Origin of the sequence: Streptomyces sp. NPDC048606 (genome assembly GCF_040650855.1) — a bacterium.
In the GTDB taxonomy this organism is placed as follows: Bacteria; Actinomycetota; Actinomycetes; order Streptomycetales; family Streptomycetaceae; genus Streptomyces.
The window spans coordinates 112,045-165,994 of sequence record NZ_JBEZIB010000004.1 but is presented as its reverse complement, the minus strand read 5'-3'; the positions used below and the strand labels follow the sequence as shown (position 1 = coordinate 165,994).

General features: G+C 70.9%; 59 protein-coding genes, 2 pseudogenes and 1 CRISPR repeat array (2 of these 62 running past the window's edge). Of the genes and pseudogenes, 24 read left to right on the top strand and 37 right to left on the bottom strand.

Features of this window, described 5'->3' with window-relative positions:
• The 3 genes in view from cas6e to cas2e are tightly spaced (at most 3 nt apart) and all read left to right on the top strand, a layout consistent with a single transcriptional unit that may run on beyond the window.
• Positions 1-218, top strand: partial view of a type I-E CRISPR-associated protein Cas6/Cse3/CasE gene (gene cas6e, locus AB0D01_RS06515; protein ID WP_363053912.1) — the final stretch only. Its footprint begins 487 nt before the window's first position; 218 of the gene's 705 nt are visible here — the last part of the coding sequence; its start codon lies off the left edge, out of view; its stop codon occupies positions 216-218.
• A gap of 3 nt (positions 219-221) precedes the next feature.
• Entirely contained in the window at positions 222-1,172 is a 951-nt protein-coding gene (gene cas1e / locus AB0D01_RS06510) for a type I-E CRISPR-associated endonuclease Cas1e (protein WP_363053911.1), read from the top strand.
• Entirely contained in the window at positions 1,169-1,516 is a 348-nt protein-coding gene (cas2e, locus tag AB0D01_RS06505) for a type I-E CRISPR-associated endoribonuclease Cas2e (protein WP_363053910.1), read from the top strand. Before cas1e ends, cas2e begins: the two co-directional genes overlap by 4 nt.
• 77 nt (positions 1,517-1,593) lie before the next feature.
• Positions 1,594-2,111: direct repeats of the CRISPR family, unit length 29 nt; unit sequence CTGCTCCCCGCACCCGCGGGGATGGTCCC.
• Positions 2,112-2,771: 660 nt separating this feature from the next.
• On the opposite strand, the gene AB0D01_RS06500 is transcribed toward cas2e, so the two are convergent.
• From AB0D01_RS06500 to AB0D01_RS06480, 5 genes are all read right to left on the bottom strand, one after another.
• Positions 2,772-3,683, bottom strand: coding sequence for a PQQ-binding-like beta-propeller repeat protein (locus tag AB0D01_RS06500; protein ID WP_363053909.1), 912 nt, complete (start codon positions 3,681-3,683; stop codon positions 2,772-2,774).
• A 44-nt stretch (positions 3,684-3,727) separates the two neighbouring features.
• Positions 3,728-4,303 (bottom strand): hypothetical protein, encoded by a 576-nt coding sequence (locus tag AB0D01_RS06495; protein ID WP_363053908.1) that lies wholly within the window; start codon positions 4,301-4,303, stop codon positions 3,728-3,730.
• A 132-nt stretch (positions 4,304-4,435) separates the two neighbouring features.
• On the bottom strand, positions 4,436-4,816 hold the full coding sequence (locus tag AB0D01_RS06490) for a hypothetical protein (protein WP_363053907.1): 381 nt from the start codon (positions 4,814-4,816) through the stop codon (positions 4,436-4,438).
• 411 nt (positions 4,817-5,227) lie between these two features.
• Positions 5,228-6,052: a DUF3710 domain-containing protein gene (locus AB0D01_RS06485; protein WP_363053906.1), complete on the bottom strand. Its 825-nt coding sequence runs from the start codon at positions 6,050-6,052 to the stop codon at positions 5,228-5,230.
• A gap of 388 nt (positions 6,053-6,440) precedes the next feature.
• The gene (locus AB0D01_RS06480; RefSeq protein ID WP_363053905.1) at positions 6,441-7,529 is read right to left on the bottom strand and encodes a hypothetical protein; all 1,089 of its coding nucleotides are present in this window, start codon (positions 7,527-7,529) and stop codon (positions 6,441-6,443) included.
• Between the two features lie 234 nt (positions 7,530-7,763).
• Between AB0D01_RS06480 and AB0D01_RS06475 the strand changes: the two genes are divergently transcribed.
• From AB0D01_RS06475 to AB0D01_RS06465, 3 genes are all read left to right on the top strand, one after another.
• On the top strand, positions 7,764-8,090 hold the full coding sequence (locus AB0D01_RS06475) for a hypothetical protein (RefSeq protein ID WP_363053904.1): 327 nt from the start codon (positions 7,764-7,766) through the stop codon (positions 8,088-8,090).
• Between the two features lie 118 nt (positions 8,091-8,208).
• On the top strand, positions 8,209-8,505 hold the full coding sequence (locus tag AB0D01_RS06470) for a hypothetical protein (RefSeq protein ID WP_363053903.1): 297 nt from the start codon (positions 8,209-8,211) through the stop codon (positions 8,503-8,505).
• Between the two features lie 153 nt (positions 8,506-8,658).
• Positions 8,659-8,877 carry a hypothetical protein gene (locus AB0D01_RS06465; protein ID WP_363053902.1) on the top strand — a complete coding sequence of 73 codons (219 nt, stop codon included), beginning with the start codon at positions 8,659-8,661 and terminating at the stop codon, positions 8,875-8,877.
• A gap of 65 nt (positions 8,878-8,942) precedes the next feature.
• Here the strand turns inward: AB0D01_RS06465 and AB0D01_RS06460 are convergent, their stop codons facing one another.
• The 7 genes from AB0D01_RS06460 to AB0D01_RS06430 all read right to left on the bottom strand — a co-directional run bounded on the left by AB0D01_RS06460 (position 8,943) and on the right by AB0D01_RS06430 (position 17,992).
• Positions 8,943-10,073: an MFS transporter gene (locus AB0D01_RS06460; RefSeq protein ID WP_363054030.1), complete on the bottom strand. Its 1,131-nt coding sequence runs from the start codon at positions 10,071-10,073 to the stop codon at positions 8,943-8,945.
• Positions 10,074-10,452: 379 nt separating this feature from the next.
• On the bottom strand, positions 10,453-11,277 hold the full coding sequence (locus AB0D01_RS06455; protein WP_363053901.1) for a recombinase family protein: 825 nt from the start codon (positions 11,275-11,277) through the stop codon (positions 10,453-10,455).
• 477 nt (positions 11,278-11,754) lie between these two features.
• Positions 11,755-12,300: a hypothetical protein gene (locus tag AB0D01_RS06450; protein WP_363053900.1), complete on the bottom strand. Its 546-nt coding sequence runs from the start codon at positions 12,298-12,300 to the stop codon at positions 11,755-11,757.
• A gap of 94 nt (positions 12,301-12,394) precedes the next feature.
• Positions 12,395-13,252, bottom strand: a complete 858-nt coding sequence (locus AB0D01_RS06445; RefSeq protein WP_363053899.1) for a maleylpyruvate isomerase family mycothiol-dependent enzyme — start codon at positions 13,250-13,252, stop codon at positions 12,395-12,397.
• Positions 13,253-13,405: 153 nt separating this feature from the next.
• Positions 13,406-16,417, bottom strand: a complete 3,012-nt coding sequence (locus tag AB0D01_RS06440; RefSeq protein WP_363053898.1) for a Tn3 family transposase — start codon at positions 16,415-16,417, stop codon at positions 13,406-13,408.
• Between the two features lie 547 nt (positions 16,418-16,964).
• Positions 16,965-17,456: a hypothetical protein gene (locus AB0D01_RS06435; protein ID WP_363053897.1), complete on the bottom strand. Its 492-nt coding sequence runs from the start codon at positions 17,454-17,456 to the stop codon at positions 16,965-16,967.
• Positions 17,457-17,572: 116 nt separating this feature from the next.
• A complete protein-coding gene (locus AB0D01_RS06430) occupies positions 17,573-17,992 on the bottom strand; it encodes an arsenate reductase ArsC (protein ID WP_363053896.1) in 420 nt (139 codons plus the stop codon).
• 99 nt (positions 17,993-18,091) lie between these two features.
• On the opposite strand from AB0D01_RS06430, the gene AB0D01_RS06425 reads away from it, so the two are divergent.
• From AB0D01_RS06425 to AB0D01_RS06415, 3 genes and pseudogenes are all read left to right on the top strand, one after another.
• The gene (locus AB0D01_RS06425) at positions 18,092-18,406 is read left to right on the top strand and encodes a metalloregulator ArsR/SmtB family transcription factor (protein ID WP_363053895.1); all 315 of its coding nucleotides are present in this window, start codon (positions 18,092-18,094) and stop codon (positions 18,404-18,406) included.
• Positions 18,407-18,449: 43 nt separating this feature from the next.
• Positions 18,450-18,896 (top strand): annotated as a pseudogene (locus AB0D01_RS06420) (aquaporin family protein); the annotation flags it as partial.
• A 7-nt stretch (positions 18,897-18,903) separates the two neighbouring features.
• The gene (locus tag AB0D01_RS06415) at positions 18,904-19,290 is read left to right on the top strand and encodes a hypothetical protein (protein ID WP_363053894.1); all 387 of its coding nucleotides are present in this window, start codon (positions 18,904-18,906) and stop codon (positions 19,288-19,290) included.
• A 92-nt stretch (positions 19,291-19,382) separates the two neighbouring features.
• Here AB0D01_RS06415 and AB0D01_RS06410 read toward each other — a convergent pair whose 3' ends face one another.
• Positions 19,383-19,880, bottom strand: coding sequence for an N-acetyltransferase family protein (locus AB0D01_RS06410; RefSeq protein WP_363053893.1), 498 nt, complete (start codon positions 19,878-19,880; stop codon positions 19,383-19,385).
• Positions 19,877-20,257 (bottom strand): metalloregulator ArsR/SmtB family transcription factor, encoded by a 381-nt coding sequence (locus tag AB0D01_RS06405; protein WP_363053892.1) that lies wholly within the window; start codon positions 20,255-20,257, stop codon positions 19,877-19,879. The genes AB0D01_RS06410 and AB0D01_RS06405 overlap by 4 nt, the downstream gene beginning before the upstream one ends.
• 292 nt (positions 20,258-20,549) lie before the next feature.
• On the opposite strand from AB0D01_RS06405, the gene AB0D01_RS06400 reads away from it, so the two are divergent.
• The 3 genes from AB0D01_RS06400 to AB0D01_RS06390 all read left to right on the top strand — a co-directional run bounded on the left by AB0D01_RS06400 (position 20,550) and on the right by AB0D01_RS06390 (position 23,916).
• Entirely contained in the window at positions 20,550-21,938 is a 1,389-nt protein-coding gene (locus tag AB0D01_RS06400) for an FAD-dependent oxidoreductase (protein WP_363053891.1), read from the top strand.
• The gene (locus AB0D01_RS06395; protein ID WP_363054029.1) at positions 21,935-23,176 is read left to right on the top strand and encodes an MFS transporter; all 1,242 of its coding nucleotides are present in this window, start codon (positions 21,935-21,937) and stop codon (positions 23,174-23,176) included. Before AB0D01_RS06400 ends, AB0D01_RS06395 begins: the two co-directional genes overlap by 4 nt.
• Before the next feature lie 101 nt (positions 23,177-23,277).
• A complete protein-coding gene (locus tag AB0D01_RS06390; RefSeq protein WP_363053890.1) occupies positions 23,278-23,916 on the top strand; it encodes a DUF6368 family protein in 639 nt (212 codons plus the stop codon).
• On the opposite strand, the gene AB0D01_RS06385 is transcribed toward AB0D01_RS06390, so the two are convergent.
• The gene (locus AB0D01_RS06385; protein WP_363053889.1) at positions 23,909-24,406 is read right to left on the bottom strand and encodes an SMI1/KNR4 family protein; all 498 of its coding nucleotides are present in this window, start codon (positions 24,404-24,406) and stop codon (positions 23,909-23,911) included. The genes AB0D01_RS06390 and AB0D01_RS06385 overlap by 8 nt on opposite strands.
• A 523-nt stretch (positions 24,407-24,929) precedes the next feature.
• Positions 24,930-25,427 carry a hypothetical protein gene (locus tag AB0D01_RS06380; RefSeq protein WP_363053888.1) on the bottom strand — a complete coding sequence of 166 codons (498 nt, stop codon included), beginning with the start codon at positions 25,425-25,427 and terminating at the stop codon, positions 24,930-24,932.
• 1,060 nt (positions 25,428-26,487) lie between these two features.
• Between AB0D01_RS06380 and AB0D01_RS06375 the strand changes: the two genes are divergently transcribed.
• Complete coding sequence (locus AB0D01_RS06375; RefSeq protein ID WP_363053887.1) at positions 26,488-26,871, top strand: hypothetical protein; 384 nt, start codon at positions 26,488-26,490, stop codon at positions 26,869-26,871.
• 134 nt (positions 26,872-27,005) lie between these two features.
• Here the strand turns inward: AB0D01_RS06375 and AB0D01_RS06370 are convergent, their stop codons facing one another.
• Positions 27,006-27,773, bottom strand: a complete 768-nt coding sequence (locus tag AB0D01_RS06370; protein WP_363053886.1) for a methyltransferase domain-containing protein — start codon at positions 27,771-27,773, stop codon at positions 27,006-27,008.
• A gap of 382 nt (positions 27,774-28,155) precedes the next feature.
• Here AB0D01_RS06370 and AB0D01_RS06365 point away from each other — a divergent pair, with 382 nt between their 5' ends.
• Both AB0D01_RS06365 and AB0D01_RS06360 read left to right on the top strand, forming a co-directional pair.
• Positions 28,156-28,395 (top strand): hypothetical protein, encoded by a 240-nt coding sequence (locus tag AB0D01_RS06365; RefSeq protein ID WP_363053885.1) that lies wholly within the window; start codon positions 28,156-28,158, stop codon positions 28,393-28,395.
• The gene (locus AB0D01_RS06360) at positions 28,396-28,971 is read left to right on the top strand and encodes a DUF6233 domain-containing protein (RefSeq protein WP_363053884.1); all 576 of its coding nucleotides are present in this window, start codon (positions 28,396-28,398) and stop codon (positions 28,969-28,971) included.
• A gap of 24 nt (positions 28,972-28,995) precedes the next feature.
• Here the strand turns inward: AB0D01_RS06360 and AB0D01_RS06355 are convergent, their stop codons facing one another.
• From AB0D01_RS06355 to AB0D01_RS06345, 3 genes are all read right to left on the bottom strand, one after another.
• Positions 28,996-30,105 (bottom strand): response regulator, encoded by a 1,110-nt coding sequence (locus tag AB0D01_RS06355; RefSeq protein WP_363053883.1) that lies wholly within the window; start codon positions 30,103-30,105, stop codon positions 28,996-28,998.
• Complete coding sequence (locus tag AB0D01_RS06350) at positions 30,098-30,334, bottom strand: hypothetical protein (protein WP_363053882.1); 237 nt, start codon at positions 30,332-30,334, stop codon at positions 30,098-30,100. The genes AB0D01_RS06355 and AB0D01_RS06350 overlap by 8 nt, the downstream gene beginning before the upstream one ends.
• 272 nt (positions 30,335-30,606) lie before the next feature.
• The gene (locus AB0D01_RS06345; protein WP_363053881.1) at positions 30,607-30,939 is read right to left on the bottom strand and encodes a putative quinol monooxygenase; all 333 of its coding nucleotides are present in this window, start codon (positions 30,937-30,939) and stop codon (positions 30,607-30,609) included.
• A gap of 59 nt (positions 30,940-30,998) precedes the next feature.
• Between AB0D01_RS06345 and AB0D01_RS06340 the strand changes: the two genes are divergently transcribed.
• Positions 30,999-31,361, top strand: coding sequence for a MerR family transcriptional regulator (locus tag AB0D01_RS06340; RefSeq protein WP_363053880.1), 363 nt, complete (start codon positions 30,999-31,001; stop codon positions 31,359-31,361).
• Between the two features lie 100 nt (positions 31,362-31,461).
• Here the strand turns inward: AB0D01_RS06340 and AB0D01_RS06335 are convergent, their stop codons facing one another.
• Together AB0D01_RS06335 and AB0D01_RS06330 are read right to left on the bottom strand one after the other, a co-directional pair.
• Positions 31,462-31,959, bottom strand: coding sequence for a DUF3883 domain-containing protein (locus AB0D01_RS06335; protein ID WP_363053879.1), 498 nt, complete (start codon positions 31,957-31,959; stop codon positions 31,462-31,464).
• A gap of 135 nt (positions 31,960-32,094) precedes the next feature.
• Entirely contained in the window at positions 32,095-32,280 is a 186-nt protein-coding gene (locus AB0D01_RS06330) for a hypothetical protein (RefSeq protein WP_363053878.1), read from the bottom strand.
• A gap of 174 nt (positions 32,281-32,454) precedes the next feature.
• Between AB0D01_RS06330 and AB0D01_RS06325 the strand changes: the two genes are divergently transcribed.
• The 3 genes from AB0D01_RS06325 (at position 32,455) to AB0D01_RS06315 (ending at position 37,008) form a co-directional block, all read left to right on the top strand.
• Positions 32,455-36,060 carry a HEAT repeat domain-containing protein gene (locus AB0D01_RS06325; protein ID WP_363053877.1) on the top strand — a complete coding sequence of 1,202 codons (3,606 nt, stop codon included), beginning with the start codon at positions 32,455-32,457 and terminating at the stop codon, positions 36,058-36,060.
• Positions 36,061-36,165: 105 nt separating this feature from the next.
• Positions 36,166-36,552 carry a hypothetical protein gene (locus tag AB0D01_RS06320; RefSeq protein ID WP_363053876.1) on the top strand — a complete coding sequence of 129 codons (387 nt, stop codon included), beginning with the start codon at positions 36,166-36,168 and terminating at the stop codon, positions 36,550-36,552.
• Positions 36,553-36,678: 126 nt separating this feature from the next.
• A complete protein-coding gene (locus AB0D01_RS06315; protein ID WP_363053875.1) occupies positions 36,679-37,008 on the top strand; it encodes a hypothetical protein in 330 nt (109 codons plus the stop codon).
• Positions 37,009-37,173: 165 nt separating this feature from the next.
• On the opposite strand, the gene AB0D01_RS06310 is transcribed toward AB0D01_RS06315, so the two are convergent.
• From AB0D01_RS06310 to AB0D01_RS06300, 3 genes are all read right to left on the bottom strand, one after another.
• Positions 37,174-37,539, bottom strand: coding sequence for a hypothetical protein (locus AB0D01_RS06310; RefSeq protein WP_363053874.1), 366 nt, complete (start codon positions 37,537-37,539; stop codon positions 37,174-37,176).
• Positions 37,540-38,048: 509 nt separating this feature from the next.
• Entirely contained in the window at positions 38,049-38,405 is a 357-nt protein-coding gene (locus AB0D01_RS06305; RefSeq protein ID WP_363053873.1) for a hypothetical protein, read from the bottom strand.
• A gap of 167 nt (positions 38,406-38,572) precedes the next feature.
• A complete protein-coding gene (locus AB0D01_RS06300) occupies positions 38,573-39,580 on the bottom strand; it encodes a TetR/AcrR family transcriptional regulator C-terminal domain-containing protein (RefSeq protein ID WP_363053872.1) in 1,008 nt (335 codons plus the stop codon).
• A 167-nt stretch (positions 39,581-39,747) separates the two neighbouring features.
• Between AB0D01_RS06300 and AB0D01_RS06295 the strand changes: the two genes are divergently transcribed.
• Entirely contained in the window at positions 39,748-40,857 is a 1,110-nt protein-coding gene (locus AB0D01_RS06295; RefSeq protein WP_363053871.1) for an FAD-dependent monooxygenase, read from the top strand.
• Positions 40,858-40,901: 44 nt separating this feature from the next.
• Here the strand turns inward: AB0D01_RS06295 and AB0D01_RS06290 are convergent, their stop codons facing one another.
• Both AB0D01_RS06290 and AB0D01_RS06285 read right to left on the bottom strand, forming a co-directional pair.
• On the bottom strand, positions 40,902-41,516 hold the full coding sequence (locus AB0D01_RS06290) for a hypothetical protein (RefSeq protein ID WP_363053870.1): 615 nt from the start codon (positions 41,514-41,516) through the stop codon (positions 40,902-40,904).
• A gap of 201 nt (positions 41,517-41,717) precedes the next feature.
• Positions 41,718-42,017, bottom strand: a complete 300-nt coding sequence (locus tag AB0D01_RS06285; protein ID WP_363053869.1) for a hypothetical protein — start codon at positions 42,015-42,017, stop codon at positions 41,718-41,720.
• A 173-nt stretch (positions 42,018-42,190) separates the two neighbouring features.
• Here AB0D01_RS06285 and AB0D01_RS06280 point away from each other — a divergent pair, with 173 nt between their 5' ends.
• Positions 42,191-42,346: a hypothetical protein gene (locus AB0D01_RS06280; RefSeq protein WP_363053868.1), complete on the top strand. Its 156-nt coding sequence runs from the start codon at positions 42,191-42,193 to the stop codon at positions 42,344-42,346.
• Here AB0D01_RS06280 and AB0D01_RS06275 read toward each other — a convergent pair.
• The 3 genes from AB0D01_RS06275 to AB0D01_RS06265 form a co-directional block, all read right to left on the bottom strand.
• Positions 42,313-42,804 carry a hypothetical protein gene (locus tag AB0D01_RS06275; protein ID WP_363053867.1) on the bottom strand — a complete coding sequence of 164 codons (492 nt, stop codon included), beginning with the start codon at positions 42,802-42,804 and terminating at the stop codon, positions 42,313-42,315. The genes AB0D01_RS06280 and AB0D01_RS06275 overlap by 34 nt on opposite strands.
• Positions 42,805-42,858: 54 nt before the next feature.
• Positions 42,859-44,460, bottom strand: coding sequence for an FAD-dependent monooxygenase (locus AB0D01_RS06270; RefSeq protein ID WP_363053866.1), 1,602 nt, complete (start codon positions 44,458-44,460; stop codon positions 42,859-42,861).
• A 61-nt stretch (positions 44,461-44,521) separates the two neighbouring features.
• Entirely contained in the window at positions 44,522-45,070 is a 549-nt protein-coding gene (locus AB0D01_RS06265) for a PadR family transcriptional regulator (RefSeq protein ID WP_363053865.1), read from the bottom strand.
• A 247-nt stretch (positions 45,071-45,317) separates the two neighbouring features.
• On the opposite strand from AB0D01_RS06265, the gene AB0D01_RS06260 reads away from it, so the two are divergent.
• Positions 45,318-45,629, top strand: a complete 312-nt coding sequence (locus tag AB0D01_RS06260) for a hypothetical protein (protein WP_363053864.1) — start codon at positions 45,318-45,320, stop codon at positions 45,627-45,629.
• Positions 45,630-45,848: 219 nt separating this feature from the next.
• Entirely contained in the window at positions 45,849-46,433 is a 585-nt protein-coding gene (locus tag AB0D01_RS06255; RefSeq protein WP_363053863.1) for a hypothetical protein, read from the top strand.
• 29 nt (positions 46,434-46,462) lie between these two features.
• Here AB0D01_RS06255 and AB0D01_RS06250 read toward each other — a convergent pair whose 3' ends face one another.
• Positions 46,463-46,849, bottom strand: a complete 387-nt coding sequence (locus AB0D01_RS06250) for a MerR family transcriptional regulator (protein ID WP_363053862.1) — start codon at positions 46,847-46,849, stop codon at positions 46,463-46,465.
• An 80-nt stretch (positions 46,850-46,929) separates the two neighbouring features.
• Here AB0D01_RS06250 and AB0D01_RS06245 point away from each other — a divergent pair.
• A pseudogene (locus tag AB0D01_RS06245) lies at positions 46,930-47,883 on the top strand (MFS transporter); the annotation flags it as partial.
• Positions 47,884-48,046: 163 nt separating this feature from the next.
• On the opposite strand, the gene AB0D01_RS06240 reads toward AB0D01_RS06245, so the two are convergent.
• From AB0D01_RS06240 to AB0D01_RS06215, 6 genes are all read right to left on the bottom strand, one after another.
• The gene (locus AB0D01_RS06240) at positions 48,047-48,925 is read right to left on the bottom strand and encodes an ABC transporter ATP-binding protein (RefSeq protein WP_363053861.1); all 879 of its coding nucleotides are present in this window, start codon (positions 48,923-48,925) and stop codon (positions 48,047-48,049) included.
• Entirely contained in the window at positions 48,925-50,091 is a 1,167-nt protein-coding gene (locus tag AB0D01_RS06235; protein WP_363053860.1) for an iron chelate uptake ABC transporter family permease subunit, read from the bottom strand. Before AB0D01_RS06235 ends, AB0D01_RS06240 begins: the two co-directional genes overlap by 1 nt.
• Before the next feature lie 12 nt (positions 50,092-50,103).
• Complete coding sequence (locus AB0D01_RS06230; protein WP_363053859.1) at positions 50,104-51,105, bottom strand: ABC transporter substrate-binding protein; 1,002 nt, start codon at positions 51,103-51,105, stop codon at positions 50,104-50,106.
• Between the two features lie 177 nt (positions 51,106-51,282).
• Positions 51,283-52,266 (bottom strand): cysteine synthase family protein, encoded by a 984-nt coding sequence (locus AB0D01_RS06225; RefSeq protein ID WP_363053858.1) that lies wholly within the window; start codon positions 52,264-52,266, stop codon positions 51,283-51,285.
• A complete protein-coding gene (gene hisC, locus AB0D01_RS06220) occupies positions 52,263-53,405 on the bottom strand; it encodes a histidinol-phosphate transaminase (protein WP_363053857.1) in 1,143 nt (380 codons plus the stop codon). Before hisC ends, AB0D01_RS06225 begins: the two co-directional genes overlap by 4 nt.
• Positions 53,402-53,950, bottom strand: the final stretch of a protein-coding gene (locus tag AB0D01_RS06215; RefSeq protein ID WP_363053856.1) for an MATE family efflux transporter. It continues 912 nt past the right edge of the window; 549 of the gene's 1,461 nt are visible here — the last part of the coding sequence; its start codon lies off the right edge, out of view; it ends in the stop codon at positions 53,402-53,404. Before AB0D01_RS06215 ends, hisC begins: the two co-directional genes overlap by 4 nt.

The window sequence follows — 53,950 nt, the reverse complement described above, 5'->3', positions numbered from 1 at the left end:
ACGAACACCAGCTGACCGTCCGCGACGAACAACGCCACCGGTTCGGCAAGACCGAGATGAGTACGGGCAAGGCCAACAAGGTACCGCTCGTGACGGTCACGTTCGACGGCCGCCTGGAAATCGTGGACCCGGTCGCCCTCCGACGCACCCTCACCCTGGGCCTGGGCAAGGCAAAAGCCTACGGCTGCGGCCTGATGACCCTCGCCCAGGCGGGGTGAACGATGGCCACCGTCGCACAACGCCGAGCCTCCTCCCCGCGGGACCTCACACGTGTCGCCGAACGCACCTCCTTCATCTACCTGGAACGATGCGTCGTCCATCGTGAGGACAACGCCATCACCGCCGAGGACGCCGACGGCACCACCCACATCCCCTCCGCCACCATCGGAACACTGCTCCTCGGACCGGGAACACGTGTTACCCATCAGGCGATGAGCGTCCTCGCGGACAGCGGTGCCGCCGTCGCGTGGGTCGGAGAGCAGGGGGTGCGCTACTACGCGGGCGGGCGTGCCCTGACCCGCTCCTCGGCCTTCGTGGAAGCACAGGCCACCCAGTGGGCCAACCAACGCACGCGACTGGACGTCGCGCGGGCCATGTACCGACTCCGGTTCCCCGACGAGGATCCTTCGCGCCTGACCCGCAAGGGACTGCTCGGCCGCGAAGGAACGCGCGTCAGAGACTGCTACCGCGACCAGGCGCGGCGTACTGGTGTTCCCTGGCACGGAAGACACTACGTACCGGGCGACTTCACGGCCGGCGATGCCCCCAACCAGGCGATCACGGCCGCCGCCCAGTGCATGTACGGGGTCACGCACGCGGTCGTGTCCGCGCTCGGCTGCTCCACCGGCCTCGGGTTCGTCCACTCCGGACACGAGCTGTCCTTCGTGCTGGACGTCGCCGACTTGTACAAGACCGAGATCGGCATTCCCGTCGCATTCGACGTGGCAGCCGAGGGAACCGAGGACATCGGCTCCCGCACCCGGCGCGCGCTACGGGATCGCATCAACAAGACCCGTCTGCTCAAACGATGTGTGAGCGACATCAAGGCACTGCTGCTTCCCAACGGACCGTCACCTGCTGCACGCGAAGCGGGCGATATCGTCACACTCCAGTCGGACCGGGAACTGACGGTACCCGCCGGTCGCAACTACGCCGACGCGGTGACCTGGTGACGGTCATCGTCCTCACCCATTGCCCGTCCGGCTTGCGGGGGTTCCTGACCCGCTGGCTCCTGGAGATCTCCCCGGGAGTCTTCATCGGAGGCCCGTCGGCACGCATCAGGGCACTGTTGTGGGAAGAAGTGAAGCAGTACGCGGGGAACGGACGCGCCCTAATGGCCTACAACGCCGACAACGAGCAGGGCTTCGCGTTCGAGACGCACGACCACAAGTGGCATCCTGTCGACCGTGAGGGAGTCACCCTGATCCACCGCCCCAACGACCGCACCCCACAGGTGTCACCACCAACCCAAGGCTGGAGCAAAGCCTCCAAGCGCCGACGCTTCGGAGCGCGATGAGCGATTTGCCTGGTATGTCGAAATCTAGAGAAGTGGTTCAGGAAGGTCTCCGCGCCGGATAAAACCGCAGCTCAAGACTGCTCCCCGCACCCGCGGGGATGGTCCCTCTGCGACTCGGCTCCCACCGAATCCCCGTCCCTGCTCCCCGCACCCGCGGGGATGGTCCCGTGGGAAGCTCGTCACAAATGAAGAGCCGGGGCTGCTCCCCGCACCCGCGGGGATGGTCCCTCCGCAGTACCCGTACTGTTCTGACGCCCTGACTGCTCCCCGCACCCGCGGGGATGGTCCCAGGCGATGCTCCCGCCCGTCGACCTACCACTGCTGCTCCCCGCACCCGCGGGGATGGTCCCCCGGCCCGTCCCACGTGGACAAGAACTCTCGACTGCTCCCCGCACCCGCGGGGATGGTCCCGGGCGAGAATCGCACGTTCACTCCGGGGCGGGCTGCTCCCCGCACCCGCGGGGATGGTCCCATCTCGGTCGAGATCGACTCGGCCTTCATGAACTGCTCCCCGCACCCGCGGGGATGGTGCCCGCCCGCGGTCCCCTCAATCGTCGTAAGGTCGGCTGCTCCCCGCGCCCAAAGGTGGATGGCCTTCCTCGACGACTCGGACAAGGTGAGGACGCGATGTTGCCGACTCGGGCGGATTCCGCGCTTGGGGAAGAGAGGGCCCTGCCCAAAGGAGCGTCCTCGTGTAGGGGTGCTCGGTCGGAGAATGCCGCCCCGGCGAGGGCGCCGCGGCCGGAAGTGTCGGGGAGTTGGGGGGTGGGGGCCAACTTGATGACCATCCGGGGACTTCTGCCTGCTCGTACGCCGCGAGTTTGTGGTGCCCGTCGAGGAAGTAGCCCGCCCCGCTCTGGGCGGTGTGAAACAGTGCCGCCAGCGCCGGGAGGTCGCGCCCGGCGCGGATGTGGTCGCGGTGGCGGCGTACGGCCCGGTGGTCGCGGGGCGGCCACGTGTCGGTGGTCCCGAGCGCGAGCTCCTCGTCGGCGTACCGGCCGTGAATCTGGAGGGTGCGCGGGTGGACCACGCGACCGCGGCGGTCATCACGTGCCGACCTGGGCGAGCAGCGACAGCAGCGGCTGCAGGCATGCCGGTTCGAGGGGGGCGGCGCGGCCGGTGCGGGGATCGGGCACGCGGCCCGGGGCGCCGAGCGACTCGGTGAGGTACTCGCCGTATGTCGCTGAGCCGCACGTCGGCGACCGTTGGCCGGCTTCTGCCGCCGGCCCCTGGCTTTCGTCTGTCGAGAGAGCCGTCACGTGGTGGTGGAGCAAAGGAGGATCCGGCCGTCGTGGGTGCCGATGAGCAGGCGGCCCGACCGGGTGACGGTGAGTGCCGTCGGTATCAGAGGCAGGTTTCCGAGAGCCAGACGGTGCCGCCAGAGCACGGCGCCGTCGTCGACGCCGAGAGCGACGATCTCGCCGTCTTCGCAGGCGATGAAGGCGGTGGTCGCGTCGGCGTCGAGCGCGGTGGCGGAGGAGTCGGGGCGAAAGAGCCAGTGCGGTGTTCCGTCCGAAGCGTCGCGGCGTACGACGTAGGAGTAGCCGGGCCGGTCCCTGCGCCGCAGGACGCTGCCCGCATGGATCAGGCTTCCGTCGGCCGTCTCGACGCCGGGCCCGCAGATGTGCGGTGCACCGGGAACCCAGGAGTAGGGGAAGAGTCGCCGTACGCTCGTCTCCTCAGGCTCGGCCGGTCGGTCGGACGCCTCTCCGGGCTGCGGCTCGGCGGTGGACACCCACGCGACACCAGGTTGCGAGCGTCGGGTGTCTGCATCCTTCACGAAGGACAGGAAGCGCGTCAGGCGGGCGTGCCGGACCCGCAAGGGGTCGCCAATGGCCACGGGCACACCGTTGATCCAGTGCCCGGCGGGGGTGAGGACCGGATGGCCGTCCGCCACTGTCGACAGCGATACGTAGCCGGCCGGAGTGATCTCGTCCAGCTGTGCGCCGTCCGCCAGGGAGAGCCGGACGACGGACTGGGTGCGTCGGGTGTGTCGTGCGGGGCGCATGAGGGAGACCCAGGCCGTGGTCTCGTCCCGGGTCACGGCGATCTCGCGGCCCCCGTCCTCGTCCGGGACCGCCCATTCCCGTCGCCCTGAGGGAAGCCACCATTCCAATCGCACTCCGGCGAGGGTGGCGAGGATCCGGCCGTCCGAGAGCTCGTGCACCGCTTGCACGGTGAAACGGGGGTCCCAGTCCGGGGCCAGGTCGGTCACCAGCCGGTACGCGGCGGCCCTGCCGTCAGGCCGGGGTGCCGGGATCCGGGGGCCGGCCAGTTCAAAGGGTCGATGGACTCCGGTGGCACGGTGGTCCAGTCGGGCTGGAAGACCACGGCGCTGTGACCTTGCGCGTGCGCTTCGCTGTCCTCCCAATCGTCGGACGGGGCCATCAGAATGCGAAGCCGTTGCGTGTCGAGCCATTCCAGCTTCAGGATCTGGGGACCCTCCCACGGCTTGCAGGCGGAGACGGACGTGCCTGTCTCCAGGTCGAGCAGGAGCAGATCGCCGGAGAAGGAGTAGCCGCCGTCGTAGGAACCGGTCCCCACGGCGAGCAGGGGCAGCGTGGGGTGGAAGGCCATGGCCTGGACGACGTCGCGAGAGCGGATCAGCGCGCGGCAGGACAGGGTGGCCGTGTCGTAGAGACCGACCGTCGGGTGCTCGGGGAAGCCGTGCGTACCCGCCACGGCGACCAGACCCCGCCGTTCGTCGGTCACGGCCAGGGTCGGGTAGCCGATCTCGGCGAAGGAGCGGTCGCCAAGAATCCGGTCGACTGAGAACGAGAAGGTCATGAAAACGATCATCTCGCAGTGGGCACCCCAGCAGACGCTCCTGTGGTGGCCGGCCGACGCCTCGCCTCGCCCAGGTCGCCACCGCCCTGTCCCACCGACGGCACGGCCGTAGTGGGACGCACGGAACGGCCTTCAGTCAACAGCGTTCATCTGCCTGACGAGTTCCGCGTCGTCGATGTCGTGCTCGAGCGGGATGTGAAAGTTGTAGCCCTGGTCGCAGAGGACCAGCTCGACATCCCGGGGGACGAAGCGGCGGAAGAGACAGGCCAGGCGTGCGGCGTCTGTCAGGGAGGTGTCCAGGTACAGGCACGTCCCGTCCTCGTGCAGGTACGCCTCGACGGTGCCTTCCTCCGTCTCGACAGTCCATCGGAAACCGCACGCCTCACTGCGGCGCGACGCGTCGATCTCGACCTTGCCCTCGGCCCAGACGGCCTGGATCGCCGGTGTCAGCGCTGCGGGATCGGCCCTCCATGGGGTTGCCGCACCGTCGAACAGAGCCATGAAGGACGCCATGCCGATCTGTCTATCACTGCCGTGCGGTCCACGCTCTGATGGCATCTGCTGATCGTCTGTACGACGCGCCTCGTGGAGGGCCGCATGGCACTCGGGCCGGATCCTCTCCCGGGTGCCGTTCTTCTCGACGTCGACGCGGACGCACCGGCCACGGCACCCGCCCACGGCTGGGCCAACCCCGGCTCGGCAGCCCGTACGCCCTCGCTCCGCGTCGATGTCGGCCTGTACGGCGTGAACATCACCCTCGACCTCCCCAAGTCCTCTCCACCGCCGACGATCCGGCGGGCGCCGATATCGCCACGCGCATCGAGGCGGCCTGGCTCTCGTCGGTGTCCGAGGCTGTCGATGCAGTGGATCAGTGGCGCTGAGGTCATCCCTGTCGACCGGGGTTCCGCCCGGGTTCGACGATGGTCACTCGGGCATGCGCAGGGTGATCATTCGGCCTGGCTTCGACGGCGCGATCGGAGCGTAGACGGTGGGCGAGAGGGAGACGGCCCGGGGGCGCGCCGTGAAGGAGGGGACGACCACCACGTTCTCGAAGCAGGCGTACGCCCAGTCGTCGCGGCTCCCGGGGAGTGCCACGTCGCCGGACACCACTCCCCTCAGGAGCCATCCCGGGCCGTCGCACCCGATGAACCGTACCGTCCTGGAGTCATGCCCCCGAGCGTTACGGGCGACGGGGATCACCGCCCTGAGCTCGACACCCGTCCGCCCCGACCATCGTTCCGCCTCGCCGCCGCGTGCCCGCACGTCCGCCTCCAGTCGGGCGCAGACCCTTTCCCACTCCGGCTCTCCGGACGTGCGAAAGGCCTGGAGTTGCAAGCCGGCGGTCGTATCCCGCAGGAGGACCGCCTCTGCGTACTCCGTTTCCGTGCCGGATCGACAGGCGTTGAGTTCCACCTTCCGCACGCCCTCGTGCGGGATCCTCAATCCGCCGAGGTCGAGCAGGTCCAACGCCTGCCATCCCCTCTCGCTCACGTCCCAGGGCCCGACGTCGACGCCGCGGTACGGCGGTCGCAACAGGTCGCCGGATCGCAGCGCCTCCTCGTGCATCGCCCGGGCCGACGCGAGCACGAAGGCGACCTCTTCATCCGTCATCGCCTCCTCGGCGATCACGCGGACCAGGAGGGCGAGTACGTGTTCGAGGTTGAGCAGTCCGCCCTCGCGGGCGACGCGGGCGGCCGAGAGGTTGCCGCGCAGGACCTCGACCAGGCGGTCGGTCTCGTCACGGGACAAGCCGGTAGGCGGCTGCCCGGGAAGGATCTCCGAACCCGCATGGCCTGCTTCCCAGCGCAGGACGACCAGGGTCTTGAGGCCGAGAAGCAGGACCCAGGCCGGAGTGACCCGTTCCCAATCCCCCCACCCGGCGCGCTCCGAGGAACTCGGTGACAGGCGACCGTCACGGGTGAACTCCTGCAAGATGGCACGTGCTTCGCTCTCCGCGACTCCCATGCCCACCACCCCCCTCTTCGATCCCCAGGCACGCCGTCCGACGACGCCGGCCTCGGCAGGGCCGCTTCCACGGCGCCGCCGGAAGCGCCACTGGAGTCTGCCAGATCGCCCCTCACCCCACGCGGGCCGGATTCGGCCCCTCACGGTCGGCCGGACCGCAAGCCGCCTCAGGTCATCGGCCGCGGTCCTCCCAGTCCGGCGCGAAGAAGCGGGCTCCGCTCACGACGGCGTCACCGGCCCGGGTGGCCCGTACGTACATGTTGAGCTCTTCCGGGCCCGGACCGCCGTCGCAGTGGACCGTCCACTCCAGGCCTCGTTCCTCGATGCGCCGGATCACCTCCGCGTCGACCTCGGAGACCGAGCGGCCGATCAGCCGGATGCCGTCCCAGTCGACCTGGGGCCCCGTACGCCCGTCCACCGTGACGGCCGCCAAGGTGGGAGGGCCCTCCGGGGACCAGTAGTGGGCGGTGACCCCCGCCGCGTCGAACTGCTCCTCCCTCAGGTACCACGGTCCGGCGCCGCGTCCGGCCCACAGGTTCCACCCCCGGCGGATGGCCGGCGCTTCGCCGCCCAGCGCGGCGGACACCTGGTTCACGGACATGCCGAACCTGAGCGGTCCGACGCCCGCCGGCGGCGTCCAGGCCCAGTGGGTCCGCTCCCGCGGAGGTAGCGGGGACGTACCGGGGTTCGGCCTCGCCTCGCGCACGTCGTACCAACCGATCACCGGGGCTGTCGCGTACGGATCCTCGGCCAACTCGGGGCCGACCAGCAGGGCGTCCGTGATCACCCGGTCCGTACGCGTCCACTCCTCGGGCGGAGTGCCCCGTTCCTGCGCGGCCCCCATGGACAGCCCCCAGGCCGCCACCTCCGGATCGCCGCTCCAGTTCGACCTCACCGAGACCCCGGCACTCCGGGCGAGGTCCAGGATGTCCGCACGGACCTCGGAGGGCACCCGGGCGATCAGCTCGACGTCCCCCAGCCGCACCAGCGGCCCGCACCACGGATCGACCGCCACCGCGACGAGGCGCGGCCCGCGCACGTGCCCGCGCCCGTGCCCGTAGATCGCGGTCACGCCCACGTCGGCGTACCGCTGCCAGGACAGCCTGCCGCCCGACGTCCGCGACGGCGATACGCGCGCCCCGCCCAACGCCGCCCGCACCTGCTCGGGATCCATGCCGAAGCGCAACGGCCCGACCCCCAGCAGCGGTTCGAGCACCCACCGGGCCCGCCCTTCCCGCGGCTTCCTGGTCCACCGACTCATCAGCACATCCCCCGATCTCCCTGAACGGTCCGCGACCCTCCGCTCCTCCGCAGGCCCGGCGTACCGTTCGTGATGAAGTCCTATGATCACGCCATGGACGACGACCCTTGGTTCTGGGACGACGAACTGCGGCAGGACGCCGTCGAACCGGGGGACCTCACCGCCGATGCGCACTGAACGGTCCTGGCCGACTCACGTCCGTGGAGGGCTGACCGACCGTGGTGTCGGTGGCGTGTGGTGGGATGGCCGGATTCTGCTGTCCTGATCCGCTGGGAGACCGCGTTGTTGCCTGTGTACCCGTCTTTGACCCATGCCCTGGCCGAGGCTTTGGTCGATGTCCTCTGGTTCATCGAGGGCAGTGAAGACGAGCAGATGGATCCGGACGAGGCCGTCAAGGTCCTGGAGGGTGTCGCCCACCTGGTCGGCCGGCTGTCGGACGTCCAGCAGGGCGAACTGATCGGCCTGCTGGGAACGATGGCCGAAGCCGAGTCCGACCCCGCGCGGCGGGAGTTCCTGGAAGGGTTTCCCGAGGGGTTCGGCCTCGTTGGTGATGCGGTCTGACCTGTGCTTCAGGAGTGGAGCAGGACGCGCTTGCGGAGCGGACGAAGCCGGCCCGGCCGAACATCCGGCGTTCCGGTGAAGGGCGCCGCCGCCCGTGGTCGGGCGGTATCTTGCCGGGATGGCGGAGCCGTTCATCACCGAGGACAGCGACCACCCGGCGTGCGGGATCTGTCCGTCGCTGCGACTGCCGCGCGAGGCCTTCGTCGTCTACGACCGGCCCTCACGCGAGTGCCCGTTCGACCAACGTGACGGGCACCGCTACACCGCCGACGGGACGCCGGCCTGCGTCCACCCGAACAAGATCGGGGTGGAGCCGGACCGGTTCGCTCCCCCGCCGGCGCGGGTCGTCGTCGAAGAGGAGCCGCCTCGCGGGCGCTGGTGGTCCTCTCTCCGCTCGCGTCTCCACTCGCGGTGATCCGGACGGCGGCGAAGTCGATGTCGTGCTCGCGGCCGGAGCGGTCGATGCCGATGGAGACGTGACGACGAACGCCGCCTCGGCGCCGTGGCCGCTGCCGCGGGCCGAACCGGAGCCGTACGCGAACGCCGGATCGTCCGGGATAGTTGCCTCATGCTCGTGAACTTTGACGGGGTCACTCCGATGCCGCGCATGCTGCTGGTCATTGAGTTCCTGCTCCGACCGGACTTCAAGGTCGAGCTGGACGGGCCGTTGCTCGTCGAGGCGGGTGACCGGGTCGCGTACGAGGGTCGCGCCGTCGTGGTGACCCGTCCGACCGGAGAGCGGCGTAGGCACCCGGTGCGGGACGGCTACTGGGTCTGCCGCCGGTAGGCGGGCGACGGGACGACCGGGCCGAGCCTCCCGTCGGAACAAACGCTCGGGGCCGCTGCCGGCCATCACGCACTGTCCGGCCAGGTCAGACGGCGGGCGAAGTGCGCCCAGGCGGCCACGACCATCAGCAGGGCGGCAAGGCTGCCGAGCGTCATGACCGTGGACGGGGAAGTCCGGTCCACGATGACGCCGCCGGCCACCGCGCCGAGCGAGATCGTCATCTGGAAGGAAGCGGTGAACAGCACCGACGCCGCCTCGGGCGCGTCGGGGGTTGCCTTGGCGAACCACGTCTGGGAGCAGACAGGGACGGCGCCGTAGGCAACACCCCAGACGACCAGCAAGGCAATGGCGCCGATCTGCCGGTGCCCCAGGATCGGCAGCAGCAGGGTGGCGGTTGCGATCAGGCCTGCGGCGAGGGCGAAGGTGGCTCGCGGGTGGCGGGTGACCATCGCTCCGCCCAGGAAGTTGCCGACGATTCCCGCGGCACCGTAGAGCAGCAGGAAGACGGTGATCAGTTGCGGGCCGGCGTGGGTGACCTGCTCCAGGAACGGAGTGACGTAGGTGTAGGTCCCGAAGTGCGCCAGCACGGCCAGGAAGGTCAGCAGCAGCGCGAAGCGCGTGTTGACGCCCTTGAGCATGGCGCGCAGCACCCTCGGACGGGTCGTGCGGTCGGGCGGCAGCGGCGGCACCACCAGGAGCAGCATGGCCAGTACGCCGACGGTGAGGACACCCATGACGACGAAGGCCGTACGCCAGCCCGCCAGGTCTCCGATGAACGTGCCGGCCGGTACGCCGAGCACGGAGCCCAGCGGTACCGCGGCGAAGATCACCGCCGTGGCGCGGCCGACCGACGCCGCGGGCACCAGGCGCTCGGCCAGTCCGGCGCCGATCGACCAGAAGCCCCCGATGACGATGCCGACGATGACGCGGGAGACCAGGACCAGCCCGTAGTCGGGTGCAGCGGCGGCCAGGAAGTTCGCCAGGGCCAGCAGGAGCATGAACACGCACAGCATCAGACGGCGGTCGATGCGTGCGGTCGCCACGGTGACGACGGGGGCGGCGACGGCAGCGAGAAGTCCGGGCATGGTGATCATCAGCCCGGCCATCCCGTCGGAGATGGCGAAGTCGGAGCCGATGGTGGTGAGCAGGCCGATCGGCAGGATCTCGGTCGTGACGATCGAGAAGATTCCCAGCATGACCGAACCGACGGCCAGCCAACCGATCAGGGGAGAGCGGGTCGGTAAGCCGAGTTCGCCGGAGTGACGCGCGGTGGTGTTGGTCGGGGCCATGAGTACCGTCCCGTGGAGGGCCTGTGGTTGCGTGATCAGTGCAACAAGGTCCGCACCGTGGGGGCCGGCCGGTCCGCGACATCATCCTTGCGGCGCGAGGGTCATGTCGCCGATCTGCTGAACCGCTCTGCCGCCATGGCTCCCGGTCGGGGGCCGCTGGTCCAGCGGCGGAAATTGGGAGGATGGCCTGCTGGGGATCAGTCAGAGTCGCCTCATGTCGAGCGATGTCGCCTACCCGGCCCTGTCCTCCCGAAGCTGCCGCGAAGTGACAAGTAGCGCTCTGTGATCAGAGTGGCGCCCGGTCGAAGGGTGCGTGGCGGGGCCCGGGGACGTCGTCCGCCCGGAGGGCGTCGAAGTCGGCGTGGGCTTGGGCGACGGCTTCGGGGTACGCCTCGCGCTTGGCGTGCTCGGCGAGGGCCCGGTAGACGCTGGCCACCGAGGGGTTGTGGCCCTTGCGCTTGCCGGTGGGGATGATCAGGTCGGGCTGGATCTGCTCAACCGACTCGCCGTTCGCCCGGCGCCGGAGCACGGTGTGCAGCATGTCCTCGGTGATGACGGGTGGCCGGCCGCCTTGCTTGCCCTTGCGGGCCGCGGCGTCGAGTCCTTCGAGGGTCGACTCCCGGATGTTCTCCCGCTCGGTCTCCGCCATCGCGGCGAAGAACGCGAACAGCAGACGGCCGGGCCCGCTGGGGTCGTACAGGCCCGGCAGGGGCCCGGCGAGCATCTCCAGGACCAGGCCGTGCGCGGTGAGGTGGTCGGCGAGCGCGGTGAGTTCGGCCGCGTCGCGGCCGAGGCGCTTCATCTCGTAGACGGTGAAGATGACCCGGCAGTGCGGGGCGTGGGCCTTGATCTGCCGGGCGAGCGCGAGCGCGGCCTCGAACTGGGGGCGGACGCGGACGCGGGTGCTGATCTTCTCGGAGAACACCTTGTCGCGCGGGATGCCGTGCTTGGCCAGCGCGTCGAGCTGCGACTGGAGTTCCTGGGTGAGCGTCGAGCAGCGCGCGTACCCGATGCTGATGTCGGCGGTCAGGGTGTCCGGCGCGAGGGCGAGCGGGACCGGAGTCCCGGGGCGCCAGGGCTGGCCGGGCCTGCGGTCGGCTGGGGTGGGCACGCGCAGGAGCTTGGCGAGCCGGGGCACCTTGGTGAAGCGGCCGGTGTGATAAGTGCCGGCGACCGCGCCGGACCGCGAGCGGCACGGCGAGCCAGGGTCGGCCCGGCAGCGCGGGCAGGGGTGGCGCTCAACATCGTCCGCGTCACTCGCAGGGACCTCTTGAGGGACCGTCATGGCACCGGAGACTGTCACAAACAATTCCCAGAAGTACCCCGAACCCTCATTTGAGTGAGAACGGGTTCTGCCAACCGAACCGCCCGTTGGTGATCTCCTTGCAGTTCTTTTTGATCTTTCTCGGGCAAAGGACCGTTTCTGAGAGTTACCGTGCGTGCGGCTCTGGCTCCGGCTTCGCGCCGAGGAAGATCGTTGGTGACTCGACGGGCGGCGGTTCGAGCCTCGTAAGGAAGAACGACCGATCGGCGGCTGCTGCGCACGGCTGTGCCGTCTTCCGTGCCGAGCCGTACGCCGACTGGGTGATCATGAAGGAACGGCATTCTGACCGGAGGCATGGCGGGTCCAGCCGGTGGTGTCGAGTACAGCGGCCGCGACGGCGGCTGGGCTGAGCCGGGTGGTGTCGATGGTGGCGTCCGCGAGAGCGGCTTGCTCTAGGACGAGGTCGAGTTCTTCGGCGCGTGTCAGATGCCAGGGCAGGGATGCCAGGTCGTGGTCGCTCTCGTGGCGGTGCCGCAGTCGGGTGTGAAGGATGTCGAGGTCCGCGGTCAGCCTGCATACCCGCAGGGGCATGCGGAGTGCTTCCTGGATGGCCTGCCGTTCACCGCTGGTCTCCGCGACTCCTGCCAGAACGAGGTGTCGAGCGCCTGCCGCCCTGAGGTTGAGCGTCACGGCCTGGAGGTTGGCCAGGAGCAGGCGGTGCTGGAAGGGATCGTCGTCGGGTGCGGGCCATGCCCGGCACAGTCCGTCGAGGTCGAGGACGGCGTGGGCGACGCCGGCGTCGACGAGGAGGTCGCCGACGAGTTCGGCGGTCGTGGTCTTGCCGACGCCGACCGTGCCGGTGATGAGCATTGCGCTCGGCTCGGGAGTGTGAGGAGGCGGCTGCGGGTGGGTGAGGGAGGGCACGATGGTTGTTCTCCGGGCGCGAGGGTGGGAGGTCAGGTGGTCAGTGGATGATGGAGACGATGCGGCAGGTGGCTTCGGCGAGGACGCGGTCGCCTTCGATACGGGCCGCAGCGAACGCGTCCGCGGGATTGATGCTCCTAGTGCACAGGCGCCAGGCCGTTTCTGAGTCGAGTCGGACCCTGGCATCGGGCGAGGCGTCGGATACCGGGGCGAGCGACCAGCCTGCGTCGGTCGAGGTGACGGTCCAGGTGCCTCCGGCCGGCCCGGTGATGCTCACCTGGACCTGGGTTCCGGGGCTGGCGTCGCTGTCGCGCAGGGTGTGGGGCAGCGCGCGCATGAAGGTGTCCAAGACCACGGAGAGCGTTCGGGGATCGGGGTCGGTGGCCAGGCCGACGGCGTGCCGGATCTGCTGGCGGTGGGTCCAGAACTCGGTGAGGTCGCGTGCGGTGTCGAGCCAGCGTGGCGCCGGATCGGCACCCGCCCAGGACACCCCCAAAGACAGTGCGGCGGGGTCGGTCGCCTCATAGAAGCGAGCCGTCTGGGCGCCGATCAGGTCGAGCATGTCGGTGAGCACAGCCGGGCTCACCCGACGGTGGGCCCGGACCCATTCCTCGTTGATGCGGTGGATGAACCTCTCCAGCGTCTCGCCCGACACGAACTCGGGTCCGCCCCTGTGGCCGTCGCGATCCCGGGCCAGACGCCCCACGCAGTCGCCCAGCAGATGCGCGACCAGGTCCCCTACCGTCCAGCCGGGAACCGCGACCCTGTCCCAGTCTCGGGGGGCCAGATCGCGGAGCATGCCGATCAGCGTGGCGTGCTCTGGGGCGAACAGCGAACGGGTGTCAACGGGAACACCGAGCCAGGCGAAATCCGGCAGGTCATGGGGGTGCGAACTCATGCCCCAACCCTGTCAACCACATCCCACAATCGCCACCAAATATCCCATTGAGTCCAAACGAGTCGCATCTTGCCCATGCGCCTTTCCACGCCCATCCCCACCTCCCGAGGCCGCCCGGGGCGCCCTGGCGCCGACCGGTCCGGCGCAAGGGCCTCAGGCCGGGGCCTGGGTCGGATCGCCGCTGCGCGGGCTGGGCACCGAAGCCGTCATCGCGGCGGAGAGGTCGAGGTGGGAGGTCATGTCCAGCTCGAACCGGCCGTAGGGGTTCACGTGCGTCCAGAACAGCGGGGACAGGCCCCGCCGGTCGGCGTCGGTGAGTTTCTTCTGCCACTTCTCCTCGGCGAGGATCTCCTGGAGGAGCAGGGTGTTGACGTGCACCAGCGCGGACTGGAGCAGGTGCAGGGCGAGCATCGAGACCTCCTGGGACTCCTTGTCGGAGCCGGTCAGGTCGCCGTCCTTGCCGTAGAACAGGTCGTGATTGGCGGAGTTCCAGTTCTCCACGACCTGGAGGCCGTCGTTGATCTCCCGGCGCAGCTCGGCGTCGGCGAGGTAGTCGCAGATGAACGCCGTACGCACGGCCCGCCCGAGTTCCTCGATCGCCCGGTAGGTGGGGTGCTTGGGGCCGCCGCGGGTGAAGCGCCGCAGGACCTGTTCGGCCTCGGCGGTGCCCAGGCGCAGGGCGGTGGTGTACTTCACGATCTGGTCGTACTGCTGGGCGATCAGGTCCCAGTCGATGGTCTTGGTCGACAGCACCGGCGCCAGGCGGGGCCAGGTGTCGTCCTCACCGGCCGCCGGCCGGTACAGCCGCGCGGAGCCGACGTTCTTCAGCCGGGGCAGCAGGTTGAAGCCGAGCATGTGGGCGAAGGCGAACCCGACGATCGAGGCCCCGTGGGTGTCGGTGTACTGGCGGTCGATCTCCACGTCCGTGCAGTGCCGCAGCACGCCCTCGATCATCGCGGCTACCTCGGAGGCGGAGCAGGACTTGAGCTGGGAGTACACGCACAGCGACTTCCGCTCTACGTGCCAGTAGATCATCACGCCGGGGCCGCGGTAGCGCTGGTGCCACTCGGTCATGAAATTGCTGGACCAGGACCCGAACTTCTTCGAATCGCTCGCGCAGGCGGTGCCCTCGCCCCACCACGCCTGGTCGCGGGCGGCGAAGGTGGCGTTGACCAAGCGGACCAGGGCGGCGCGCAGGTTGGTGCGGTTGACGAACAGGTGCCGCACCCGGCGCAGGACGGCCTCGGACTCGCCGTGCTTGCCGGTCACCGCGACCCGCTTGATGCCCATGTTCGTGCCCAGCGCGAACAGCACCAGCAGCAGCCGGCGCCGCAGCACCGCCTTCGGCACCGCCTCCCTCGTGGCGACCGAGGCGAACTCGGACGTGAACCCGGTCGCGAACTCGGCCTCCTTGAGGATGTCGATCAGGTCGATGGTGCCCCACCGGCGCTCGATCTCCGCCTTCAAAGCGACCAGGTTCTCCGGCTCCTCCTGCCTGCCCAGCGGCGAGACCTTGATCCACGGCTCGCCGTGCTTGCGGACGATGTCCACCCCGCCCGTCGAGCCCGCCTCCAGCGCGGTGTCGAAGCGGGTCAGCCCCTCCCGCAGCCGCTTCTTGAGCGCCCCGATGAACGCCCCGGGGTCTTGGGGCTGGCGGATCGCGTCGTAGTGCACGTCGCGGTTGTCCTCGAAGTCGGGGGGCAGGTCGTCCTCCGGGTTCTGCCACCGAGCCGCGCCCGGCACCCAGATCTCCCGGCGCCGCAGCGCGTCCCGCAGCGAGACGAGCACGCACAGCTCGTACGGGATGCGCTCGACCCGGCCGCGCTCGTCCACCACCGCCTTGCGCCACTCCTCGCGCACCACCCCGGCCAGCGGAATCCTCTCCGACTCCTCGAAGAACGCCCCCTCCTTCGCGATGGGCTGGTCCAGGTACCGCTTCAGCAGGTCGATGGCGTCCATCACCGGCCGGTAGGCGGTGTTGTTGCACTTCAGCTCCAGCGCCCCCAGCAGCGGGGACAGCATCCGCCGCCAGTGCCCCGAGTACGACGACCGCAGCACCGTACGCACCCGCGCCCGGTAGCGGGCCTCGTTCGCCGCCGCCTCCGCCGCCAGCGCCTTCAGCGTCGACTCCCCGGCCACCGGGAAGATCACCTTGCGGACCGTGCCGCCCGGCTCCGCGACCGCGGCCTCCGCCAACCTGAGCAGGATGCCCTCCTTGCCGCGCACCCGCTTGAGGTCCTTGGTGAACTCGCCCTCGACCTTCTTCTCCGCCCGCGTGTTGATCCGCTGCACCAGCTGGATGAACAGCTCCACCAGAGAATCGGTGATCTCCGTCTGCCGCACATGGCACAACGCGGCCAGCAGCGTGTACCGCACCGGCCCCGCCGCCGCCCGCAGGTCCGAGGGGTACTCCTTCGACGCCCGCGCCCGCCACGCCGCCACCAGCTTCTCCGACACGTCCCCGAACAGCTCCGGTGCCAGCTCCAACCCGCGCACCCGCTGGAGCTTGTTCACCTCCGCCAGCAGACTGTCCAGCCCCAGTGCACCCGGGTCCGCCTTCAACTCGGAGAAAAACGACACCCCGCCGCCCGCCGACTCCTCACCGCCGGCGTCCTCGGCCACCAGGTCGTCCAGCCGGGACCGGGTCGCCGCCGACAACCGGCCCACCGTGGCCGCACAGAACCGCTCCTCGAAGGTGGTCACCGCCGACCCGACTAGCCGGGCGATGCGCCCCGGCGTCGGCGGCTCCATCCGATCCCCCCGGCAGCGCACGACCACGGCCTCCGCCAGCCGGTCCCGGTTCAGCTCCACCCCGCACAGCTCCGCCGCCAGCCACTCGGCGAGCTGGGCCTGGTCCTCCTCCGTGCACTCCCGGAACCCGAACGCGCCCCGGATCTCCACCCGGTGCCGCTTGATCGCCCGCCCCGACCAGTCGTACGCGGCCCACTCCCCGGCCGGCACCTTCACCTGCTGGGCCACGTACGACACCGCGGGCACCGGGATCTCCCCGGCCTCCTCCGGGAACCGGGCCTCCACCTCGAAGAACTTCAGCAACAACGCGAACCCCAGCCGGTTCGCCCCCGACTTGTTCCGCAGTCGCTCCTGGTCCTCCTCCAGCAGCGTCCAGACCTCAATCAGGTCCTCCGGCTCCCAGTCCTGCCGCACGCCGCGCTCCCTCCGGTCGTCGTGACCGGACCAACCTCGCGGAACTGCTCCCTCAACAACCCCAGAAGATCGAAAACCCGGACAAGCACACCCCCGCCTTGCTACAGAGCGCTACATGTCACTTCGCGGCAGCTTCGGGAGGACAGGGCCTACCCCATCTTCCGCTCGCCCGACCGTGCCCTGGCCCTGCGTGTGGCCTGGAGGATGGTGGCGTTCGGCAGACAGTCCTTTTCCGACGTCTCCGTGGATGCCACGGTACCCACCCTGGCCGAGGCGAGGCGGCTGAGAGAGGCCTTGCCGGATTCCTGGTTCACCTGCCGGCGGGAAGGCCGGGAAGGCGTGGGCTCGGTCCCACCCGCCGACATACCCGATCTCTTCCGTGCGGTCCCCGCGAGAGAACTTCCCGTCAACTCGTCGGCGTGGCGTGGACGGTTCGCTGCCGGGTCGGCATCGTTCGTCAGAGTTCGCGATCGGGCGCCCGACCGGTGGTGGGCCGGTGGTGGGCCGGTGGTGGGCCGGTGGTGGGCCGGTCTGATCGGCTGGTGCGTCAGGTGTCGTACAGGCCATCCCAAGGTGCCGAGAACCCCAGCCCGTCGGGATACAGCTCAGCCCGGTCTTCCTCGCCGTCTCGGTCTTCGGCACGGCATTCGGCGACGAGGCCGAAGACCACATCGTCGTCGGTGACCCGGAACGGCCGGATCGCGATGTCGCCGTACTCGCGGCCCGGGAGGCGGGAGAGGACGGCTTCCAGCCGTGCTTCCGCGCGGGCGGTCACGGAGTCGTCGCCCCACCGACGCCTCGTCTGCTCCGCCCAGGTGCCGGCGCACCAGATGTCGGACTCCTGATGGTGACCGGCGGCGTCGAACGTGTGGAGCACGACGAACAGCCGCTTGCGCTCCTCCCAGCCGTCCCCCATCACGAACCCTTCGGGGAACGCGTAGGTGATCGAAGCCAGGAACTGGCCGCGGTCGAAGCGGCCGATGGTGCTCGTTCGATGGTCCGGCTCATACGCGATGGGGATGATCTCGGGAACGGCCATGGCCGCACTGTAGACACCCGGCGGATTCCCGCCCCCCACCGGGTCGCCGGCCGTCGCAGTGATCATCTCCGCGTCGTGATCGACGCGAGGGGCAACAGTCTCGGCACCGGATGACGTCAGCTCGGCTTCTTCGCGTCGATCTCGGCGATCAGGCCCTCGACGAGGCCCCGGATCTCGTCGCGGATGGGGCGGACGGCCTCGACGCCCTGGCCGGCCGGGTCTTCGAGCTGCCAGTCGAGGTAGGTCTTGCCGGGGAAGTACGGGCAGGCGTCGCCGCAGCCCATGGTGATGATGTAGTCCGAGGCCTGGGCGGCCTCCGGGGTCAGCACCTTCGGGGTCTGGTCGGAGATGTCGATGCCCAGCTCGGCCATGGCGGCCACCGCGGAGGGGTTGACCCGGTCGCCGGGCACGGAGCCGGCGGAGCGGACCTCGACCCGGTCGCCGGCGAGGTGGCGCAGGAACCCGGCCGCCATCTGGGAACGGCCGGCGTTGTGGACGCAGACGAACAGCACGGAGGCGGCGGGAGCGGTGGACATCTGTTCTTCCGGGGTGAGGCGGCTGTGGTGGCGTCGCGGCGGCCCGGACAGGCCGGCTCGGGCTGGTGTCAGTGCCGACTGATGTGAAAGTATCAGTACATGATGACGTCAGTCGACACTGATCTGATGCGGGTTCTGGCCGACCCCCTCAGGCTCCGGATCGTGACCCTCCTCGCCCGCGAAACGCTCTGCACCACCCACCTGGTGGAGGAGACGGGCGCCAGGCAGACGAACCTCTCCAACCACCTGAAGGTGCTGCGGGAGGCCGGGGTCGTGGAGACCGAGCCCTGCGGACGGTTCACCTACTACCGCCTGCGCCCGGACGTCATCGAAACCCTCGCCGGTCAGTTCGCCGACCTCGCCCGGACCGCGCGCCTCACCGCCGAGGCGAACCTCAAGCGGTCCTGCCCCTGAGCCCCCGGCGGGCCCGCTCGCCGATGCCTCATCTGCCCGAGGAGTCCCCGCGCAGATCGTCGGCGCCATCGCGGGTGCGGTCCTCGCCGACGCCATGTTCGGCGAGCCCCTCGTGAAGTGGTCCACCCACGACCGCTCGGCCGGCAACCTCCTCCTCGGCGAGCTCGTCGCCACCGCGGGCCTGATCCTGCTGATCTTCGGCCTCGCCCGTACGGACAGGCTCCGCCTCGCACCCGTCGCGGTGGCCTCGTACATCGGCGCCGCCTACTGGTTCACCTCCTCCACCTCCTTCGCCAACCCCGCCGTCACCCTCGGCCGCGCCTTCACCGACACCTTCGCCGGGATCGCCCCGGCCTCGGTACCCGGCTTCGTCGCCATGCAGCTGATCGGCGCCGTGGTGGGCCTGGCACTGGTCGCGGTCATCTTCACGCGCGGCAGGACCGAGGGCGACGACGGGACGCCCGCGTCACGACGCACCGCAATGCGATGATCGGCGCATGAGCGAGCGTGAGTGGCAGGCATTGACCAAGTCCGAGGAAGCCTTCATGGTCAGCTCGTACGAGATCGACATCCTGGCGGGCGTCTGGGGAGACCTCGACGAGGCCGACCAGTCCCGGCCCGTGGCGGAGTTGGCTCAGATCCTGCTCGGCCTCATCGATCGCGGATGGATCGACGTCTGTCGACTCGTGCCGTGGACGCCCCCGTCGGGTGGGGAAGGCTACCGGCACGGGGAGTCGATACCTCGTGACGAGCTCCCGGCGGTCCTGGAGGACCCGGCCAACTGGGAGTACCCGGAGGGCGACTGGATCGGTGCGGTGACTCTGGTGGAGACGGAGGCGGGCATGAAGATCACCCGTCTCTCTCCCGAGGAGATGGCCGAGTAGACCGCCGGGCGGGGATCATCGCGCCGCGGCCGGATCCCATGACCCCGCGCTCCCGTACGCCGCCCGGGTGCCCGAAGTCCCAGACGGTCGGGTCACGTCACCAGACGGCTGCGGCGCTCCAGGAGGACGACGTCCCGCCACGTGCCGTGGTGGCGGCCGAGCCGTTCGCGGGTGCCGACGGTCCGGAAGCCGGCCCGCTCGTGGAGCCGGAGGCTCGCGGTGTTCTCGGGGAAGATCCCGGACTGGATCGTCCAGATCCCGGCCGCCTCCGTCGAGGCGATCAGCGCGTCCAGGAGCGTACGGGCGACGCCCCGGCCGCGGGCGTCGGGGTGGACGTACACGGAGTGCTCGACCACGCCCGCGTACGCGCACCGGTCGGAGACGGCGCTCGCCGCGATCCACCCGAGCACGCGCCCGTCGCCGTCGAGGGCGACGAACCGGTGCCCGGGCAGCTTCCCCTCATCGAACGCCGACCACTGCGGGGCCCGCGTCTCGAAGGTGGCGTCGCCCTCGTCGATCCCGGCCTGGTAGATGGCCAGGACCTGCTCGCCGTGCTCGGGCAGCAGCGCCCCGATCCGCACCGCGCTCACGCCCCGGCCCCCGCAGCCCCGGCCGCGCCGGACAGGAGCGCGCCCATCGAGGCGAGGACGGCGGGCTCGACGCGGTAGTACACCCAGGTCCCGCGCCGTTCGGAGGACAGCAGTCCGGCCTCCTTCAGCTTCTTCAGGTGGTGCGAGACGGTGGGCTGGGAGACGCCCACGTCGGAGATGTCGCACACGCACGCCTCCCCGCCCTCGTGGGAGGCGACGGCGGAGAACAGGCGCAGCCGGACCGGATCGCCCAGGGCCTTGAACATCCTCGCGGCGACCTCGGCCTCGTCCGCGGACATGGGGCGCTCGTTGAGCGGGGGGCAGCACGGGGCGACGACCTCGGGCTCCAGGAGCGGCAGAACCTTCGCATTCGACATACGTCTATGTTGACATACGTCGAATCAGCGCGGCAGAGGCCCGGCACGCTCCGCCGACACCCATGAATTAGATAAACGTCTATGTTGACGGTCATCGAAGCAAGTGCCATGCTGATCACGCAAGCCGACATCGACAAACATCGAAACACCGAGGGGGCGGGGGCATCGTCATGGCGGGTGCGGTCCGCACCCGAACCGCACCCGCCACCCCGGACCGCGTCCGCCGGCCCGCCCGCCCACCGGCCCGCCCGCCGGTCCGCCCGCCCGCCCGTCGAAGACCCGGAGACACGCCATGAGCGACACCACCACCGAACTGCCCACCGTCGTGATCGGCGCCGGTCCCGCCGGCCTGGCGGCCGCCGCCCACCTTCGCGAGCGAGGCCTGGACTTCCTCGTCCTCGAAGCCGGCCCCCACGCCGGAACCGCCACACGGGAGTGGTCGCACGTACGCCTGTTCTCCACCTGGGGCGAAGTCGTCGACCCCGCCGCCGAGAAGCTCCTCCTACGGACCGGCTGGACGAAGCCCGACCCCGCCGGGTACCCCACCGGCGGGGACTGGGCCGCCCTCTACCTCCAGCCCCTCGCCGACGCGCTCGGCGACCGGGTCCGCTACGGCGCCCGCGTCACCGGCGTCTCCCGGGCCGGCCGCGACCGCGTCGTCGACGCCGACCGCGACACCCAGCCCTTCACCGTCCACGTCGAGACCGGCGACGGCCGCGAGGAGCGCGTGTCCGCCCGCGCCGTCATCGACGCCTCCGGCACCTGGTCCAACCCGGGCCCCGCCGGAGGCGACGGCCTGAAGGCACTGGGGGAGCGGGCTGCCGCGGACCGGATCACCCACCGCGTCCCCGACCTGCGGGACCCCGCCGTCCGCGCCCGCTACGCCGGCAAGCGCACCGCCGTCATCGGCTCCGGCGCCTCCGCCTTCACCGCGCTGGCCTACCTCGCCGACCTCGCCGGGACCGCCGCGGGCGCCGGCACCCATGCCACGTGGATCCTGCGCCGCGGAATCTCCGGCTCCACCTTCGGCGGCGGGGACGCCGACCAGCTGCCCGCCCGCGGCGCCCTCGGCCTGGCCGCGAAGGCGGCGGTCGACGACGGCCACGCCGACGCCGTCACGGGCTTTCGTACCGACGCCTTCGAGCGGGACGGCGACGGCCGCCTGGTCCTGGTCGGCGAGGACGGCCGCCGCCTGGACCCCGTGGACGAGGTCATCGTGCTCACCGGCTTCCGCCCCGACCTGAGCTTCCTGGACGAACTCCGCCTCGGCCTCGACGAACGCCTCCAGGCTCCCCTCGCCCTCGCACCCCTCATCGACCCCAACCAGCACTCCTGCGGCACCGTCCACCCCCACGGCCAGGCCGAGCTCTCCCACCCGGAGAAGGACCTCTACCTCGTCGGCATGAAGTCCTACGGCCGCGCCCCCACCTTCCTGGCCATGACCGGCTACGAACAGGTCCGCTCCATCGCCGCCCACCTCGCCGGGGACCGGGCGGCCGCCGAACGCGTCGAACTCACCCTCCCGGAAACCGGTGCGTGCGGCGGAGCCGGCCTCTTCGACCAGCCCGAACCCACCGAGCGGGAGCGGGAGCAGGGCGGCGGCTGCTGCGCCGCGCCGACCCTCCTCACCTTCGGTGCCTCCGGCCCCGCCCCCGCCGCCGTCTCCTCCGGCGGCTGCTGACGGTGCCGAACACCCAGGCCGACGTGGCCGCGACCGGAACGGGGGTCCGCCCGCGGCCACGTGCCGTCCTCCCCGCCCTGTGCGTCACGCAGATCACCAGCTGGGGCGTCCTCTACTACGCCTTCCCCGTCCTCAACCCCGCCATCACCGCCGCCACCGGCTGGCCCGCCGGCCTGACCACGGCCGCGTTCTCCGCGGCGCTCGTCGTCTCCGCCGTCGTCGGCATCCACGTCGGCCGCGTACTCGACCGCCAAGGGCCCCACAGGGTCATGACGGCCGGCTCCGTCCTCGCCCCGCTCAGCCTCCTCATCGTGGCCGCCGCGCCCAACCTCGCGGTCTTCGCAGCCGGATGGCTCCTGGCCGGCGTCTCCATGGCCGCCACCTTCTACCCGCCCGCCTTCGCCGCCCTCACCCGCTGGTGGGCCCCCGACCACGTCCGCGCCCTGACCATCGTCACCCTCGCCGGAGGACTGGCCTCCACCGTCTTCGCCCCGCTGACCGCCGTCCTCGCCGACCACCACTCCTGGCGCACCACCTACGCCGTCCTCGCCGCGATCCTCGCCGCCCTGACGATCCCCACCCACGCCCTCGCCCTCCGCGCCCCCTGGCCGCCGGCGCCCGTAGGCCCCGACCGGCCGACCGCCGCGCCCGACCCCGCCGTACGCGGCCGGGCGTTCCGGATGCTCGCCGCGACCTTCACCCTGTCCTCGTTCGCGATGTTCGCCGTCCTCATCGGCCTCGTCCCGCTCCTCCTGGAACGCGGCTACACCACCACCCAGGCCGCCTGGGTCCTCGGACTCGGCGGCGCCGGACAGGTCCTGGGCCGCGTCCTCTACGCCGCCCTCGCCCGCCACACCGGCGTCATGACCCGCACCACCACCCTGGTCGGGCTCGGCGGACTGACCACGACGGCCCTCGCCCTGGTCCCCGGACCGTACGGGCTCCTCGTCGTGCTGTCCGTCCTGGCCGGGCTCGTCCGGGGCAACCTCACCCTCCTCCAGGCCACCGCCGTCACCGACCGCTGGGGCACCACCCACTACGGCCGGCTCTCCGGACTCCTCGGCGCACCCGCCCAGGCGGCAGCGGCCCTCGCACCGTTCGCCGGGGCCACGCTCGCGGTCCCCCTGGGCGGCTACGGCCCGCTGTTCGCCCTGCTCGCCGCCATCTCCCTGGCCGCCACCCTCACCGCGCCCTGGACCGGCGTCCCCGAATCCCGCGAAGCGGAACGGTCGCCCTGACCAACGCCGTCGCCCCGACCGCCGGACAGGATCCCGGCGCCGTCGGTGCGGTGCGGGAAAATCCTGAGCGGTCGCGGAGCCGATCGAACTAGGCTCCCCGCATGTCCGGACCGACGTTGGTGATCGAGTTGGCGGCGCCGCTCTCCTCGGCCGTGCTGAGGGAGTTCCGTGCGTTGATCGTGGGGCTCTCCTCCCACTTCGACGAGAAGCGGCCCGGTTTCTTCGATGTCAACGTGCACGCGGAGAGGCTGGGCGTCGAGGACGGGCAGGAGGAGGAGCGGCGGAAGCCGTTCCCGGTTCCGCTTCCGCTTCTCGGCAACGCCACCGCGGACGAGGAGCTCATGGCCCTGGTGGGATTCGATCCGGAGCGCGAGGACTGGCGTCGGCCCTTCCTGGTCTACTTGATGGGACCGGGTGTCGGCGACGAGAACGTCTTCGAAGCCGAGCACGCGGACGGGCCTGACGTGGAGGTCGTCCTCGGCTTCAGACCGACCCACGCCGTGAACGTCAGCGCCTGCTGCAATCGCGAGATCGACCACGTGACCACGGCCCTGCTGACCGCCGCTGTCATGGACGTCATCGGAGGCGTGGCCAACGTCGAGCTGTCGGACGGACAGGCGTCGGTCGTTGCCGGCCTTCCGGGGCTGGTGGGGATCACGGACGACGACCTGGCCGCACTGGGAACGGCGGAGTTCCTGCGGTCATGGGCCGCGCACCCCGCTTTCCGGCTGGTCAAGTAGCCCAGGAGGATTCGTGGCGGAGCACGTCGCGCCAGCTCACGAACACGTGGGGTCCTGATCCCGCGATCCTCTCGCTGAACGGATCCACCACTCCGGTCAGGGCGGCCAGGCAGAACTCCGCCATGCCACCGTCGAAGACCGTCCAACGGTTCGTCCCCCACGGCGCCTGCCTCCGGAAAATGGCCACCCTCCAGTTGTCGGCGGCGCCCTCTCGCAGCCAGAAGGCGACATCGCTGCTCGCCGAGTCCGCGAAGGGCAACAGGGGAGGCAAGTCCTGCCCTCCAATCAGAGCGCCCAGCTCCTGGCGGTCCCGGTCCGAGAGTGCGGGATCGACTCTGTCGAGGAGATCTCCGTACGGCGATCCCGGGACGGGAGGCGTGCTGACGGACAGGTACTCGTCGATCTCTCCCCCACCGTACGACTCAACGAACTCGCGGTAATCCTCTGGGAGTTCCAGCTGCACCGCCTCGGCGAGCCCTTTCCAGTCCACCGCGTCTCCTCCGGAGACGGGTGCCGGGAGTAGCTGACGCAGGCGGGTGACAGCAGACTGAGACATATCGGAGTTCCTTCCTTGTCCCCGTGGGGAGCGCCGTGGCCCCAGCCCCTGGAGACCGACAGGGCTCGTGTGGACGATCCCGACTCACTCGGGGTGGTGATATCGAGTTCGTCGGAGGCCGAGCTGCATGTGGTTCTGTTTCGTGGTGGCTGGGCTGACGTGGACTTCTTCGAGGCCTCGACGAACTCGGACCTTTGCCGGCTTCGGACATCACCTCAGCAGGCGATTTCGCAGCCCGCATGGATCAGTGGGTGGTCCGCGTCTTCGGTTCCCTTGGAAGAGTGCAGTGAGCGCAGGTCCGTCAAGGTTGAGCTGACGGGCTGTTGCTCGGCGCGTACTCGGTGCCGAGCGGGCAGTGGAAGTCGGTTCCGGCTTCCACTGCCCGCCGGCGAGCGCACGGACTCCGAGACGCGGGGCGCCCCGTGAGGCGGCCACCCGCAGCGACCTCGGGTCCTGCCTAGTACGTGGGGCAGAGGTGCGTGTGGACCGCGTCGCGGATCTTGGCCGCCTTGGCCGGCCCGAATCCGTCCGGGTGGTTGGGCGAGGTGAACCTCTGGTTGGTGAGGTCGACCTGCTTCTGGTCGTCCTTGGGGAAGTTGGCGATCGTCTCGCACTGGTTGCGGCCCCGGTCGACCGCCTTGTCAGGCTTGGTGTTGACGATGTCCGGGTCGATGGCAGTCAGGGCGGCGATGTACTTCGCCTGCGTCGCAGCATCCGGCTTGGGCGGAATCCCCTTGCCCTTGGGCCCCTCGGCTGCGGCCGACGGGCTGCTCGACGCCTTCGGCGTGGTGGCAGCGCTCGGTGCGGCAGCGCTTGGTGCGGCAGCGGGCGGTGCGGCAGCGGGCGACTCCTTCGCCGAGGGCTTGTCCGTGCCCGTGTCGCTGCTGCCGCAGGCGGTCAGCGCGGCGGCGACGACTACGGCCGAAAGTACGGCAGTGGCGGTGCGGTGGTTCACGGCTCTCCCCTGTGCGATGACGGCGTACACAGGAGCAGATCACTCACCGCGGCCGATGGTTGTACGGCCGATGCCATCACCTCCTTGCCGTGCGCGTGTTCGCGTCAGCGGACGGGGGCGCTCGAAGAGCGGTACTCGGCCCCCTCACGCGCAGAGATGGTCCCCGTACCGGTGTCCACCGCGCCGTTCTGCAGGGCTGCTTGGCGGGGCCCGCTGAGTGGAGTTGGGGTGGGGAACTCTTGTCACGTCCGCCATCGACCCACGGCACGCCGAGCGGCTGTGGTGCTCGGCGTCCGGGTCGTTCGTGCTGGCGCCGAAGGTTCTCGTTGATCGGTCAGTTCCGGCCAACCAAGCCCATCCGGAAAATCCCTCTATGAGGCATTCCGATTTTCATCGACAAGGGTTTGGTGGTACTGAGCTGACGACCGGAGGGTCTCAGGTGGCCTTGGGTGGGCAAAAAAGCCAGCTGCGGAAGTTGAAAAATGGGAACTTTCGCGCCGCACTCCCGAAAACCCGAAAGTGAGGTGAGCCGTGCTCCGCCGCAGGTCGCATCGTGCATGAGCTGAATCGTGATCCACCCAGAAGTGCCCGCTGCTAGCTTCACAGGCGAAAAAGGAGCCCCACCCGCCTGTCTGGGGAGACCTGGGTGAGGCTCCTGACGCATCGCTGTCGAGCGCCAAAGGAGGAATGGCATGGAACCTGCCACCCCAGCCGAACCCGAGCCTAGTGGAAGAACGGGGTCGTCCTTGGTCGGGGTTGCCGCCTTGGCGACAGGCATCGGAAGTCTGCTCACCGGAGCTGCCGCCCTCATCGCACTGTTCAGGTAGGCGTCCACTCAAAAGAGCGGTGTGCTGTACTGCGCCCGATCGGCGGCAGTGCAGCAGCCTCCGCGGTCCGGGATGACCCTCGGGGTCAGCCGCAGTGAAGGCAGTCGGTACCGTGCAGCTCTTGAGCGAGCAACGACAGGGGCGGCATGGGAACGAACACACCGCACGATGATTTCCGGATCGGCGACGTTCTGCGTGTGAGTTGCCCGCCGGCTCGGGGCCGGGTGGCCGACGTGTCCCGTTTCCAGGTTTCCGCCGAGTGGCCGTGGGCCGAGATCGATCCGCAGTCTCAGATCGGGTGGAACGGCCGGCGGGCCTTCGCCGTGTCGGCCGACTCCTCGGAGTGGACCATGAGCCTCTTCAAGACCGACCCCGAGCCGTGGAACCTTCGCACCGGTGACAGCTGCCTCGTGGGCATCCCCGAGACGCTGGTGCGGATCATCGACATCGGTCGCTATGACCCTCCCCAGGACGTCGGCTGGCTTCCCCGCCCGCACACGATGCTGGTCGTCGTGCCTGCCGATCACCCCGACGAGGCTCTGTCCGAGGACGACGGAGACACCCTCGACCTGGACTCGGCGGCACCGGTGACCATCGAGCTGGTCTCCCGGAGCTGACCCGCCGTCCGGGTGCGCCGATGCCGGCCGTGACCGATGCCCACGTACCCCGCGCCCCGTCGCCGACGTGTCGGCTGCCGCCGGCGTCGTCGTCGTGCCGGCCCGGCAGGAGGGCGCGGGGCGGGGGCGGGTGGTCAGGCCGCGTGGATCGCGTAGCCCAGGTACGTCACCAGCGGGCTGGCCTTCGGGGTGAGGACCATGGCGACCAGGCCCGGGAGTTGTTCGTCGGTCAGGGTGCCGCGCCTGCGGCCGTGGGTGGCGCGTACCAGGCTCTGTACGTTGCGCGGCTTGAACGCCGTGACGTCCTTCGTGGTCAGTCCGACCTGGGCGAGGGCGAGGGCGACTTCGGTCGGGCGGCGCAGGCGGTGGGCGGCGTAGCGGCCGGGCGGCATGATCCGGGTGCCGGGGATGGCCTGGAAGGCGCCGAGGTAGATGAGGCGGGACAGCGGCGTGCGGTTGACCGTGTCGTAGACGAAGGCCCCGCCGGGGCGCAGGACGCGGGCCGCTTCCGCGAGGACGGCGTTGTGACGTTCGGTGATCTCCAGGGTGTCGGCGCAGTAGACCAGGTCGAAGGAGTCGTCCGGCAGGTCGAGGGTCTCCGCGGACGAGGTCAGGTACGTGACGCCGAGGCCGTCGTCGGCCTTCTGGGCGAGGGCCGTCGCGGTCGGGGACGGGTCCGTGGCGACCACCTCGAAGCCGAGCCGGGCCAGGCCCTGGGCCAGCAGGCCTCGGCCGCTGCCGACGACGAGCGCGCGGCTGCCGGCCGGGGCGAGGTCGACCTCGGAGAGGACCTGGCGTAAGTACTCCAGCCGTACGGACTGGAAGGTCAGGGCCCGGATCTGGCGGCCGTCGACGGCTCCGGGGCCGGTCGAATCGAGTGCGATGTACGGGGCGTTGGGCATGGCGGGCTCCCTCGACGTCGTGTGTCAGGTTGCCTCGATCAGCGCGACGGGGGCGCGTTCCATTCCCCGTACCGGCGGGCGGCGACGTGGAGGCGCCGGCGGGAGGAATCGGGGGCCGCGTACGGGGAAACCTGGACTGTTTGCCGGATGCAACGAAAGTGGTCCATTGGAGCCTCCTCCCCCCATGGACTCCCAGCTCAGGAAATCCGCTCCCCGCACCTGCGGGGATGTTCCCCGGCTCCCCGAGCCCGTGGGCCACGGTTCTCCGCGGCCTCCCGTTCGGCGATCGCGTGCGATCGCTTGCACGGCCCGCCGGATCCCGTGGCGCCCCGTCGTGCGCTTCGCCGTGCGCCGGAAATCGAACATCTGATTGAATCAGTGGATGACGTCCATCCGCTTCCCCGACGACCTCCTCATCCTGGAGACGGCCTGGCTCCGCACCTACGAGGACATGGCCCGGCTGCCGCGCACGGCCGGCGCCACCGCGCACCGGCGGCGGCTCCTCTACCTCTCCCGACGGATCTCCGCGCACCCCTTCTGGGCCGTGCCCGGCCATCCGGGCGCGACCATGGCGGAACTGCGCCGGCAGGCCCGCGTACGTCGATGGGTGGAGGCGGCGTGAGTGGGCGCGACCGTCCCCGACCCCTGGGCGAACCCACCCGCCGGCACCGGGGTCGACCCGGGTCCGGCCCGGTGGGCGCCGATCATGATGCTGCTGCCCGACGGGCGCCAGCACCTGCGCGTCCGTCTCCATGAGCGCCGCCGCGACGACGACACCGGCCGGTGGCTCTACCTGATCGGCGCGCCCCTGTGGCAGTACGCCGGGCGGGGCGACGTAGAGGCCATGGAGTTCCGTACGTGGGTCACCGCCGATCAGCTGCGGCCCATCCCCGGAGTCGACCTCTCCGCCGTCCCGACCCACCGCGGCGACCTCGACCGCCCGGCGGCCCCCACCCGGTGGGGTTGGGTCCTGCGCCCCGATCCCGGCGGCCGCACCTCCACGCTCCACGACCACGACTGCGAGCTCGCCGCGAGCGCCGGACCGGCCGCGGGATCGACCGCGGGACCGGGCGGTGCCGAGCTCGGCCTCGACGGGGCCCTGGACGCCCTGCTCCGCCCCGGGACCGAGGCGTGTCACCACTGCGACGCTGCCGCCGCCCTCATCCCCATGATCGAGCTCGGGCAGGGATATCCGTAGGCCGTCAATCGCCCGAGCGGGGCGTCACGGGTGGCGCTCCAGGTAGATGCTCGTGAACACCGCCACCTTCGCCCGCAGGACCCAGGGGTCGAAGGGCTTGGAGATGTAGTCGACGGCGCCGGCCGCGTAGCCGCGGGCGGAGTGCTCGGGGTCGGTGCCCATCGCGGTGAGGAAGATGATCGGCACGTCCCGGGTGCGGGGACGACGCTTGATGTGCGCGGCGGTCTCGTAGCCGTCCATGTCCGGCATCTGCACGTCCATGATGATCACCGCGAAGTCGTCGTGGTCCAGCAGCGCCTTCAACGCCTCCCGGCCCGACGAGACGGCGACCAGCTCCTGGTCGAGGGTCGAGAGCACGGCGCTCATCGCCAGCAGGTTGTTCGCCTGGTCGTCGACGACGAGGATCTTGGGCATTCCCTGCGGTGTGGGCGTCGCGGCGGGGGTCGGCGCCGCGCCGGGCATCTTGGCCACACCGGGCCGGTGGACCTGATCGACGGCTTCCAGCTGCCGTTCCAGCAGGGCGCAGCGCTCCTCGGCCTCGCCGTGCTGCTTCTGCGCGGCCAGCAGCTCCGTGCAGAGCCGGGCCACCTCGTCCTGAAGCGCGTCGCGCTCCCTCAGCAGCTCCGAGATGTCGGGGTGGGCCGCCGCCAGCCGGTCCGCCCGCTCCCGCTCCGTGCTCCACTCGGCCTCCAGGTGGTTCAGGCGCACCTCCAGGTCCGCGATGCGGTGCTGGCGGTCCAGCAACGCGTCCCCGAGGACGTCGCCGCGGACCGTGGAGCGCCGGGATACCCGGTCGGCGTCGGCGAGTTGCTGCTCCAGGACCTCCATGGCGTGCTTGGGCGAGGTGCTCGCGGAGACGGCGGCGCGGTGCAGGCCCCGTACGAGTTCGATCGCCTCGGGGGTCGGGCTCATCCCGCGCTGCTCGGCCAGGTCGGTGAACAGGTCCATGACCACCTCCCAGGGAGGTACGCGGGTTCCGCTGAGGTAGCGCGAGAACGTGCCCGGGTCGCGGGTGCGGCGGGCGGCGTACCGTCGGACCGACACCCGCAGCCCGTCGAACAGCTCCCTTAAGGCCAGGGCCAAGGCCCGTGATTCGGGGGTCAGACCGTCCGCCAACGGCCGCAGCTCACCCATGGCGGACCTCCGATTCCGCCCGGTCGCGGACCGGCTGCTCCCCGCCGGCGTCGACCGCGATCAGCCGGTTGAAGAACGGAACGCCCAGGGCGACGACGGCCAGGCCGTACAGCACGCTACGGGCGAGCCCCTCGCCGGCGAACGTGGTCAGCACTCCGGCCACGGCTCCCGCCAACGCGGCAAGCAAGAACACCAAAGTCGCGCGCAGCGACAGCAGTGAACGGTCCATCACGTTCCTCTTCATCCACCCGCGCCGAACCGGAACCCGACGCTGCACAGCTCCCCCGGCGACGACCGGACGAGAGCCACAGCATGGAACGTGAACGGACCGTTGCACCCCGGCAACGGGAATATCGGCAACGTTGTCGGGACATCTGGCATCACCGCCCCCGCCCGCAACAGGAACCGTGGCTCGTCAGCGGCCTGCCCCGGGTCGAGAGCCGCGGCAACACCCGTCCGCCCGGCGGGGCTGCGCGGGAGCCGGTCCGAGTCGGGTGCCGATCAGGCCGCCGGAACCGGGCGGGAGTCGGCGTACGGGCTGATCATGGTGTTGAAGTAGCCCTCGGGGGTGCCCTCCAGAAAGACCGGCAGGTTCTCCAGGAAGGCGCGCAGTGGGGGCGTCGCGTTGTGCCGGTCCAGGTCCTCCTGGGAGCGCCAGACCTCGTACAGGAAGAAGCGTCTGTCCTCGTGCTCGTGGAGGTGGTACTGCAGGTTGCCGGGCTCGCCCCGGGTGGGTTCCACGAAGGAGGAGAGGATGTCGCGGACTTCGTCCGCGCGTTCGGGCCTGGGGCGCAGGAAGCCGTAGAGGGCGATGGGGCGGTCTGTGTTCGTCATGACCCCCACGCTAGGATCTCACATCCATGTGAGATTCAAGGGGTTGTGAGGACCACCACATGAAGATCGGCGAGCTCGCCACGACCACCGGCACGTCGGTCCGGTTGCTGCGCTACTACGAGGAGCAGGGCCTCCTGGAGTCCCACCGCCTCGACAGCGGCCACCGCCGCTACGCCGACGACGCTCCCGTCGTGGTCCGGCGCATCCGGGCGCTGCTGGACGCGGGGTTGCCGACCAGGGTCATCCGCGACCTACAGCCGTGCATCCGCCAGGACGGGACGGTCGCCGTCTGCAAGCTGGAGACGCTCCAGGAACACCTCCGGGGCCTGGACGACCGCATCGCCGCGCTCTCGGAGACCCGTACCTCGCTGGCCGGGCTGATCTCGGCCACCCGGGCGATCGAGCCGGCAGGCGCCGCGTAGGCCGTTGCGCGCAGGTCGTTGCGCGTAGGCCGTTGCGCGTGCGCCACGCCCCGCTCAGGTGGACGGCGCCCTCCTTCCGGGCCCGTCCGCGCGGCAGCCGTCAGGGCGCCGGGACCTCGACGACGAGTCCCGCTTCGAGGATCACCGACGGGGAGACGTCCCAGACGGCTTCCTGGCCGACGCGCCGGTACTGGCCGGCCGGCAGCTCGGCGGCCGGCGTACGCAGCTCCCACGGCAGCCGGCGCGGCTCGCGGACCACCACGAGCCTGGGCTCGGTCGCGCAGTCGACGGCCACGTACAGCCACCAGTCCGGCCCGAGCGCGTTCATGGCGTCCCGTTGCCGGTCCACGATCGACACGCTCGTCGCCTTCCCGCGACCCTTGACCTCGATCAGGCGCTCGAAGTCGCCGGCGTCGTCCTGCGACACGAGGTCGCACCCGGGTCGGCCGGGCACGTCGGTGTGGCGCGCTCGCGCCCAGGCCATCACGGCCGGCAGGAACCCGGGCGGCGCCCCTTCACCCACGTAGGTCACCTGGCGTCCCTGCGACCGCTCGTAACGGATCGCCAGGTCGAGGGCGATCTGCTCTGTCGTGTTCATGGTGGTGGTGCCTTCTCTGTCGCGGTCCGGTGGTGCGATGGGTGGGAGGGGCCGCCCGAGGCCGCGGCGACAGTGGGCGGCGTGCCGGCCCGGCGCCAAGGAGACCATGCCGCTGGGCCGTACGCCCTTCGTTCGTCAGAAGGGGTAGAGCCGGCGCAGTGCCCTGAGGAGGGTGTTCATGGTCGTGCGGGCGGCGGATCGGCGGTAGGCGTGGCGCGACCAGATCGTCGGCAGCACCACCCCCGCGAAGACCATGACCGTGCCGAGGGCGACGAGCAGGCCGATGGGGCCGAGGGTGTCGAGGAGGTCGTGCAGCGTCATCGTGGGCTCCGTTCGGTCGTCGGTGACAGGAGCACCCTGGGCCGCCCCGTCGGCCGGTGGCGGAAGCCGGGGCGTATCGGGATTCCGGCCCCGGCGCCGCAGGTCGCCGCCTAGGCTGAGGGCCGGAACGCGGGGCGTCCCGGGACGTTTCGGGATGCCGGGGAGGGAGCGGCGTTGCAGCGGGGAGACGAGGCACGCGGGCAGTTCGCCGCCTGGCTCCGGGAGGTGCACCGGGCGGCCGGCATGCCCAGCGCCGCGGAGTTGGAGCGCACCAGCGCCCGCAGTCCGACGGTCGGCGGCCGGGCCCTGAGCCGGTCGGGCGTCCACCGGCTCCTGCAGGGCGAGTTCGTACGGCCCCCGGACTGGGACGTCGTGACGGCGGTCCTCGACGCGTGCGTGCGCTGCGCGCCGCCCTCCGATCCGGTCAGCGGCTCGCTCGTGGACCGGGCCCTGTGGCGGAACAGGCACCTGCAGCTCGTCACGCGCCTCGAAGCGGCCAGGGACGACGGCCGGGTCGACGGCCCGCGCGAGGGCGTCGAGGAGGAGTGGCAAGCCGCCCGCGATCGGGCGCTCGCGACCTACGCGCGCCGCGTCCGGGAATCGTACGGGAGCCTCGACCTGGAGGTCCTCACCCCCGACAACGACCAGAGCGCGCAGCCGAGCGTCGAGCTGCGCGAGGTGTTCGTCGTACCGACCGTACGGGCCGACCCGCCGCCGGTGGAGCTGTCCCGCGAGCTGATGGACCAGCTGCTCAAGGGCGAGGAGCTGACCGCGGACGGGGAGCTGCCGCCCGGCCTCGATCTGGAGCTGCTGGACTCGCTCGTGGAGACGTACCGTCGACAGCCCGCCGAGGACGTACTCGGCGTCCTGGCCCGGGAGGGCAACGGACGGGTCGTGCTCCTCGGCGATCCGGGCGCCGGCAAGTCCACCCTCGCGCACTACCTCGCGCTCGCTCTGACGGGCGACGACCGTCGCGACGGAAGCCTCGCCGGTCTCGCCGGCCGGATCCCCCTCATCGTGGAGCTGCGGCACTACGCGCAACCGGACTGGCGGCAGCGGACGTTCGCGGAGTTCCTGGCACACCTGTGGACCACCCAGGGGATGGGGCTGCCGCTCCCCGTCCTGGGCCGACTGCTCGACGAGGGACGCGTCATCCTCGTCTTCGACGGGCTCGACGAGATCTTCGACCCGGAGGTCCGGGCCGAGACGGCCCGCCGCATCGCCGGGTTCGCCGCCCACCACGAGCGCTGCCGGGTGATCGTCACGTCGCGGGTCATCGGCTACCAGCGTCAGACGCTGGACGGCGCGGGGTTCGCCCACTACATGATCCAGGACCTGGACACCCCTCGTATCCACGCGTTCGCGCGCCGGTGGTACGAGACGGCCTGCCCGGGACAGGGCGCGCTCACCGAGCAGCTCGTGACCCGGTTCGAGGACGCGGTCGCCCACTCCCGGTCGGTGCGCGAACTGGCCGGGAACCCGCTCCTGTTGACCATCCTCGCCATCCTCGGCCGCAGGCAGACCCTCCCCCGCGACCGGCACGGGGTGTACCAGCACGCCGTCACCGTGCTCGTGGCCCGCTGGGACCAGAACGCCAAGCACCTGACGACGGCCCCTGTGTCCGCGCCGGTCGCCGAGGCGCTCGACCTGCTCGGTCAGACCGAGCGCCTGGAGATGCTGCGGCTGCTCGCCCGCAGGATGCAGGAGGGCTCGGGCGGCATCGCGGGCAACTACGTGCCCGAGGCGGACGTCGAGGAGGTCTTCCGCCGGTACCTCCAGCTCTGCGACGTGCGGCCGGACGTCGCGCGCCGCGCCGCCCGCGCCCTGGTGCAGCAGCTCCGGGAACGCAACTTCATCCTCGCGCGGTACGGCGGGGGCGCCTGGGGCTTCGTACACCGTACGTTCCTGGAGTACCTGGCCGCGGCGGACATCGTCCACCGCTACGAGCACGAACGGGAGTGGACCCCGGAGGCGCTCGTCCGCGAGGTCCTGGTCCCGAGGGCGGACGACGCGACCTGGCACGAGGTGATCCTGCTGCTGGCCGGGCAGCTTCGGGAACACGACACCGGCGCGCTGGTGGACAGCCTCGTCCGGCCGGCCCCCTTCACCGATCGCGGGGACCGGCTGGTCCTCGCCGTCCGGGTGCTGGCCGAGGTGAAGAAGATCGGGGCGCTGGGTGCTCAGAGCCTCGCGGTGGTCGACGGGATCACCCAACATCTGAGTGCGGGGGCCGAGAGCTTCGGGAAGGTCTTCCTCATCCATCCGTACTTCGCGGTGAAGAGCGTCGCTCCTTCACTCGGTTCGTTCAGCGAGAACTGGGTGGGCCGGGACCGCTACCTGACCTGGTTTCACGTGTGGGGACAGTTCCTGGAGTCCAGCGTCCCCGCCCAGCTCGCCGGCGCACTCCACCGTGACTTCCCCGCCGTCATCACCTACGCACGGTTCGCACGGTCCGTCAACGCCCGGAGCGGAGCCCTCGCCGTCCTGGGCGAGCGGTGGCCGGAGAGCACCACCGTCACAGAGGCGATCATGACGAGTGCCGTCCACGACGAAGTCAGCGTCCGCATGGCCGCGCTGGAGGCCCTTGGGGCCCGCCGGATCGAACACGACGGGGCTGCGGAGCTGCGCTTGTTCCTCCAGACCCGCGCCGTCGGTGACCCGACACCCGGAGCGCGCAAGGAGGCACTGCTCTCCCTGGTGCGCCGTCACCCGGACGACGACACGGTGCGCTTCCTTCGGTGGCGGGCACGGGAGGATACCTTCGACGCGGTACGGGACACGGCGGAGGAGCTGCGGACCGGGCTGCTGCCGGAACAGGCGGAGGAGCACGAAGAGGAGCAGGAAGAGGAGCAGGAGGGCCGAGTGCACTCGCTTCCCGAGCAGCGCGACCTCTCCGGTACTCCCCTGCCGGGCATGACGGCGTTCGGCTCCGAGTTGACCCCGGAATCGGCGATGACGGCCTGGCGGTCCCGCCAGTACGGCGAGCTCAGCGTTCTGCTCGAATGGCTCGGATGGAACGAGGTGAGGGACGGCCAGGAGACGCTGACCTCATGGTTGCGCAGGCATCCCGAGGATCTCCGGTTGCTGATGCGGGACGCCCTGCGCCTCGCTCCCCGTGCCGGAACCCGATCGTCCGACGATCACCTGGAGCAGTCTGCGGAGACCGCTCTGGACGCCATCGGCCACAGCCTCGAAGCCGAGGCGCGGAACTTCCTGATCGACTGCTGCAAGTCCACCCGGCACATCAGCCTGCGACGGGCCGCGGTCCGTGTGCTCGGCGAGACCTGGAGCGATGATCCGGCCGCGATGGCCACACTCCTGGAATGTGCGAAGCCCAACCCCAACCCCGAACTCCGGTTGACCGCCCTCCAGTGTCTGACCGAGCTCTGCACGCACCTCCCGGAGGTCCGTGAACTGCTGCATCGCTCCGCGTCCGCCGATCACAACCCCGCCGTACGCGACCACGCCCTGCACTGGATGGCGCAGTGGTGGCCCGACCACCCGGAGTACGCGACCCTCTTCGTCACCGACCCGCGAGCGGCGGGCGCTCCCTCGCCCGGGCGGCGCGCGGTGATGCTCCAAGGGCTCGCCGCCGGAGGGCACGAGGCGGAGTACGCACGGCAGCTCGCCCGGGAGGAGGACCCCTGGGTGCAGGACCGGATGCGGCAGGTCGAACGCCTGCGAACCGCCCCCGGAGCCGCGGCCCCCGCCGTTTTCCACGAACGGCTCCTGTTCGGCCTGCGGCGACTTCTCACGACCCGCGCACGGGCCGCCCGGTGAGCCGGCGATGCAGGTGAGGGCGGTGGGCGGCCGGCGTGTCTGCGTGCCGTGATCGCGCTCCAGCCGGTTCCCAAGTCAACGGGGAGTGAGTGCGATCATGTGTGCGTGAACCGTCTCGATGTCTCCCTTGAGTACGACCGAACGCTGGTCTGGATGGGCCTTCTCGCAACCGAAGCCCACGACCAAATCGCCTGGCTCGGCGAGCGCGAGGTGGATACGAAGGAGCTCATCGAGGAAGTGGAGCTTTACTGCCGCGCGTGCATCCGGGTCGGGGAAGCCGAAGTCCCCGAGCCCGAGGGCTGGCATCACCTGCGGGCGGTCAACCGTCGCCTGGGGGAGATCGACGCAGCCCACCGCGTCGGCCCCTGGCATGCGGCCTTGACCACGGATCCGGCGTGGAACGACATACGCTCCCTCGCACAGCGGTTCCTCGTCACGCGCCTGGGCGACTGGAGCCACCTTCGCCGCCGGCCGGCCACGGACGAGCGCTGAACCCTCGGCTGCCAAGCGGCCTACACCAGCCTCGCTTTGAACGTGCATGATGGCGGGGTGTTGGTCGACGTAGAGGCAGTCCGAACAGCCGCGCCGGGCCCCGTGCCGGTCCGGGTGCGCTCGGCGGTGGGTACCGTCGTGGCGATCTGGGCGGGAAGCCCCGAAACGGTGGGGCGGGAACAGTACGTCGAGTGGACCGTCGATGAGGACCTCGCCTGGACGGTCAACGCCCGGCCGAGCACCTCGAACCGGCCCGAGCTGCGCGAAGCCGGCGACCGCATCGTCTTCCGTGGGCGGCTGAGCGTCTTCGACGACGGAGTGGCCGCCCTGGACGTGGATGGCGCGCAGATCCTCTTCGACCTGGCGGACCCACCACCGCCCAAGTGCGCCGACGGATCGTGGGTCGAGGTCGATGCGGCGCGGGACCGCGTCACCGTCTGGCCCTACGACGTCTGACCGACGGCAGAAGGGTTGTTCCCCCCACCGAGGAATCCTGCCGCTGACGCCTGCTGACGGCACGTGGACCTCCACCGGCTCAGCGCCGGCCCGGCAGCGCATGGCGGCACGAAGGCACGGCGGCCGGGGGCGAATCCGCTCCCGGCCGCCGCGGTGCGGGGTGGGTCAGTGCACGCTGACGACCTGGAAGTCACCCCAGCTCTGGGTGGTGTTGATCCAGGCGTTGCGGGTGTAGAAGCGGCCTCCGCCGCAGTTGTTGTAGGTGTAGGCGGTCACCTCGACGTTGTTCTTCCACCACCAGCCGCCCAGCTTCGTGGACGAGTCCCGGGTGATGTTGAAGCACTTGCCGACGGTGCTGCCGTTCTGGTTGGAGCCCTTGATGTAGACGGACTGGGCCCTGCCGGACGCGTCGTCGATCTGGATCTGCTGGCCGTTGGCGCCGGCGAACGCCGACCCCGTCCCGGCGACGAGGCCGGCTCCGGCCACGGCGAGCGTCACTGCGGCGGTGGCGAGCTTCCTGCGGATCTGCACGGTCTTCCCCCTGAGTTGCGGTGCTTGCGGGCACCGAAGTTGATCTTGGTTCGGAAGAAACCTTCTCCCGGGGACCCCGTGCGGAGCAAGCCGCTCCGTCGACAGGAACGTCCCGTTTCTGTCCCGTTTCGTCGACAGCCGTTCGAACCGGTACGGATCATGTCTGCGCGTCGCCGCGATGGTGCCCCGGCGCCGGTCGCGGCCGTCCCAGGACGGAGTGCGGCCGTTGATGTGAGAGGAGGAGCACCTGCGTTCTGTGCCTTTGGTCAAGGTCGCACCCGGAGGAAGCCGGCGCCGATGCGGAAGGCGGCCCCGTAGGCAATGGCGACTGCGGCTGCGCTGATCGCCCGCATGGCCCGGCGTGCTTCCGTTCCCGGATTCCTTCCATGATCCGCAGCGAGGCCCTCACCGCAGGAGCCGCCGAAGCGGCCCTCGCGAACGCCGATGCCTACGTCGCCACCCGGTGAGCACGACGGAGACCCGGGCGTACGGGGCTTCGTGAGCGTCCCTCAGTGCTCCCGGGTCCTCGACCACCACCAGCCGCCCACCGTGGAAGCGGTCCCCGGCGCGGGGTTGGGCAGGGTGCGGCGCTCGAACTCCTCGTCGATGCGGGCGATCAGCCGGCCGAGGTCGCGCCTGGCACCGCGCGGGAGGTGGAGCATGGCCTCTTCCAGATCATCGCGGGCGTACTCCACCTCCAGTCCGGGCTGCCAGACCGGAGGCGCGTTCAGATAGCGGCCGGGTTGTGCGAACGCGTCCTCGATACGGGCGAGCGCGTCAGCGACCGCGCCGGTCCACATCCGCTCGCCCTCGACGCGGCGGACGGCCGCGCGGGTCCTCGCGGAAACGCCCCGGATCCGCCGCACCACCACATGTCTGCGAGGCCGCCACCGCGTATCGCGGAGGGCCTTCGGGCGCCTACGCGGCATCGCCCTTTCTGATCAACATGCGGCCATCCTGCCACGAACGCGGCCGGCGTCGCACGCACGAGCGAACCCCGGTCGCCCGCGAGCGCCCCCGTCCGTCGACTCGTTCACGCGTCTACGGCCGGCGCGGCTTCCCGACCTTCGACGATGGGGGTCAGGCCGTCGAGGAGTGCCTTGAGGCCGAATGCGAAGAGTGCGTCGAGACGCAGGTCGTAGCCGTCCTCGAACGAACCGACCACCTTGCCGAAGGTCGGGAAGCGGCCGGATTCCACCAGTGCCCCGAGGGCGGGGGCGCGGCTGTCCATCCACTGGTCCTCCGACTGGCCCGTCGCGGCCTCGGCCTGCGCCTCCATCTCCAGGTGCACCGCCAGGCCCTGGACATGGCTGTAGATCAGTACGTGGATGTCGAACAGGGTCGTGGGGTCGAGGCCGTGACCGTCGAGGGCGCCCAGCACCCACTCGCCGTGGACCATCAGATGGGGCACGAGCAGCGGGCGCGTGAGGGAGCCGAGCTGGGCCAGCCACGGGTGCCTGCGGTACAGGCTCCACAGGGTCCGGGCGCCCAGCTCGACGCGGGTACGCCAGTCCTCGGGGGCGTCCGCGGGGTAGGACTCCTCGCCGAACGCGGCGTCGGCCATGTGCAGGACGAGGTCTTCCTTGCTCGGGACGTACCGGTACGTCGACATCGCGGAGACCCCCAGCCGTGCCGCGACGCCGCGCATGGAGAGCGCCGGGAGCCCTTCGGCGTCGGCGATCTCGACGGCGGTCCGGACGATCCGGTCGAGGCTCAGCTCCTGCTCGGCGGCCGGGGAGGAGGACGGGCGCCCGCGGGCCGGCGCGGCGGGGACGGGGGTCGCGGCGGTCCCGGCGGTCGCCGGGGCGGTTCCGGCGACGACGGTGCCGATCCGGGGGCGGGTCTCGACGATTCCCTCCAGGCGCAGGGTGGTCAGGGCCTTGGTGGCGGTGGCGAGCGCGACGTCCCACTCCCGGGCGATCTGACGGGTCGAGGGGACCCGGTCACCGGGGGCGAGTTCACCGTCTGCGATGCGCCGTCGGATCGCGGAGACGATGCGCAGGTAGGGCGGATCGCCGGCTGTGCCCGTGGTCTTCGTCACGTCCTGCCGCCTTCCTTTCCTGTACTAGTGCAGAGCGTAGCAGTGGCGATGCCGATCGGGCGGGTATCTGCCCTAGTACAGCCAGTGCATCTGGCCAGTTGAAGAGGCTGCGTGTACGGCGTACGTTCAGATCGCTTACACCGTACAGAGCACTGGAGGAGCTTCTCATGCGCACCGTACTCATCTCCGGCGGCGGCATCGCCGGGCCCGTCCTCGCCTACTGGCTGCGCCGCCGCGGCTTCGCGCCCACGGTCGTCGAACGCGCTCCGGGCCCGCGCCCGGGCGGCCAGGCGGTGGACATCCGCGGGGTCGCGCTCGACGTCGTGGCGCGCATGGGGCTGCTGGAGCGGGTGAGTCGCGTACGGACCCGCATGCGCGGCATGTCGATCCTCGACGCCGACGGCCACGAGGTCGACCGCTCCACCGAGGCGACCTTCAGCAGCGGCCGGCTCGACGGCGAGGACATCGAGGTGCTCCGCGAGGACCTCGTACGGATGGTGCACGAACACACGCGCACCGGCGTCGAGTACCTCTTCGGCGACAGCGTCACCGCGCTGCACGAGGACGAGACCTGTGTGCGCGCCGAGTTCGCGCACGGGCCGGCCCGCGCCTTCGACCTCGTGGTCGGGGCCGACGGCCTCCACTCCACCGTACGGCGCCTGGCCTTCGGCCCGGAGGAGCGGTACGCCCACCACCTGGGCAGCTACCTCTCGGTGTTCGGCGCGGACAACTTCCTCGCCCTGGACGACTGGCAGTTGTGGCTGCGGGACGGCGACGCCGGCTTCGGCATCATGCCCGTGCGCGGCAACGGCGAACTCAGGATCGCCTTCGGCTTCGAGTCCGCCCCGCTCCCCCACGCCCTCCGCGACGGCGGCGCCCTGCGGCAGCTCGTCGTCGACAGGCTCGCGTCGCTGCGGTGGGAGGGAACCCGTCTGGCCGAGGCCGCCCGCAAGGCGCCGGACTTCTACTGCGACGCCATGGCTCAGATCCGCATGGACCGGTGGTCGCGGGGCCGGGTGACCCTGCTCGGCGACGCCGGCTACTGCCCCTCCCCCCTCTCGGGACAGGGCACCAGCCTGGCCCTCGTGGGCGCCCACGTGCTGGCCGACTGCCTGGCCCGGGACAACGGCGACCACCGCGCCGCGTACGCCCACTACGAGCGGCGGATGCGCCCCTTCGTCACCCTCAACCAGGCCCTGGCCACCGAGAACCCGGGCGGTCCGGCCTCCGAGGCATCCCTCGCGCACGCCAAGAACGCCCTCTCGCTGGACGGCTGATCCCCTGCCCCGAACGTACGATCGCCCGAAGGCCGGCTATCCGGCTATCCGGCTTCGGGCCGAACGGCGGTCGGTGCGTCGTCGGTTCGGCGGCGTCGGTGGTACGCGACGGTGAGGATCGCCAGGAGCGGGCCCCACGCGAGGAGCGGGGCGTACGTCGTCCACAGTGCCCAGGCGGCCGGGCCGCTGGTCGGGAATCCGTCGCCGTTGTCGTTCAACGGTTCCACGAAGCCGAAGATCTGGTTCAGCACGCCGTACGCGCAGAGCGTCATGATCAGCGCTGCCCCGAGTGCTGCCGGGACGACCACCGCCGGGATCGGGATCCGTCTGCCGCGCAGTTCCGGCACCCAGCCGGGGACGACTTCGCCCCAGGGCCGCACCAGTCCGAGTGCGAGGAGCGCGAGTCCTTCGGAGACCACGGACAGCCCGATCACGTACGGGCGTTCCCACACCGCCCACCGGTAGTCCGCGTCGTAGCCGGCCAGGCCCAGCACCAGCGCGACACGCCACAACCCGGACGGCAGGACGCACAGCGGGATGGCATGCGCGACCCGGACCGCCCAGCGGGGAACGGGCTCCACGCGCCCGCGTCCGGCCGGAGCACCGACCGGCACCTCTGCTGTGGTTGCTGCCGCTGTGGTCCTGACAAGCGTGGTCATGTGCGCCCTCCCCGACGGAATCCGACGTTGTCGATCTTCGCGTGCGGGGCGGTTCTCAGCGTCCGCCGCCGGGTTGAACGGCGCTCACCCGTGCGGGGGAGACCGAAGGCCACCACAGGATGAACGAGGCGAGGCCGTGGGGGACCGCGCACCAGCCGGTGGCGGACCGGGCCGCGACGTCACCGGCGGGCGCCGGCGATGTCATCGCAGGCCGCTCTTGACCACGGCGAGGCGGGCCACGCCGGCCACCAGGCAGCCGGTGACCGCGACGATGCCCCCGGCGGCGGTCAACGCCAGGCTCAGCTCCGGGGACGCCCCGGTCAGGCGCGGGATCGCGTTCAGGGGCGCCACGGCGTACAGGGCCAACAGTGCCCAGCCGTGTGCGCGCACCGGCGCCAGCCGGCCACGCAGACGTGCGGGTGCCCTGCCGGCGGCCATGGCCAGGCCGGCGGGCAGCAGGGTGAGTGAGAAAACCGTCAGTCCGATCCACTGCCAGATCATCGGTTTCGGCTCCTGTCGGGTGTCGGCGGAAGGAGGGCATGCTGCCCCCGGGACGCCGACCAGACTTCCCGGCACACCGCGCGCCGGCTCTCGGCGCGTTCTTCGCACCGTATCCGCCGAGCCGGACGCCTGTCTGCCTCGGGCCCGGAGCATGACCGGATCGGTGTCGGCTTGTGATCATCTCTGCCGGGAGGCTCGCCGTCAGGTGGCGCGGGGTGGTCGGAGCCGGTTCGCGGATCCTCGTCTCCTCGGCCGCCTCGAAGAACGCCACGTCGGAGCGGTACGACGCGATGGCCTACGGAGCCGCGACGGCGTCGCTCGCCCGCTGAGGGAGCGCCTCCAGGCGCCGGATGCCGCGGCGGAGGATCAGCAGGGGGATCACCCCGAAGACGCCGAAGGCCATGTCGATGACGCTCCACCAGAAGGGGATGCCCCGGATCGGCCCGCAGATCAGCGCCAGCGGGATGATGCCGGCGCAGGCGATCATGCCCGCTTCGACGATCCAGATGTTGCGCACCGGGTCGCGGTACACGCCGAGGAAGAAGACGGCGATGACCAGGTGCGCGAAGGCCAGCCAGTCGGTGCCGTAGAGGAGGAAGGGGTACTCGCTGTCAGCCCGGTCGAGCCCGTCGGAGACGCGCTGGATCCAGACGTTGTCCACCAGGGAGTTGAGCCAGTGCAACTCGGTGACCAGGGGGAAGGCGGTGACTCCGCTGAGGACCAGGGAGACCAGGAAGAAGGCCAACCAGACTCGAATGCGCCGAAGCAGGGCGCTGCGCTCGCTCATGACAGCACCCTACGTCGACCTTCTGAACATGTTCAAGAAAAATCCTGAACGCGTTCAACACCTGCCGATGCATGCCGGTACATGCCGGCCCTCAGCCAGGAGTTCCCGGCCCTGTACGGGGTACCCGAACCAGCGTTCAAGGCTTTCCCACAGCTCCTTCACGGCCGCCTCGACAGGCATCGACGGATCGCCTGCCCATGCCGCGTGTCCGTCCGGACGGACGAGGACCGCGCGGGCTCCTTCCAGGCCGGCCGTGCGGGTACGGGCGATGGCGACCCGGTCCGCCCACGGTCGGGCAGCGGCGGACAGGGCCCGCGCGCCCGCCGTACCGTCGAGCAGCAGTGCGCCGCCGGCCGTCCGGGCCAGCAGCGCGGTGAGGCCGTCCCCGCCCTCTTCGCCCAGCGGGACGTCCGGCACCATCCTCCCCGCCCACGGGTGTCCGGGGTCGCCCCAGGCGAGGTAACGGGTGTCGACGGCGGTGATCGTCTCGGCCAGCGGCCCGGCGGTCTCCCCGGATCCGGCGAGCTCCGCGAGCAGGTCGCGTACGGGAGCCAGGAGTTCGTCGTCCTTCTCGGCGCGGGCGAGGACGGCCTGCGCGCGGGTGTTGCGCAGCAGGCGCTCGCCCGCCGCGTGACGTTCGTCGTGGTAGCTGTCGAGCAGCGTGTCCGGCGCCCGGCCGCGCGCCACCAGGGCGAGCTTCCAGCCCAGGTTGACGGCGTCGTCGATCGCCGCGTTGACCCCGATGGCGCCGGCCGGGGGGTGGATGTGCGCGGCGTCCCCGGCGAGCAGCACCCGGCCCGTCCGGAACCGTTCGGCGAGCCGCGCCGCGTCCCCGAACCGGGTCAGCCACAGCGCCTCGGCGATCTCGGCCCGGTGTCCCAGCGCGGTGTCGATCGCCTGCTGGAAGGAGCCGAGCGACACCGGCTCGTGCGGGTCCGCGGGCGGGGTCGGGTCCTCGGTGAGGAGACGGACGTGGCCGGGGCGCGGGATCGCGAACACCGAGCGGCCGCCGGGCCCGACGTGGGGGCCGAACGGGATGGCCGCCGGGTCGGTGAGGACCACGTCCCCGAGGAGGGTGAACGCGCGTGCGGGTGTACCCGGGAAGCCCGTTCCGGTCGCCTTCCGCACCGTGCTGCGGCCACCATCACAGCCGACCAACCATCGGCAGCGCACGGTTGACGGGCCGTCCGTGCCGTCCGTGCCGCCCGTTCCGTACGTTCCGTCGGTCTCCACCGTCACGCCGTCGGCGTCCTGTCGCAGTCCGGTCAGGCGCCGGCCGCGGACGATGCGGGCACCCGACTCCAGGGCCCACTCGGAGAGCAGCTCCTCGACACGGGTCTGGGGGATGCCGAGGACGTAGGGGTGTTTCGTGCGCATGGCGGCGAAGTCGAGACGGGAGTGGCCGACGAAGGCCGTCGTCGAGACGGTCGGCCCCTCGGCGAGGAAACGCCCGGCGAGGCCCCGGCGATCGAGCAGCTCCAGGCTCCGCGCGTTGAGGTTGAACCCGCGGCAGAAGGGCGACGGTTCGGGCTCCCGCTCCAGGACCGTCGCCCGCACCCCCATGCGCCCCAGTTCCCCGGCCAGCGCCAGCCCGGCCGGACCCGCTCCGACTATCAGCACCTCGACGGTCTCGGCCCGCGCCGCGCCGTCACTCACCGTCCGCCCCTTCCGGCCACGCCAGCGTGCCGCGCTCGACCTCGTCGGCGGTGTGCTCCACTCAGGCCAACTCGGCCCGCGCCATGGCGGCGGCGTACTCGGCCTCGATGACGAACAGACGCGGAACGCCGTGCTCCTCACGGGCCGTACGGTAACCCTCGGCGCCCCGCTCGATCCGCTCCCTCAGCGCGGCCGCCCGCTCGCGCAGCGCCCCTGCCGCGCGGACGCGGCCCAGCGCGCCGAGGTATCCGACGGCGGACAGGAAACGCGGGTACTCGGGTGAGGGTTCCCGGATCAGCTCGTCGAGCCAGTCCGTGAAGCCCTCCCGTCCGGCGGCGGTGTGGCGGTAGACGGTGCGGGCCGGGCGGTTGCCGACCTGCTCGATGCCGTCCTCCTCGATCCACCCGTCCCGCGCGAGCGCGCGGACGGTGTCGTAGAGCGAGCCGGTCGTCAGCTTGAAGGTGCGGTCCATGCCGCGCTCACGGAGCGCGCCGGCCATGGCGTGGGGGTGCATCGGCTGCTCCAGCAACAACCCGAGCACGGCAAGGGCGAGGGCGTTGGCGGGGCGTTTCGGGTGTTCCGGGACGGCGGACGGTTCACGGGTGGGCATGGCGCTCCAGTGCGTCGACTCGGCAGCGTACTCGGTCTCGATTACTCGGATCCGAGTATAGAAACGGAGAGGCGCCACACGCAAGGACGCTCGCCCCGTCGAGCGGGCCTCGGAGGGAAGGGTGTGCGGGTGAGGCGAGTGGGCGACCTCCGAGCGTGAGCGGTTCCGGTTTGTCGGATCTGTTCCTCTCGGCGGCCCTCTGCCGAAGTGGGCCCGGCCCATGTAGCGTCAGGGCCAGGGGTATGAGATGTACTTCGACGAGAACGAACCTCAGTCTGTTCGAGAGGAACGCTTCGCGGCGGAACGGGCTGAAGCCCGAGCGGCCCGCAGGGACGCGCCGCTCGACCTGTGGGGTGCCCACGTAGGCGCAGCCATCGTGACCGTCGCCCTGGTCCTCCTCAGTTGGTACGGCAAGCTGGTCGCTCTGGGCATCGTCAGCGGAGTCTTTCTGCTCTGGTTCTCCGCAGCCCTCGCGTGGGCCTACGCCGACGAGGACCATGGCCGGCACGCGGTTCAGCGTGCGTACAACGTCACCTTCGGATGGGGAGACGGGATCTGAATACGCCAGAGACCCGCCTACTCCCGGACGGCTCGGCGACTGACTGCCAGTCGAGGACGGCGCACTGAGGTCCGGCGTCAAGCGGGCGCTTCATCTCGTGGACGGTCTCGTGCGACGGTGCCGGTCGCTACGGCCTGACCTGACTAGACCTGACCTGGCCTGATCTGATCAGGTGAAATTCGGTGGCATGGGGTGCTCGGCGCGTGTGACCTTTCGGCCATGGGCAACTCACAGGCATATCCCGTCTTCCGTACCGACGACGCCGCCACGGCATACGCCAAGGCCAGGGAACTGTGCGCGCTGCTGTGGGCGCGTGAGGACCAAGTCGCCCTCTTCACCGAGCTGTTGACGGTGGAGGACGTCCGGCGTATGGCGGTGGTCCTGCCCGGAGCGACGCTCGAATACACGGGTGGGCGGACCGACCCTGAGGGCGAGGACCTCTGGTTCGACTTCGACGTGACAACGATGGACGACCGCGCCCTGGAGCCGCACCTGCCCCTGGAGATCTTGGGACGGAGAGCTCCGGTGGGTGTGGAGGACCGGTTCGTGGCGGCACTGGGCCGGGGCATGGCCGCCATCGACTGGCACGGCTCGTGGCCCGATGATCCGGAGGCGGGCCAGTACGCGCATCCGAAGTACGACGGGGTCCAGGTCGTGTTCCACGGCGACCATCCGGATTTCGACTCTCCGACCCACGACCACACCGTCTTCGTCCACGTGGGCAAAGGGGGCTGCCTGTCCCGGGCCCAGGACCTGGCCGCCCGCATCGGCGGCGAGGTCCTGGGCGAGCCGGTGCACGACTAATGACGAGACCCCCCGTACGCCCCGCCCCGTCAGGACGGTGAGGCCAGGGCCCGGCGAGTGACGTCGGCCGGGGCCGCGGCGATGACGTCGTCGAGTGCGTCCATGGAGGTCTGGAGGTCGCTGACGACCCGGGCGATGCGCTCCCGCTCCCGGTGGAGGTCGGCGAGCAGGTCCGAGCAGGTGGGGACGAGGCGTTCGCCGGTGTCGCGCAGGCACGGCAGGACCGTGGCGATCGTCGAGGTGCGCAGGCCGGCGGCCAGCAGGCTGCGGATGCGGCGGACGACGGCGACGTCCTCTTCGACGTACTCGCGGTATCCGCTGGGGCGCCGCTGCGGGTGGAGCAGACGCTGTTCCTCGTAGTAGCGCAGCAGGTGCACGGCCACGCCGGTCCGTCGGGACAGCTCGCCGATGCGCACCCTGGGCCTCCTGATGGTCGCGCGGGCCCTGCCCGTTCGACTTGACTCTCATACCGATGTGAGACTTTAGCGTCTGCGGCATGAAGGTGAACAAGAGTTCCGTGACGCTCGCCGCGTTGTGCGCGAGCGTCTTCGTCGTGGGTACGTCGGAGTACCTGATCGCCGGGTTGTTGCCCCAGGTCGGCGCTGACCTGGACGTCTCCGTGGGCACCGCCGGACAGGCAGTGACCGCGTACGCGCTCGGGGTCGTGGTCGGAGGGCCGCTCATGGCCCTGCTGACGTCGCGCCTGCCGCGCAAGGGCCTCGCCGTCGGGCTGATGCTGCTGTTCGCGGCGGGCAGCGCGATCAGCGCCGTGGCCCCGTCGTTCGGCCTGCTCCTGGTGGGCCGGGTGGTGTCCTCGCTGAGCCACGCCGCCTTCCTGGCCCTGGCGTTGGTGACGGCGACGCGGGTGGTCCCGGCCGGGAAGACGGGCTCGGCCATCGCCACCGTCGCCTCCGGTTTCACCGTGGCCACGCTCCTCGGCGTGCCCCTGGGGGCACTGCTCGGGCAGGGTGCCGGATGGCGGGCTCCGTTCGCCGTGCTGACCGCGCTGTCCCTGGTGGGCGCCGCGCTGCTGGCCGTCGTACTGCCCCGGCAGGAGGCACCGTCCACGCGACTGCGCGACGAGTTGCGCGTGGTGGCACGTCGGCCGGTCGTGTTCGCCATCGCCACCACGGCGGTGGGCTTCTCCGGCGTCGCCACGGTGTTCACGTACGTCGCCCCGCTGCTGACCCGCGTCTCCGGCTTCTCCACCACGGCGGTCTCCGCTCTGCTGCTCGCCTACGGCGCGGGCAGCTTCCTCGGCAACCTCACCGCCGGGAAGCTGACCGACAGGTCGATGGGCGCCACCGTGCGCGGGGTCTTCGGCGGGCTGGCCGGGACGCTGCTGCTCGTCCCGTTCGCCGTGGTGTGGCAGCCGACCGCGGTGGTCGCGGTCCTCGTGCTCGGCCTGCTCGCCACCGCGACCATCGCGCCGTTGCAGGGGCTGATCCTGCACCATGCGGGCGCCGCCCCGACTCTGGCGGTCTCCGTCAACGTGGGCGCCTTCAACCTCGGGGCGGCGGCGGGCTCGGTGATCGGCGGCACGATCGTCGCCGCCGGCGCCCTGCGGTGGACCGGCCTGGCGGGCGCGGTTCTGAGCCTGATCGGACTGGCCCTCACCTCGCTCGCCCTGCCCCGGAATCGGGCGTCGGCGAAGGACGCCGAACACGGAGCGAGCGAGGCGCACCCTCGAGGGGCGTCGACCTGCCGGCGGTCGGGTGGTGGGTGGCCGACGTCAGGTAGGTGACGCGGGTGGTTCCGGTGGCGGGCTCGCGGTCGACGAGCGCGCGGACGCCGTACACGGCCTCGATCAGGTCCGGGGTCAACACCTCCTCGGGGCTGCCGGCCGCCGCGACCCGTCCGTGGTCCAGGACGACGATGTGGTCGCAGTACCGGGCGGCGAGGTTGAGGTCGTGCAGGGCGACGACACAGGTGACGTCCAGCGACGTGAGGAGTTCGAGGAGTTCCAGCTGGTGCCGGATGTCGAGGTGGTTGGTCGGTTCGTCGAGCAGGATCTCGCGGGGCTCCTGGGCGAGGGCGCGGGCGAGCTGGGTGCGCTGCTTCTCCCCTCCGGAGAGGGTGTGCCAGCTCCGGCCCTGCTTCTCGGTGAGGTCGGTCCGTTCGAGCGCGGCGTCGACGACGCGTCGATCGTGCTCGGTCAGGGCGTCGAAACGGCCGCGGAACGGTGTGCGTCCGAGTTCGACGACCTGGCGGACGCTGACGTGGTGGTGGGCGGACACGTCCTGTTCGACGACGGCGAGCCGTCGGGCCAGGACGCGGCGGCCGAGCTCGTCCAGGCTGGTGTCGTCGTAGCTGACGGTTCCGGTCTCGGGGCGGCGCAGGCCCGCGAGCAGGCGCAGCAGCGTCGACTTGCCCGACCCGTTGGGGCCGAGGAGGCCTACGATCCCCCCGTCGTGTGCCGCCATGTCGATGTCGTCCAGCAGGCGGTGGCCCTTGACCGACCAGGAGAGTCGGGTGGTGGTGATGCGGCCCATCAGGACTCCAGACGCTTGAGCACCAGCGCGAAGGCGGGCGCGCCGAGGAGCGCCGTGATGACGCCGGCGGGTAGTTCGTGGGGCGAGAACGCCGTCCGGGCGAAGACGTCGACCCAGATGAGGAAGACGGCGCCGACGAGCGCGGACATCGGGAGCAGCAGGCGGTGCATGCTCCCCGTGACGATGCGGACGGCGTGGGGGACGAGCAGGCCGATGAAGCCGATCGCCCCCGAGGCCGCCACCGCGGCCGCCGTGATGACGGAGGTCAGGACCATCAGCCAGACGCGGGCCGCGGTGACGTTGATTCCCAGGGCGGAGGCGGAGTCCCAGCCGAAGGTGAAGGCGTCCAGGGCGGGTGCGAAGAACTGGACGGCGACCACACCCGCCAGGATGATGACGACGGTGAGGGTGACCCCCTCCCATCGGGCGCCGCCCAGGGTGCCGAGCAGCCAGTAGGTGAAACCGCGGGTGGAGTTCGCGTCGCCGCTGACCATGAGGATGACCGAGGTGACGGCGGCAAAGAACTGGGACACGAGTACGCCGGTGAGCACGACGCGGGACGCGCTCGCGACGCGTCCCCCGCCGAGCAGGAGCAGCAGCAGGCCGAAGGAGACGAGGCCGCCGACGAACGCCCCGGTGGACAGCGAGACGCTTCCCCCGATCCCCAGCAGGAGCACGGCGACCGCGCCGGTGGAGGCGCCCGAGGAGACCCCCAGCAGGTAGGGGTCGGCCAGGGGGTTCCTCGTCACCGCTTGGAGCACCGTGCCGGAGACCGCGAGGGCCATGCCGACGGCGGCGGCCAGCAGAACGCGCGGGAAACGGGATTCCCAGACGAGGGCGTCGAGCAGGCCCGGCAGGGGCGGGGTGGGGGCGAGTTCCTCCAGTCCCGCGTGGCGCAGGATCGTGGAGACGACGTCCAGGGGGCGGATGTCGGCGCTCCCGAAGAGCGACGCGGCGACGATCGACACCAGCAGCGCGGCCCCGGCCAGGAGGAGGAGGGCCGTCGCCGGGGCGGGCCGGGGCACCGGAGGCCTCTCACGGCCGGCGGTCGGCGGTCCGGCGGCCTGCGGTCCGGCGGGCTTGGCGGGTCCGGCGGCCCGCGGCCCGGTGGGCCCGGTCGGCTGGGCGGGCTCGGTCGGCTCCGCGGTGTTGTGTGTGGTGGTCATGGTGTGGGCGCGTCACCCGAGCCGGTTGAGGCCGTCGACCAGCGCGGGGACGGCGGAGGCGCTGCCGTGGCCGGGGTCCATGTGCGAGCCGGGGATGGAGATGAACCGGTCGCCCTTCACGGCGGCGAGCTTGCTGGTGAGGGGGTCCTTCTTGAGGAGGTCGATCTTCTCCTTGGCGGTGTCGTTGGGTTCGCCCCGGGTCAGGTCGGCCAGGATGATGACGTCGGGGTTGCGGGCGGCGACCTGGTCCCAGCTGACTTCGGCCCACTTGGTCTTCGCGTCGGCGAAGACGTTCTCGACTCCGACGAGTTCCGAGATGTGCTGCGGCAGGCCGCCGGGGCCGGCCGCCCACGGCGTGCCCTCGTAGGTGGAGTAGAACCACATGACCTTCAGCGGCGTGTCGCGCTTCTTGACGGTGCTCAGCGCCTTGTCCACCACGGCCTTCTGTTCGGCGGCCAGCTTGTCCCCGGCGGCGGGCACGCCCATGATCCTGCCCAGCCGGCGGTACTCCTCGTACAGCATGTCGAAGTTGGCGCCGGCCACGCTTTCGTGGAACGTGCAGTCGAACTCGGTCAGGTAGGTCGGCACGCCCAGGTCGTGCAGTTGCTTGCGGTCACCGGACTGCTCGGCGGTGAACATGCTGGCGAAGGAGCCGTAGACGAAGTCCGGCTGCGCTTCGAGGAGTCGTTCGTGCTTGATCTCCTGTCCACGAGCGGACAGGAGGGGGATCCGCTTGTACTGCTCGGCGATCGCGTCCGGTGTCTTCTCGACCTCGTAGCCCGACCCGGCGATGCGGTCGCCCACGCCCAGGTGGATGAGGATCTCGGCGGCGCTCTGGTTCAGCGTGACGACCTTCTTGGGCGCCGCCTTGTAGGTCACGTCGGTGCCGCAGTTCTTGAGCGTGAAGGGGTAGGCGGTCGCACTCGCCGTCTTGGCCGTGTCCTTCGTCGCGTCCCCGGCCTTCCCGTCGGCGTCCGAGGAGCCGCCGGCGCCGCAACCCGCCGCCGCGATCATCGTCAGAGCCGTAAGGGTTATGGTAATCGTTTTCGTTTTCATTGTCTGGAGAGTATCACTTTCGAACGAGGTGGCAGAAGGGGACGGGGACGCGAACTCCGCACGCCCGTAGGGCGGTTCAGCGCGTCGGTGTGGGTTCGGCGCGGCGCGCCGCGCGCACCGCGCGGCGCAGGGGTCTCAGCGCAGCATCGCGGCGAGCCGGTGGACGACCCGCTCGTCGTGCAGGCCGTGGGCGGCCATCCAGTCGTCGTTGAACACGGTGTCCAGGTACTTGTCGCCGCCGTCGCAGACCAGCACCACGATGGTGGTCCCGGGCCCGGCGACGCGGGCCCGCTCCAACGCCTTGTAGACCACGCCGCCCGCCGAACCGCCGATCAGGATGCCGAAGTTCCGGGCCAGGTAGCGGCAGGTCTCGAAGGCCTCCGCGTCGCCGGCCTTGACCCCCTCGTCGAAGAGTTCGTAGTCGACGACCGCGCCGATCTCGGAGCCCTCGGGCGTGCCGGTGCCGGACTGGTGGTAGGGCGCGCCCGCGCCGCCGAAGACGACGGATCCCACCGGCTCCACGCCGATGATCTTCAGGTCGGGGATGCGTTCGCGCAGGACGCGCCCGGTGCCGCAGAGGGAGCCGCCGGTGCCCACGGCTCCGTACAGGTAGTCGATCGCGTCGCCGAGTTCGTCGTGGAGTTCGCGGGCGAGGGGCCGGTAGCCGTTGGGGTTGCCCTGGTTGCGGTGTTGCGCGGTCCAGTAGGCGCCGTGCTCCGCCGCGAGCCGCTCCGCCACGGTGTCGCGTTCGGCGGTGGCCAGGCCGTCGGCGTCACCGGCGACGTTGAGGATGTCGGCGCCGTAGGCGCGCATGGCGCGGAGCTTGTCCGGGCTGGAGTGGTTGTCCACCACGGCGGTGAACTTGTAGCCGCGTTCGGCGGCTATGAGCGCCAGGCCGAGGCCGGTGTTGCCGGAGGTGGACTCGACCAGCCGGCCGCCGGGGCTGAGCAGGCCGGCCGCCTCCGCCTCGTCCACCATGTTCCTGGCCATCCGGATCTTGGCGGTTCCGGTGGGGTTGAACTGCTCCAGCTTCAGCAGGACGGTGGCCGAACCCTCCGCGACCGACAGTTCGAGCAGGGGCGTGCGCCCGATGAGGTCCGACACTTTGCTCTTGATCACTGGTTGCCCTTCGCGCAGATCTCCGTCAGGCACCGCACGAAGACGTCGTTGTCCTCGGGGGTCGACAGGGAGGCTCGGATGTAGGTTTCGTATCCCGGCTCGCGCCACGCCTTGACGATGATCGCGGCGCGGTGCAGGTCCCGGGCGACCCGGTCGGACGGCTGGCCGGTGTCGATGAACAGGAAGTTGGTCGAGGACGGCACCACCCGCAGCCCCGCGCCGCGCAGCCGCTCGGTGACCCTGGCGATCTCCAGACGGGTGCGGCGTACCGTGTCGGCCAGGTGCGCGTGGTCGCCGAGGGCGGCGAGGGCGGCGTCCTGGGCCGGCCGGTTGACGTTGTACGGGGTACGGACCCGGTCCAGTGCCTGGACGAGGTCGGCGTCGGAGGCGATGCCGTATCCCACGCGGAGTCCGGCCAGACCGTAGGCCTTGGAGAAGGTGCGCAGGACGATCCACGGCCGGTCCAGGCCGCGCAGGGCCTCCAACCCGTCGGGATAGGCGGGGTCGGGGCGGGCGAACTCGCCGTACGCCTCGTCGAGGACCAGCAGGGCCGACTTCGGGACCTCGGCCACCACGGCCGCGAGCTCTTCGCCCGTGAGTACGGCGCCGGTGGGGTTGCAGGGGTTGGCGAGGAAGACGAGCTTGGGCCCGGCGGCCAGCGCGTCACGCCAAGCGGCTACGTCGCACCCGAACTCGGCGGTGACCGGGACCTTCGCGACCCGGGCCCCCATGACCCGCGGGAAGATCTCGTGCAGGCTGAACCCGGGGGCCTGGGTGACGACCAGGTCGCCGGGATCGAGTACGGCCCGACACAGCAGCTCCAGCAGGTTCTCCGAACCGTTGCCCAGCACGACGCGCCCGGCGGGAACGCCCGACGACGTGCCGATGGCCTCGGTCAGGCGCTTGCCGGAGGGATCGGGGTAGCGGGCGAAGCCGGCTTCCGCAGCGAGGCGTACGGCCGCGGCGACCGCGGGGGAGACGGCGTACGGGGTCTCGCTGTTGGACAGTTTGATGACGCGGCGGGAGCCGCTGAGGGCGGCCACCTCGTCCGTGTCGGCGCCGGGATCGTAGCGGGGCAGGGCCGCCACCTCGGGACGTATCAGGGGCGCCGAGGTGGTCGACGCGAGGACGGGGTTCACGAGGGCTCCGATCTCGGGGAGGGTGCGGTGCGGTGCAGCCGGTCGACGCGGCGCAGGAAGGCGAACAGCAGGATGGCGGCGGTGGCCGCGAGGCCGACGGTCTGGCCGATCCAGACGCCCTCGACTCCCAGGCCGGCGCTCACGCCCAGCAGGTAGCCCGCGGGCAGTCCGATCAGCCAGTACCCGACCAGGGAGATCCGGAAGGGGCCGGCGGTGTCGCCGATGCCCCTGAGGATGCCGTTGCCGATGTTCTGCACGGCGTCGAACACCTGCATGAGGGCGGCGATCAGCAGTCCGGTCACCGTCAGCGCGATGATGTCCGCGTTGCCGACGTGCTCGGCCGCGAGGAACAGGGACACGATCCGGTCCGGGACCACCAGGTAGACGACGGCGACGACCAGCGTCGCGATCACGCCCCAGGCGGTGGCGAGGAGGCCCATCTTGCGGGCCGTCGCGTAGTCGGCGCGGCCGTCGGCCTCGCTGATGTGGACGGACGCCGCGTGGGAGAGCCCCGCGGAGATCATGAAGACGATGTAGACGATCTG

What these genes read in the sequence shown, in the direction of transcription:
- cas1e (WP_363053911.1), top strand. Translation starts at nt 222, where the DNA reads ATGGCCACCGTCGCACAACGCCGAGCCTCCTCCCCGCGGGACCTCACA.
- AB0D01_RS06495 (WP_363053908.1), bottom strand. Translation starts at nt 4,303, where the DNA reads ATGACCTTCTCGTTCTCAGTCGACCGGATTCTTGGCGACCGCTCCTTC.
- AB0D01_RS06490 (WP_363053907.1), bottom strand. Translation starts at nt 4,816, where the DNA reads ATGGCGTCCTTCATGGCTCTGTTCGACGGTGCGGCAACCCCATGGAGG.
- AB0D01_RS06480 (WP_363053905.1), bottom strand. Translation starts at nt 7,529, where the DNA reads ATGAGTCGGTGGACCAGGAAGCCGCGGGAAGGGCGGGCCCGGTGGGTG.
- AB0D01_RS06470 (WP_363053903.1), top strand. Translation starts at nt 8,209, where the DNA reads ATGGCGGAGCCGTTCATCACCGAGGACAGCGACCACCCGGCGTGCGGG.
- AB0D01_RS06465 (WP_363053902.1), top strand. Translation starts at nt 8,659, where the DNA reads ATGCTCGTGAACTTTGACGGGGTCACTCCGATGCCGCGCATGCTGCTG.
- AB0D01_RS06460 (WP_363054030.1), bottom strand. Translation starts at nt 10,073, where the DNA reads ATGCTGGGAATCTTCTCGATCGTCACGACCGAGATCCTGCCGATCGGC.
- AB0D01_RS06450 (WP_363053900.1), bottom strand. Translation starts at nt 12,300, where the DNA reads ATGCTCATCACCGGCACGGTCGGCGTCGGCAAGACCACGACCGCCGAA.
- AB0D01_RS06445 (WP_363053899.1), bottom strand. Translation starts at nt 13,252, where the DNA reads ATGAGTTCGCACCCCCATGACCTGCCGGATTTCGCCTGGCTCGGTGTT.
- AB0D01_RS06435 (WP_363053897.1), bottom strand. Translation starts at nt 17,456, where the DNA reads ATGGCCGTTCCCGAGATCATCCCCATCGCGTATGAGCCGGACCATCGA.
- AB0D01_RS06430 (WP_363053896.1), bottom strand. Translation starts at nt 17,992, where the DNA reads ATGTCCACCGCTCCCGCCGCCTCCGTGCTGTTCGTCTGCGTCCACAAC.
- AB0D01_RS06425 (WP_363053895.1), top strand. Translation starts at nt 18,092, where the DNA reads ATGATGACGTCAGTCGACACTGATCTGATGCGGGTTCTGGCCGACCCC.
- AB0D01_RS06415 (WP_363053894.1), top strand. Translation starts at nt 18,904, where the DNA reads ATGAGCGAGCGTGAGTGGCAGGCATTGACCAAGTCCGAGGAAGCCTTC.
- AB0D01_RS06405 (WP_363053892.1), bottom strand. Translation starts at nt 20,257, where the DNA reads ATGTCGAATGCGAAGGTTCTGCCGCTCCTGGAGCCCGAGGTCGTCGCC.
- AB0D01_RS06400 (WP_363053891.1), top strand. Translation starts at nt 20,550, where the DNA reads ATGAGCGACACCACCACCGAACTGCCCACCGTCGTGATCGGCGCCGGT.
- AB0D01_RS06390 (WP_363053890.1), top strand. Translation starts at nt 23,278, where the DNA reads ATGTCCGGACCGACGTTGGTGATCGAGTTGGCGGCGCCGCTCTCCTCG.
- AB0D01_RS06370 (WP_363053886.1), bottom strand. Translation starts at nt 27,773, where the DNA reads ATGCCCAACGCCCCGTACATCGCACTCGATTCGACCGGCCCCGGAGCC.
- AB0D01_RS06365 (WP_363053885.1), top strand. Translation starts at nt 28,156, where the DNA reads ATGACGTCCATCCGCTTCCCCGACGACCTCCTCATCCTGGAGACGGCC.
- AB0D01_RS06355 (WP_363053883.1), bottom strand. Translation starts at nt 30,105, where the DNA reads ATGGGTGAGCTGCGGCCGTTGGCGGACGGTCTGACCCCCGAATCACGG.
- AB0D01_RS06350 (WP_363053882.1), bottom strand. Translation starts at nt 30,334, where the DNA reads ATGGACCGTTCACTGCTGTCGCTGCGCGCGACTTTGGTGTTCTTGCTT.
- AB0D01_RS06345 (WP_363053881.1), bottom strand. Translation starts at nt 30,939, where the DNA reads ATGACGAACACAGACCGCCCCATCGCCCTCTACGGCTTCCTGCGCCCC.
- AB0D01_RS06340 (WP_363053880.1), top strand. Translation starts at nt 30,999, where the DNA reads ATGAAGATCGGCGAGCTCGCCACGACCACCGGCACGTCGGTCCGGTTG.
- AB0D01_RS06335 (WP_363053879.1), bottom strand. Translation starts at nt 31,959, where the DNA reads ATGAACACGACAGAGCAGATCGCCCTCGACCTGGCGATCCGTTACGAG.
- AB0D01_RS06330 (WP_363053878.1), bottom strand. Translation starts at nt 32,280, where the DNA reads ATGACGCTGCACGACCTCCTCGACACCCTCGGCCCCATCGGCCTGCTC.
- AB0D01_RS06295 (WP_363053871.1), top strand. Translation starts at nt 39,748, where the DNA reads ATGCGCACCGTACTCATCTCCGGCGGCGGCATCGCCGGGCCCGTCCTC.
- AB0D01_RS06290 (WP_363053870.1), bottom strand. Translation starts at nt 41,516, where the DNA reads ATGACCACGCTTGTCAGGACCACAGCGGCAGCAACCACAGCAGAGGTG.
- AB0D01_RS06285 (WP_363053869.1), bottom strand. Translation starts at nt 42,017, where the DNA reads ATGATCTGGCAGTGGATCGGACTGACGGTTTTCTCACTCACCCTGCTG.
- AB0D01_RS06275 (WP_363053867.1), bottom strand. Translation starts at nt 42,804, where the DNA reads ATGAGCGAGCGCAGCGCCCTGCTTCGGCGCATTCGAGTCTGGTTGGCC.
- AB0D01_RS06265 (WP_363053865.1), bottom strand. Translation starts at nt 45,070, where the DNA reads ATGCCCACCCGTGAACCGTCCGCCGTCCCGGAACACCCGAAACGCCCC.
- AB0D01_RS06260 (WP_363053864.1), top strand. Translation starts at nt 45,318, where the DNA reads ATGTACTTCGACGAGAACGAACCTCAGTCTGTTCGAGAGGAACGCTTC.
- AB0D01_RS06255 (WP_363053863.1), top strand. Translation starts at nt 45,849, where the DNA reads ATGGGCAACTCACAGGCATATCCCGTCTTCCGTACCGACGACGCCGCC.
- AB0D01_RS06240 (WP_363053861.1), bottom strand. Translation starts at nt 48,925, where the DNA reads ATGGGCCGCATCACCACCACCCGACTCTCCTGGTCGGTCAAGGGCCAC.
- AB0D01_RS06235 (WP_363053860.1), bottom strand. Translation starts at nt 50,091, where the DNA reads ATGACCACCACACACAACACCGCGGAGCCGACCGAGCCCGCCCAGCCG.
- AB0D01_RS06230 (WP_363053859.1), bottom strand. Translation starts at nt 51,105, where the DNA reads ATGATCGCGGCGGCGGGTTGCGGCGCCGGCGGCTCCTCGGACGCCGAC.